Source organism: Sphingomonas sp. GW821-FHT02B09, assembly GCF_059421875.1.
Genome location: NZ_JBWKVV010000003.1, coordinates 1 through 56,042, shown reverse-complemented (window position 1 = coordinate 56,042; position 56,042 = coordinate 1). Strand labels below are relative to the sequence as shown.

Sequence of the window (56,042 nt, the reverse complement as noted above, 5' to 3'; positions counted from 1 at the left end):
GAGCGGTGCCGCCGACACCAGCAGCAGGGCAAGAGCGTGACGCATGGAGAATCCCCTGTCGAAACCATCGGCACCGGTTGGTCCGGTGCGCGTATCGCGCCGACCTTACGTCATGCGGGCGCCGCGACAAGTCTCGCGCGTCGGCCGGACGCGAGGCGTCCGGCCGCTGGGCGTCAATCGGCGGTGACGTCCGCCGCGTTGAATTCGGCGAAGGCCTCCTTCACCTCGTCGGCGAGCGTTGCGTCGTTGATGTCGACCGACACGACGACCGCGCCAGCGTGGGCGCCGTCGTCGCGCGCCTCCGGCGTGGGGGCGCCGGCCTCGGTGTCGGAGCCGGCGTCCTCGGTGCCGACGGTATTGTCGGGGCCGTCGGCGGCGATGAACACGTCGGTGCGCGGAATCTCGAACTGCTGCACCAGCCGTTCCACCGTCATTTCCGCTTCGCGCCGCGTCTCGAACTTCGCGGTCAGGGTCGTGCTCATGAACCTCTCCCGGCGGTCACCGCGACCGCCAAGCGCCTCCAACGCGCGAACGCCGGTGTCGACGCAGGAATTCGCACGCGCTTTGCGGTCCCGCGCTTGGGTCGGTAAGAGGCGGCATGAACCCCAGCGACGTCACACCCGCGGATGCGCTCGTCATCGTCGATCCACAGATCGACTTCTGTCCCGGCGGGCGGCTCGCGGTGGCGGACGGCAACGCGGTGATGGCGCCGATCGCCGACCTCGCCGCGCGCTTCGCGCATGTCGTGGTGACGCAGGACTGGCATCCCGCCGGGCACAGTTCGTTCGCGAGCAGCCATGCCGGCCGGCAGCCGTTCGAGACGGTGCGGATGCCGTATGGCGAGCAGGTGCTGTGGCCGGATCATTGCGTCCAAGGCACGCCGGGCGCCGATTTCCATCCGGCGGTGGCCGCTGCGGTGGCGCGGGCGGGGCTGATCCTGCGCAAGGGGCAGCATCGGCACGTCGATTCCTATTCGGCCTTCTTCGAAAACGATAAGACGACGCGGACCGGGCTGGCGGGCTATCTCAACGATATCGGGGTGCGGCGGTGCGTGTTCGTCGGGCTCGCCTACGACTTCTGCGTAGCGTGGTCGGCGCTGGATGCGCGGCGCGAGGGCTTCGCGGCGGCGATCTGGACGCCGTACACGCGGGCGATCGCGATGCCGCTGGCGCAGGGCACGACGGTGGATGCGATCGAGGCGCAGCTCGCCGCCGCCGGGGTCGCGTTCTAGCGGACGAAGATGTCGCTGATCGCGCGGTCGAAATGCGCGTCCATCAGCGTCGCGGCGGCGGCGGCGTCGCGATCGGCGATGGCGGCGGCGAGGTTGCGGTGGACGGCGAAGACCGTGTCGCGCTGCTCGGGCGTCTCGCGCGTCTGCCAGGCGGTGGGGACGGCGACGCGCATCAATTGCTCGAACGAGCGGACGATCTGGTGGAACAGCGCATTGCCGCCGGCGCGGGCGATCGCCTGATGGAAGGCGATGTCGTGGCGGATCAGCCGGTCGACGTCGTCGGCGCTGGTCGCCATCTGCGCAGCATGGTCGACGATCAGCCGGGCGTCGGCGTCGCTGCGATGTTCGGCGGCGAGCGCGGCGGTGCGCAATTCGAGCGTGCGACGGACGTCCCAGACGTCGCTGGTGGTGATCTGCGCGGTGGCGACGGCATGGTCGATCGAGGCGGCCATGACCGAGCCGTCGATCGCGCCGACGCGCGCCTTGCGGCCGTTGCCGACGTCGATGACGCGCAGCGCGGCGAGCGCGCCGAACGCCTCGCGCATCACCGCGCGGCTGACGCCGAGGTCGCTGGCGAACTGGCCCTCGCCCGGCAAAGTGTCGCCGACCTTGAGGTCGGCGGCGCGGATATGGTCGCGGACGCGGCGGACCGCCTGATCGACCAGCGAACCGGAAAGATCGGGGGTCATGCGGCGAGCGGGTGGTTGCGCAGCTGCGTCGGCGCCTGGCCGTAGCGGCGCGAGAAGGCGCGGGTAAAGCTGGCGTTGTTGAGATAGCCGCAGCGATAGCCGATCGACGAGACCGGCAAATCGGTGGCGAGCAGCAGCTCGCGCGCGCCGCTCAGCCGGCGGTCGGTGATCGCGTCGGCGACGCTCATCGCGAACATCGAGCGGAACCCGCGGGTGAGCTTGGCGCGGTTGAGGCCGCAGGCGCGCGAGATCGAATCGAGCGTGAGCTTCTCGTGCCAGCGCTCGTCGATCAGGCGGCGCGCCGCGGCGATGCGCTGCGCCTCGCCGGCGGACAAAGCGCCGCTGCCGTCGGCGGGGATCAGGCTGCCCTCGCCCAGTTTCTCGAAGGTCGCGCAGATCAGCTCGATGCACTTGGCGATGCGCAGCGTCGCGGCGGCGGCGCTCGCCAGCCGGCCGGGTTGCAGGGTCAGCGCGATCGCGCGCATGTCGCTGGGGATATGCCAGCTGCCGGCGCGATCGGGCGCGCCGCCGAAGATGCGGGTGCAGGCGCTGGTCGCGACGACGAAGACGATCTCCGCCGCGTCGAGCGCGTCGGCGTCGGCGGCCGGGTGGAAGTCGAAGGTCGCGGGGGCGAGCCGATAGCCGAACGCCACCGCCTCAAACGTCCAGTCCGCCATCGGCAACGGTCCCTCGCCGATGAAGGCGAACATTTCCGGCGATACCTCGACCCGCGTTTTCATCCTGACCTCTCATCCTATCGTTGAGAGCAATGATGGACCTATCGGATAGCTGATGCAAGAGCTTTCAGATAGGTTCAGCGGTCGCCGTCGCGGGGGCGCGGCGCATCGCGACGAAGAAAGCGAGCAGCGACAGCGTGCTGGTCGCGGCACCGACGGTGGCGAGCCCCTGGTCGAGATGCGATTCACCGCCGAACAGGCTGCTTGCCGCCGCGACCAGCGTCGGGGCGACGCCGAAGCCGATCAGCCCGGCGATGGCGATGAACGCGCCGATGCACAGGCCGCGCAGCTCGTTGGGGATGAGCACGGTCAGCGCCACCGAGGTGACGACGCCGGTCACCGCGCCGCACAGCAGCAGCAGTCCGAGCGCCGCCCCGAACACGGGGACGGAGGGCGCGATCGGGAACAGCCCGGCGGGGATGCCGATCGCGGCGGCGATCACCGCGCCGATCAGCAGGCCGCCGCGGCGACCGCTCTTCTGGCCCCAGTCGGCGGAGACGCCACCGACGACCGCGCCGAGCAGGCCGGCGACGAAGATCATCGTTCCCATCCAGCCCGCGACCTGATCGGGGCGGAGGCCGAAGCTGCGCGACAGCACGGGCGCCGCCCAGATCGCGGCGGCGGCGTCGGCCATCACGACGCTGACCTGTCCCATGAACAAGGGCAGCAGGAAGCCCCGGCGCGCCCATAGTTCGCCGGCGACGACGCGGAACGGGGCGTGGGTGCTCGCGGCGACTTCGTGGCGGGCGGGCTCGCGCAGCAGGAACAGCGGGATCATGAAGACGGCGCCGAGCAAAGCGAGCGCGAGATGCGCGCTGCGCCACGGCGCGGCGTGCCAGAACCAGTCGGGTGCGCCGCCATGGAGGAACAGGCCGAACAAGGCCCCGGTGAGGCCGAACGCCATCGCCTGCCCGAGCGACTTGCCGAGGTTGACGACGAGCAACGCGCGGCCGCGCTGGGTCGGCGGGCAGAGGTCGGCGCAGAGCGACAGCGCCGCGGTGAGCGCGCCGGTGGTGCCGATGCCGGTCAGCATGCGCGCGACGAACAGCAAGGCGACGCTCTGCGCGACCGCGGTGAGGACGGTGCCGAGGACGAAGGTGGCGACCAGCACGATCATGATGCGGACGCGATTGTGGCGGTCGACCCAGATGCCGATCGGGATCGAGAAGAGCGCCAGCGGCAATGCGGCGCTGAGCCCCTGGATCAGACTCAGGGTATAGTCGCTGAGGTGGAGTTCGGCCTTGGCGCCCTCCTGCACGGTGCCGAACGATCCCATCGTCGCGAAGCCGAGCATCATCGCCAAGGCGAGAGCGAGCAGCGGGAGGAGCGAGCGGGAGAAGGCGGGCGTGGCGGGCATGGCTGGCTCCTGGGCGACGAAGTACGCCCCTCCCCTTCAGGGGAGGGGTTGGGGGTGGGGGATGTCTCATCGAGACCTACGTTCGCGGACAGGCCCCACCCCAACCCCTCCCCTGAAGGGGAGGGGCTTTTAGGAACGGTCACAAACTGAAGATCTTGCCCGGGTTGAACAGGTCCTTCGGGTCGAGCGCGCGTTTCAGCGTGCGCATCACGTCGACGGCGTCGCCGAGTTCCTCGACCAGCCAGTGCTGCTTGCCGATGCCGATGCCGTGTTCGCCGGTGCACGTCCCGTCCATCGCCAGCGCGCGGGCGACGAGGCGGGCGTTGACGCCCTCGACCTCGGCGAGATCCGCCTTGGACGCCGGATCCATCGCGAAGATGACGTGGAAATTGCCGTCGCCGACATGGCCGAGGATCGTCGCGGGGACGCTGCACGTCGCGAGGTCCGCCTTGGTCGCGGTGATGCATTCGGGCAGGCGGCTGATCGGCACGCAGACGTCGGTCGCCCAGCCGACCGCGCCGGGGCGCAGCGCCACCGCGGCATAATAAGCCTCGTGCCGCGCCTTCCACAATCTGCCGCGCTCCTCGGGCAGATTGGACCAGGCGAAGTCGCCGCCGCCATTCTCCGCGGCGAGCATGCCGACCATCTCGACCTGCTCGGCGACGCTGCCCGGCGAGCCGTGGAATTCGAAGAACAAGGTCGTCACCTCGGGCAAGGCGAGCTTCGACCAGGCGTTGACGGCGCGGATCTGCATGTCGTCGAGGATCTCGACGCGGGCGAGCGGCACGCCGGCCTGGATCGACTGGACGACGGTGGTAATCGCGCCCTCGAGGCTGTCGAAGCCGCACACCGCGGACGAGATCGTCTCGGGGATCGGATGCAGGCGCAGCGTCACCTCGGTGATGATGCCGAGCGTGCCCTCGCTGCCGAGGTAGAGGCGGGTGAGGTCGTAGCCCGCCGCCGACTTGCGCGCGCGGCGCGCGGTGGTGACGACCTTGCCGTCGGGAGTGACGACCTTGAGGCTCAGCACCGCCTCGCGCATCGTGCCGTAGCGCACCGCATTGGTGCCGCTGGCGCGGGTCGAGGCCATGCCGCCGATCGTCGCATTGGCGCCGGGATCGATCGGGAAGAACAAGCCGGTGTCGCGGAGATGCTCGTTGAGCTGCTCGCGGCGGCAGCCCGCCTGCACCGTACAGTCGAAATCCTCGGCATTGACCGCGACGATCTGGTTCATCTCGCCGAGATTGACGCTGACGCCGCCGCGCACCGGCACCGCATTGCCCTCGATCGAGGTGCCGGCGCCGAACGGCACGATCGGCACGTCGGCGGCCACGCAGAGGTTGACGAGATCGACGACATCCTCGGTCGAATGCGCGAACACGACCGCGTCGGGCAGGACGACGTCGAAATGCGCCTCGTTCGAGCCATGCTGGCGCAGCATCGCGTCGGTGAGATGGAGGCGCTCGCCGAAGCGCGCGCGCAGCCGGTCGAGGAACGCCGGGTCAGGCGCGGCGCGGGGGAGGGCTGTGTCGATATGCATGGGGTCAGAACCTGAAGCCGAGGCGCACGCCGATGCGGCGGCGATCGCCGATGATGCCGAGGTCGGAGGCGGGCAGGCCGGCGAGGGCGAGCGTCGTCCTTTCGATATAGGCGTCGAAATAGTTCTTCTGGAGCAGGTTGTTGGCGAAGGCCGCCACCTCCAGCGGGCCGGTGCGATAGGTGATCGCGGCGTTGACCAGCGCATAGGGGCGCAGGAAGGTCGGCGTCGTCTGATTGAGCGTCGCGGCGAGGCGGCTGCCCTTGGCAACGACGCCGCCGGTCAGCGTCAGCGTGTCCTCGCCGCCGAGGGGGATGGTATAGTCGCTGTAGATGTTGCCGCTAAAATCGGGCTGGAAGGTCAGCCGGTCGGACGACAGCGTGCGGCCGGTCACCAGCGTATAGGGCGAGGAATCGGTCAGTCGGGCGTGGATGTAGGTGACGCTGCCGTTGATCGTCCAGTTGGACACCGGCCGGATCGTCGCCTCCAGCTCGGCGCCGTAGCTTTCGACGTCGCCGCTGTTGAGATCGACGGTGACGAGGCCGCCTCCCGCCGCCGGCGCGATCGAGTTGAGACCGATGTAGTTGGAATAATCGTTGTAGAAGACGTCGCCCGACAGGCTGAACGCGCGATTGGGCGAGACGTATTTCGAGCCGATCTCATAGGTCCATGCCGAATCGCCCTTGTAGGTGCGGATCGGCGCGGTCGGCGCGTTGAAGCCGCCGCCGCGATAGCCGCGCGCCACCGAGGCATAGGTCATCAACTGGCTGGTCCAGTGGCGGGTTATCGAAAGGCGCGGCTCGACCTGATCGGATTTGAGCTGCGCGTTGGAGAGGGTGGTCGGCAGCGCCGCCGCGCCGACGGTGATCGCGATGTCGCCATCGGCGCTGCGCTTCTCGTGATCGTAGCGCAGGCCGAGCGCGATCTCCCAGGCGGTCGTCGGCTTCCAGAAGATCGTGCCGAACGCGGCATAGGTGTCCGCCTTGGTGGCGTTGTTGGTCAGGCGGGTGAGGTTGGCGGGCAGGATGCGGGTGCGGTCGAACGCGGTCGCCTCCTCGCGGCTGTAGAACAGGCCGAGCAGGGTGCTGAGCGTGCCGCTGAGTTCGGTGTCGAGGCGGGTCTCGACGGTCTTGGTGCGCAGGCTGTCGGTGCCGTTGCTGCGCGCGATGTCGGCGGGGCCGAAATCGGCGTCGCTATTTGGGGAGACGCCGTTGCGCGCGTCATAGGAGCCGACGAGGGTGAATTTGGAATTGATCGCCTCGATCGGCGTCTCCAGCCGCGCGTTGACGCCGCGATAGCGATATTGGATGCGATTGGGTGCGTTGAACTGGACGATCCGCGAATAATCGGTCGGGCCGGTAACGCGTGCATAGGGCGTGTTGGCGCCTTCGACCCAGTCGTAATAGCCGTTGACGGTCAGCACGACGTCGCCGGTCGGGACGAAGCGGATCGTGGTGTTGAGCGAGTCGGTCTTGAACGGGCTGGCGTCGATGCCGAGCAGGTTGTTGCGCAGGAAGCCGTCCTGCTGGCGGTGGCCGGCGGCGACGCGGACCTGCAGCACGTCCTTGATGATCGGGCCGCTGACCGAGGCGGAGGCGAGGATGCTGTCGTCGGGGCCGGCGAAGCTGAAATTGCCGCGCGCCTCGGTCTCGTTCGACGGCTGGCGGGTGATGACGTTGATCGCGCCGCCCAAGGTGTTCTTGCCGTACAGCGTGCCCTGCGGGCCGCGCAGCACCTCGATCCGGTCGATGTCGAGCAGCGGATTGTTGAGGTAGGAGGTGTTGGGCTGGTAGATGCCGTTGATGAACAGGCCGACGCCGGGCTGCACCGATTGCACCAGCGTGACGCCGACGCCGCGGATCGAGACGAAGGCGCGGCCCGCGCCGTCGCTGGCGATGTTGAGGCCGGGGGTGAGCGAGGCGGCCTCGCGCACCGAATTGACGCCGCGTTCGGTCAGCGTGTTGCCGCTGATCGCGGTGGCGGCGATCGGCACGTCGAGCAGCGACTCGGCGCGCTTGCGGGCGGTGACGACGATGTCCTGATCGCCGGTCTGCGGCGCGGCACCGGTGGCGCGGCCGGGCGGGGCGGTATCGGTGACATCGGGGGCCTCGGCGACCTGCGCGGCGGCGGGTGCGGCAAAGGCGAGCAGCGCGACGGGCGCAGTGGTGACGGCAAATAGGGTGCGAAGGCGCATCGAAAATCCTCTCTTCGGCCGGTGAGTCTTCGCCCACCTGTCAGAAAGGTTGTGCGCCTTTCGCTACCTATCGGAAAGGTCGATCGGATATGCCGATCGGCTCTGCGACTTCGCCGATCACCAGCAGCTGTAGCCGCCGTCGGCGAGGACGATGCTGCCGGTCATCAGGCTGGCGGCGTCGCTGGCGAGGAAATGGACGATCGCGGCGACCTCCTCGGGTTCGCCGAGCCGCGCCTGCGGCGTGCCGTCGATCCAGCGGCGGTACATTTCGCTCTCCTTGTCGGCGAAGGCGTTGAGCGGGGTGGCGATATAGGTCGGCGCGACCGCGTTGACGCGTACGCCGCGCGGCGCCCATTCGGCGGCGAGGCTGCGGGTGAGCTGATGCACCGCGGCCTTGCTGGCGTTGTAATAGCTCTGCGGCTGCGGGCGGTTGACGATGAACCCCGACATCGAGCCGATGTTGACGATGCTGCCCCTGCCGCGCGCCAGCATATGCCGGCCGAAGCCGCGCGCGCACCAGAAGGTGCCGTTGAGGTTGACGTCGAGGACGTTGCGCCATTGCTCGTCGGTGACGTCTTCGGCGGGGGTGTCGCTGCGCGCGATGCCGGCGTTGTTGACGAGCACGTCGACCACGCCGGCGCTGTCGGCGATGCGGGTCACCGCGGCGGGATCGGTGACGTCGAGCAGGACACCGTCGACGGGGCGGTCCTGGCCACGCAGGCGCTCGAGCGCGGCGCCGAGCGCGTCGGGATCGCGGTCGGCGAGAATGACGCGCGCGCCGGCCTCGCCGAGTGCATCGGCGCAGGCGAAGCCGATGCCCTGCGCGGCGCCGGTGACGAAAGCAGTGCGCCCGTCGAGGCGCAGACGATCGAGATACATGGGCGCAATCCGATCAGGGCAGGAAGGCGGCGGCGGGCATCACCGGTTCGGCGACCGGTTCGCCGGCGGCGAGCTGGTAGACGGTGCGGCCGTCGCGCTCGAACGGCGCCCACGGCAGCGATCCGTCGCGGGCGAATTGCACCCAGAGCGCATGGATGCGGTCGGCGAGGTCCTGCGGCGGCGCGGTGCCGCACAATCCTTCGGCGCCGGTGCAGGTGGCGAGGCTGTCGAAGACGAAGGGCAATTCCATGCCGTGCGACGCGCCGAGCCCGTCGCCGTAGCGCGGCGAGCGCCATTCGAATTCGTACATATGGGTGCGGCCGCGATGCTCCTCGGCGAAGCGGCGCGCCGGCCAGCGGAAGACGAGGTCGGTCATCGCATCGGTCAGCGCCTGTCCGGCGGGTTTGCCGCGCCCCATGCCATAGGCCTTGAGCACGGCCCAGGCGCGCGGCTGCGACTTGCGCAGCACGACCCAGGCGAGCAGCCTGCCGACCGCGCTGTTCAATTTGTCGCGGACGCCGCTGGGGACGAGATAGAGGTTCATCTCCTCGCGGTTGCTGCCGATCAGCAGCGCGACCTCGGCACCGGCGCCCTGTTCGAGCGCCTCAAGCGGCGCGAGCGGTAGCACGTCGTCGCCGTGGACGGGGACGAAGCGGCTGATCCCGAACACCGGCTCGCGCCCGTCGTCGCCGCGCAGGTCGAGCCGGGTGGTGGGCAGCGACACCGTCTCCACCGCATCGAGCAGCGGGTCGCCGGGTGCGACGCTCGCGAACCCGGCGCGATCGGGGGTGACGCCGAGCAAGGCCGCCATCTTGCGCACCAGCCGCTGCGCGACCGGGACGGTGCGGGTCATGCCGCCATGGCCGCTCTGCACGATGGCACGCTGGAACAGCCCCCTGGCGAGCGGCGAGGCGATCAGATCGGCGATCGCCATCGCGCCCGCGCTCTCACCGAAGACGGTGACGTTGGCGGGATCGCCGCCGAACGCCGCGATCTCGTCGCGCACCCAGCCGAGCGCGGCGATCATGTCGCGCAGGCCGAGGTTGGTCGGCACGCCGGGGATCGGCAGGAAGCCGTCGACCCCCATGCGATAGTTGATCGCGACATAGACGATGCCGTCGCGCGCGAAGCTCGCACCGGTCTGCACGCCGGCGTCCTTGCTGCCGACGACGAAGCCGCCGCCGTGGATGAACACCATGACCGGGCGCGCCCGCTCGTTCCCCGCCGGGCACCAGACGTCGAGCGCGAGATATTCGTCGCCCGGCGTCCAGCCCTCGCCGATCAGCGGTGCGGCATCGAGGCCGGGCAGCTTGCGGGTCCGCTGCGGCGCGTTGGCACCGGGCGCGACCGCCGGCCGCACGCCGGACCAGCGCGGCACCGGTGCGGGCGGCGCGAAGCGGTGCGCGCCGACGGGGGCCGCGGCATAGGGAATGCCGCGAAAGACGGTGAGCGCGCCATGGCGGCGCCCTTCGACCGGTCCGGCACCGGTCTCGACCACGGGAGGGGGAAGCGACGACATCCTGCCCTTATGCCGCGGGCCGGGCGCCCGGCGTAGCGCCCATCGTTATGCCGATCGGGTGATTTGCCGTGCCCGGCGAGGGCGGCCTGACCCGCGGCCCGATCAGACGTCGGACTCGAGGCGGAGCCGCCAGGGCGTCGGTGCGGGGGTGGGAGCGGGGGCGATGGCGGCGATGGCGCGCTCGGCTTCGCGGGCCATCATGACGAGCAGCGACCGGTCGAAATCCCCGGTCAGCGGCGCGCTGTCGGCGATGCAGAGTGCGCCGAGCGCCATGCCCGCCTCGTCATGAATCGGCACGCCCGCGTAGAAGCGGACGAAGGGATCGCGGGTGACGCTGTCGAACTTGGCGAAGCGGGCGTCCTCGCGCGCATCGGGAACGACGAGCGCGCGGCCGCCCTGCTGGATCGTCACCGCGCAGAAGGCTGTGCTGCGCGCGGTCTCGGCGATGCCGAGGCCACGTTCGGCGAGCAGGATCTGCGAGCGTTTGTCGATGATCGAGATCGCCGCATAGGGCCGGTGATAATGATCGCGCACGACGTCGACGATCCGCGCGAGTTCGGTGCTGCCGCGCAACGACACCGCCCGGCTGCGATCCACGGCAAGCTGCCGCGTCTTCTCCGCGGAGAAAGCATCAAACCATGAACTGACGCGCGGCTCGTTCACCGTGCTCTCCCACCTGTTTCATCAACAACTCCAAGTATCGCAGTTGGTTGCCTAACAACGAAACTGAAAATACCAAGCAAAGCCGGTGGATATCGGCAGCTGTCGTCAGCAGGGAAGAACAAGTCGGCGAAGAATAATCCAACCGAAATGAGGCGAATTCTCGTTAACTGAGGATTTACTACGATGACGGCGCGTTGGGCAGGTGGAGGAGGACGGCGAGGCCAGGCTCGGCGTCGGCCAGCCGCAGCGTCGCGCCGATCCGCGCCGCGGCGGAGCGCACGACGGCAAGGCCAAGGCCGCTGCCGTCGGGAGCATGGCGGTCGCCGAGGCGGACGAACCGCTCCAGCGCGCGGTCGCGATCGGCGGCGGCGATGCCGGGTCCGTCGTCGCGCACGGAGAGATCGACGCCGCCGTCGGCGTCGCGGATCGCGACGGTGACGGTGCCGCCGCGCCGGTTGTAGCGGATGCCATTGTCGATAAGGTTGCTAAGGATCTCGACCAATAAGGTGCGGTGTCCGTGCACCCAGGCGGGCGCCGCCGCGGCGTCGAGCTGGAGTTCGACGCCGGCGTCAATCGCCTGGCCGATGCGGCGGCTGATGACGCGGACCGCCACCTCGCGCAGGTCGACGCGTTCGAGCGGCGGCGCGGCGCCCGCCTCCTCGGCGCGGGCGAGCGCGAGCAGCTGGATCAGCAGCCGTTCGAGCCGCGCGGCGGCGGTGGCGATCTCGTCGAGCGCCTCGCGCGAGCCGCGGCGGGCGAGCTCGATCTGCACCTTGAGCACCGACAGCGGCGTGCGCATCTGGTGCGAGGCGTCGGCGGTGAAGCGGCGCGTCGCGGCGGTCGCGGTGTCGAGCTGGGCGAGCAGCCGGTCGAACGCCTCGGCGAGCGGACGCAGTTCGAGCGGCAGCGGGCCGGCGTCGATCGGCGACAGGTCGGGCGCGGCATGGCCCTCGCGCGCCTCGACCGCGCCGCGCAGCCGGGCGAGCGGGCGCAGGCTCCAGCCGAGCGCCGGGCGCAGCAGCAGAATGGCGATGCCGACCAGCGCGAGTTCGCCGCCGAGCAGCGCGATCATCAACCGGCGGCTGAGCGCGCGGCGGCCGTCGAGCGTCTCGGCGACCTGGACGACGACCGGTCGCTCGATGCCGGGCAAGGCGCGGCGGACTTCGGCGATGCGGATGCGCTGGTCGCGATAGTCGGCGAAGCGGAAGCGCGGCTGGTCGATCGCCAGCGCATCGGGGCCGGGGGCGGGAAGGTCGGCATAGCCGGTGAGCAGATCGCCGCCGACCGCGATGCGGTAATAGACGTTGTCGCGTTCGCTGTTCTCCAGCATGCCGAAGGCGGCGGGCGGCAGGTCGAGCGTCACCTCGCCGCGCTCGACCTGCACCGTCTCGGCGATCGCGCCGAGCGCGCCGCCGAGCACGCGGTCGTTGGTGCGCCGCACGACGTCGGCGATCAGCGCCGCGCCCGCAACACCAAGCAGCACCGCGACGCCGAGCAACGGCCCGAGCATCGCGACGAGCAATCGCGTGCGCAAGGCGATGGCGCGGGGGGCGGGCATCAGGTCGCGCCGCGGGGGAGGGGGCGGGTCGCCGTCCGTCGGCAACGGTGGGTCATTCCGCCTCACCCCGCATCGAGCAGATATCCCACGCCGCGCACCGTGCGGACCTGCGGACCGTCGGGGGCGAGCTTGCTGCGCAGGCGGGTGACGTTGACCTCGATCGCATTGGGGCCGACCGGCTCGTCATAGCCGAACACCTCGGCGAGCAGCAGCTCGCGTGGCACCACCTGCCCGGCGCGGGTGGCGAGCGCGTCGAGCACCGCCCATTCGCGGCGGCGCAGGTCGAGCGCACGCCCGCTCACCTCGGCCTGGCCGGTCGAGCGGTTGAGCGTCAGCGCGCCGATCGTCACCACCGGCGTCGGATCGCCGCCGCGGCGCCGGCCGAGCGCCCGCACGCGCGCCTCCAGCTCCTGCGGCTCGAACGGCTTGCGCAGATAATCGTCGGCGCCGAGGTCGAGTCCGCGCACCCGGTCGTCGAGCGCGTCGCGCGCGGTCAACATCAGCACCGGCACCTTCTCGCCGCGCCGCCGCAGCCGTTCGAGCACGGTGAAGCCGTCGATGTCGGGCAGGCCGACGTCGAGGATCAGCAGCGCATAGGGTTCGCCCGAGATCAATGTCAGCCCCTCCTCGCCGCTCGCGCAATGATCGACCGCATGGCCGCCGGCGCGCAGCAGCGCGGCGATGCTCCGGGCGAGCGCCGCATCGTCCTCGATCATCAGGATTCGCATGGTTTCACCCGGTGAAAGGTTGCTGACAGGTGCGCCGGATATCCCACGATGGCAGCTTATCCGATCACAGAAGCGGAAAAGCGAGAGGAGCCGGGATGCGGACGATCCTATTCGGGACGATGATGATGCTGGCGGCAGCGGCGACGGCGCACGCCCAGTCCCGGCCGGCGGGCTATCCGCGCTCCTACGACGGGCTGATCGCCGCGGCGAAGGCGGAGGGCGGGCTGACCGTCTACGGCAATGCCGACCGCAGCGAGCTGGTCGGCGTCGTCGCCGGCTTCCACCGCCTCTATCCCACGATCCGCGTCCGATACGTCGACCTCGGCTCGATCGAGATCTACCGCAGGCTGGTCGGCGAGACGCGCGCGCGGCGGCCGTCGGCGGATCTCGTCTGGTCGTCGGCGATGGCGTTGCAGGTCAAGCTCATCAACGACGGGTTCGGTCAGGGCTATGCCAGCCCGGAAAAGCCGGCGCTGCCGGCGCAGGCGGTGTGGAAGAACATCGGCTATGGCGTCACCGCCGAGCCGATCGGCATCGTCTACAACCGCCGGCTGATCCCCGACGCGCAGCGGCCGCGCAGCCATGCCGCGCTCGAGGCGCTGCTGCGCACGCGGCGCGTGCAATTCACCGGCCGCGTCACCACTTTCGATCCGGCGCGGTCCAACGTCGGCTATCTCTATCTGACGGAGGATCTTGCAATCACCCGCGACAGCCGCGCGCTGATGACGGCGATCGCGGCGACCAAGCCGGTGCTGGCGGAGCGGACCGAGCCGATGCTCGCCGCGGTCGCCGCCGGACGGCAGGCGATCGCCTATAACGTCATCGCCTCCTACGCGCTGGAACAGGCGAAGCGCGATCCGCGGCTCGGCGTGGTGCTGCCGAGCGACTATACGATCGTCACCTCGCGCATCGCCTTCATCGCGCGTCAGGCCCGTTCGCCGGCAAGCGCCAAGCTGTTCCTCGATTTCCTGCTGTCGCGGCGCGGCCAGAGCCTGCTCGCCGCACGCAGCCTGTGGCCGGTGCGTGCCGACGTGCCGGCGCGGCGGCTGTCCGCGGCACAGGCGCGCCCGATCCGCGTCGGGCCGCAACTCCTCGTCCCCCTCGACCGCATCACCCGCCAGCGCTTCCTGCGCGACTGGCGCGCGACCCTTGCCGGAGCCTCCACCCCATGATCCTGCGTACCGGAGCCGCCCTGCTGGCGCTCGTCGCCGCCACCCCCGCGCTCGCCCAGACGCCGACGCAGGCCGAGCTTGCCGAACTGGTGCGCGCACAGGCGGCGGAGATCGCCGCCCTGCGCGCCCGGCTCGACCGGATCGAGGGCCAGCAGGCGCTCGCCGCCACGCCGGCCCCGGCGCCCGCCCCCGCGCAGACACCGCCGCCCCAGGTCGCGCAAGCCGCGCCGCCGCAGGTCCGCCGTACGGTGCCGTTCGCGCCGCAGCTGGTGCCGCCCGGCCCGGCCGACCGCGACGTCGCACAGGCGACCGCGGCGCGCGACAATCCGTCGGGCGTGACCACTGAATGGGGCGCCGGCCTGCCCGTCTTCCACTCGGCGGACGGCGTCTACACCTTCAAGCCGCGTGGGCGCATCCTCGCCGACGTCAGCAGCACCTTCGGCTCCAAATCGGACACACGCAACCTCACCACCACCGGCATGCGCGCCTTGCGCCTCGGCCTCGAAGGCGGCGTCGGCGCGCATTTCTTCTATCAGATGGAAGCCGATTTTTCGGAGAACGAGGTCGACGTCGTCACCGCCTTCATGGGCTGGCGCAACCGGATCGCGCCGGGGATCGATTACGACGTGCGCGCCGGCCATCTGTTCAACGATCGCAGCTTCGAGGGCTCGACCGGATCGGATTCGACGCCGTTCCTCGAACGCACGACGGTCGCCACCGCGATCATCCCGCAGCGCGGCTTCTACGGCATCGGCATCATGCCGCGCCTGTTCTGGAAGACCGGCCATGCCTCGCTGACCGTCACCGGCGACCGCGTCGACGGCACGCAGGCGGTGAGCGACGGCCGCACCGTGCTGGGCCGCGCGCACTGGAACCCGGTCAAGACCGATGACACGGTGATGCACGTCGGCATCTGGGGCTTCGACGAGAGCCTGTCGTCCGCGGCGACGACGCTGACCCGCAACACGGTGATCGGTGGCCGTTTCAACGGCGCCCTGCGCGTCTCGACCGGCACCCTGCTCGGCGGCACCGGCACCACCGGCTATGGCGTCGAGCTGGGCGGCTACCGCGGGCCCTTGTGGGTGATGGGCGAGGCGGGGCGGCGCAACGCGCGGCTGGACGGCGGCCGGTCGGATTTCGTCAGCAAGGCGTGGAGCCTGTCGGGCGGCTTCTTCATCACCGGCGACCTGCCGCCGTACAATCCGCGGCTCGGCAGTTTCGGCCAGCCCAAGGTCAAGCGGCCGACTTTCGACGGGGGGCCCGGCGCGATCGAGCTGACCGGCCGCTATGAGAGTCTCGACTATACCGATCTCGTCACCGGCGGCGAGGGATGGGCGGGGACTCTCGGCGTGAACTGGTATCTCAACAGCTTCACGCGCGTGCAGGTCAACGCCATCCACTGGGACACCGACAATCGCAGCGGCGCCGTCACCGGCGCCGATTCCGGCGAGACCGTCAGCGCCCGCGTCGCCGTCACCTTCTGATCTTTCCAAGGAACATGCCCATGGATCTGGCGCTGCTCGGCTTCCTGATGGTGGCCACCTTCATGACGCTCATCATGACCAAGCGGATGACCCCGCTGGTCGCGCTGATCGTCATCCCGACGATCTTCGGCGTGATCGCCGGCCAGGCGGCCGGGCTCGGCGACATGATGATCGACGGCATCAAGAATCTCGCGCCAACCGGCGTGATGCTGCTGTTCGCGATCCTGTTCTTCTCGACGATGACCGATACCGGCCTGTTCGATCCTTTGGTCGGCCGGTTGATCCGGCTGGTGCACGGCGATCCGACGCGCATCCTGCTCGGCACCGTCGTGCTGTGCGCGCTGGTCAGCCTCGATGGCGACGGCTCGACCACCTATATCATCACGATCGCCGCGCTGCTGCCGCTCTACAAGCGCTACGACATGAACCGGCTGTATCTGTGCTGCCTATTGATGGCGACCAGCGGCATCATGAACCTCACCCCCTGGGGCGGTCCGACCGCGCGCGCGGCGAGTGCGCTCAAGCTCGATCCGGCGACGCTGTTCCTGCCGCTGATCCCCGGCATGATCGCCGGCCTCGCCAGCCTGCTCGCGCTGGCCGTGTGGTTCGGCCGCAAGGAGCGCGCCCGCATCGGCGCGGTGCAGGCACGCGAGGAGGCGGAGTTCACCGGCATGGCGGTGTCGCAATATCCCGAGGCGCGCCGGCCGAAGCTGATCTGGTTCAACGGCCTGCTCGTCGTCACGCTGCTCACCCTGCTCGTCTGGGGGCTGCTGCCGCTGTCGGTGCTGATGATGATCGCCTTCGCCATCGCGATGATCGTCAACTATCCCGGCGTCGCCGAACAGAAGGAGCGGATCGCCGCACATGCCGGCAACGTGCTGTCGGTGGTGTCGCTGATCTTCGCGGCGGGTATCTTCACCGGCATCCTCGGCGGCACCGGCATGGTCGAGGCGATGAGCAAGGAGGTCGTCGGCATGATCCCGCCGGTGATGGGGCCGTATATGGCGCCGATCACCGCGTTGCTCAGCCTGCCCTTCACCTTCTTCATCTCCAACGACGCCTTCTATTTCGGCATGCTGCCGATCCTCGCCGAGGCGGGGGCGCATTACGGCGTCTCGCCGATGGCGATCGCGCGCGCCTCGCTGATGGGCCAGCCGGTGCATCTGCTCAGCCCGCTGGTGCCGTCGACCTATCTGCTCGTCAGCCTCGCCGGTGTCGACCTCGCCGACCACCAGCGGTTCACGCTGCTGCCCGCCGCGATGGTGTGCGCGGTGATGACGCTGGTCGGCATGATCGCGCTCGCCTTTCCGTTCGTCGCCGGGTGAACCGCGACGCCGCCTCGATCGCGCCGCGCTTCGCCGCGGCCCCGCTTGCCTTCCGCCGCCCCCAACCCCCGGAGACCCCATGGACCGAATGCGCCTGCCCCTGATGCTGCTGCCCGCGATGGGCTGCGACGGGCGCCTGTGGGCGCGCCAGATCATGGACCTCGCCGATATCGCCGAGCCCGACTTCGGCGATCTGTCGCAGGATGCGACGATCGGCGCGATGGCGGCGCGGGTGCTCGCCGCGATGCCGCCGCGTGGCGCCGTCGCCGGGGTCAGCCTCGGCGGCTATGTCGCGCTGGAGATGGTGCGCCAGGCGCCCGACCGGATCACCCGCATCGCCCTGTTCGGCACCCGCGCCTCGATGGAGCCGCGCGCGCGCACCGTCGCCGACCAGGGCCTGATCGCCACCGCGCCGCATGCCGATCCGCAGCTCTCGGCGATCGTCAGCGGTCCGGCGCTGGCGATGGCGGAGCGGCTCGGCCCGGCGGTCTTCGCGCGGCAGCAGGCGGCGCTGCTCGCCCGCCCCGACATCGCCGAGGCGATTCGAGCGATCCACGTGCCGACGCTGGTCGCGGTCGGCGACCGCGACCGGATCTGCACCCCCGACGACGCCCGCGCGCTGGCCGAGGCGATTCCCGGCGCGCGTCTGCACGTGCTGCGCGGCTGCGGTCATCTCTCGCCGATGGAGCGGCCCGGCGAGGTGACGACGCTGCTGCGCCGCTGGCTGCGGGCGGAATAGGGGCGGGGTAGGCGCGACGCAACCCGGCGTTCGAGCCGGTGCGCTGCGCTTTCCGGCCGCGGCGGACGCCGGGGTCGGAAAATGGTGCCCAGAAGAGGACTCGAACCTCCACGACCTTGCGATCGCCAGCACCTGAAGCTGGTGCGTCTACCAATTCCGCCATCTGGGCACGGGGTAGGCGGCGGCCTTTAGGGGGCGGTCGCCGCGCTTGTCAACACGGGTTTCGCGGGGCAAGGGGCGAAACATCAGCACAGCGACGAAAAAATGAGGCCCGGGCGATGAAAGACAAGCTGGTTACGATCTTCGGCGGCGGCGGATTCGTCGGCCGCTATGTGGTGCAGGCGCTGCTCCGCGGCGGCGCGCGGGTGCGCGTCGCCGAGCGCGATCCGCGGCATGCGTGGTTTCTCAAGCCCTTGGGCGGTCTCGGCCAGACGCAGTTCGTCGCCGCCGACGTGACATTGCCCGAAACGGTCAGCCGCGCGGTGCAGGGCGCCGATGCGGTGATCAACATGGTCGGGCTGCTCGCCGGCGATTTCGAGCGCGTCCATGTCGGCGGTGCGCGCAACGTCGCCGAGGCCGCCGCGGCGGCCGGGGTCGCGACGCTGGTCCACATGTCGGCGATCGGCGCCGATTCGTCGGCGCCCTCGGCCTATGGCAGCAGCAAGGGCCGCGGCGAGGAGGCGGTCCGTGCCGCCTTCCCGAACGCCGCAATCATCCGCCCGTCGATCGTCTTCGGTCGCGAGGACCAGTTCATCAACCGCTTCGCCGGCATGATCGGCAAGGCACCGGTGGTGCCGGTGCTGCGCGCGCCGGTGAAGTTCCAGCCGGTGTTCGCGGCCGATGTCGGCGATGCGATGGCGGCGGCGACCGACGCGCGCTTCGCCGGCCAGACGTTCGAGCTCGGCGGCCCCGACGTCATGACGATGGGCGAGATCATCCGCTGGATCGCCAGGACGATCGGCCGCAGCCCGTCGATCGTCGAACTGCCCGATGCGGCCGGCGCGCTGCTCGCCAGCCTGCCGTTCGCGCCGATCACCAAGGACCAGTGGCTGATGCTCCAGCGCGACAATGTCGTCGCGCCGGGCGCGTCGGGGCTGGCGGCGCTCGGCGTCGACCCGACCCCGCTGCAGGCGGTCGCGCCCGAATGGCTCGTTCGCTTCCGCCGTACCGGCCGGTTCGGTCGTCGCGCCGAAACCCTCGCCGCCTAAGGACGTTTCATGGATCTGCTCACCGTCATCCTCCTCGGCATCGTCGAGGGGGTCACCGAATTCCTGCCCGTCTCCTCGACCGGCCATCTGATCCTCGCCGGCACCCTGCTCGGCGTGCAGGACCAGGCGACCGCGACCTTCGACATCGTGATCCAATTGGGCGCGATCCTCGCGGTGATCGTCCTCTACTGGCGGCGCTTCTGGGACGTGGCGGTGGGCCTCATCGGTGGCCAGCCCAAATCCTGGGCGTTCGTGCGCAACATCGCGCTCGGCTTCCTGCCCGCCGCGGCGATCGGCGTACTCGTCTACAAGGCGGTCAAGGCGCTGCTCGAGAGCCCGACGGTGGTCGCGGTCGCGCTGATCGTCGGCGGCATCGCGATCCTCGTGATCGAGCGGCTGGTGAAACAGGCGCGGATCGAATCGGTCGAGGCGATGCCGTGGAGCACCGCGCTCGGCGTCGGCGTCGTCCAGTGTCTCGCGATGATCCCGGGCGTCAGCCGGTCGGGAGCGACGATCATGGGCGCGCTCAGCCTCGGCGTCGATCGGCGCGCGGCGGCGGAATTCTCCTTCTTCCTCGCCATCCCGACCATGCTCGCGGCCTCGGGCTACGACCTGCTCAAATCGGGCGCGACCCTGGGGCAGGGCGAGTGGCTCAGCATCGCGATCGGCTTCGTCGTCTCGTTCGTCGTCGCTTTGGTGGTGATCCGCTGGTTCGTCGGCATCGTCAGCCGTCACGGTTTTGCACCGTTCGCTTGGTATCGGATCGTCATCGGCGCGGTGGCTCTGGTCGCCCTTCAACTGCGATAGGTCCGCAGCGATACCAATTTTGCAATTATCGGGCCAGTCCATCCTGCAAAGTGGTCGTTACGGCGTTATATTAGGCCATTGGTGCTGACGTGTCGGTCAATTTATGCGTGACACGGCGCTTCTTCCTGCGTAGCGGCGCGGGAAGGAGGCCCCATGGCGCACGATTCCATGCTCAAGTTCGTCGGCCGTCAGCAGGCCTATCCCGTGAAGCGGGCACCCCAGGCGCGTGCCGAGGACTTCGCCGAGATCGCCGCGCGCTATGCGGCGCCGGCGGCGGAGGATCAGGCGGGGCGCTGCTCGCAATGCGGCGTGCCTTATTGCTCGGTGCATTGCCCGCTGCACAACCACATCCCCGACTGGCTGCGGCTGACCGCCGAGGGGCGGCTGCGCGAGGCGTACGAGCTGTCGAACAGCACCTCGACCATGCCCGAGATCTGCGGCCGCATCTGCCCGCAGGACCGTTTGTGCGAGGGCAATTGCGTGATCGAATTCACCGGCCATGGTGCGGTGACGATCGGTTCGGTCGAGAAGTTCATCACCGACACCGCCTGGGAAGAAGGCTGGGTCGAGCCGCTGGTGCCGGGGCCGGCGCGCGGGCAATCGGTGGCGGTGATCGGCGCCGGTCCGGCCGGACTGACCGCGGCGGAATATCTGCGCGGCCATGGCTATGAGGTCCATGTCTACGACCGGCACGATCGCGCCGGCGGGCTGCTGACCTATGGCATCCCCGGCTTCAAGCTCGAGAAGCCCGTCGTCATGCGCCGGGTCGACCGGCTCAAGGCGGGCGGCATCGTCTTCCACGAAGGCTTCGGCGTCGGTGAGCAGGCGAGCCTCGACGATCTGCGTCGCGAGCATGACGCGGTGCTGATCGCGACCGGCGTCTACAAGGCGCGCGCGCTCGACGTCGCCGGTGGCGATGACGGCCGCGTGGTGGCGGCGCTCGATTTCCTGATCGCGTCGAACCGCAAGGGCTTCGGCGATGCGGTGCCGGCGTTCGACGAGGGCGGGCTCGATGCGGCGGGCAAGCATGTCGTCGTGATCGGTGGCGGCGACACCGCGATGGACTGCGTCCGCACCGCGATCCGCCAGGGCGCGGCGTCGGTGAAATGCCTCTACCGCCGCGACCGCAAGAACATGCCGGGCAGCCAGCGCGAGGTCACCAACGCCGAGGAGGAGGGCGCCGAATTCGTCTGGCTCTCCGCCCCCGCGGCGTTCGACAGCGACGGCACGGTGCGCGCGCGCAAGATGCGCCTCGGCGCCCCCGATGCGAGCGGCCGCCGCGCGCCGGAAGCCGATCCGAACGGCGACTTTACGCTGAAGGCCGATCTGGTCATCAAGGCGCTGGGCTTCGACGCCGAGGATCTGCCGGCGTTGTTCGGCGCGCCCGAACTCGGCGTCAGCCGCTGGGGGACGGTGCTGGTCGACGGCAAGACGCTTATGACCAGCCTCGACGGCGTGTTCGCGGCGGGCGACATCGTCCGCGGGGCGTCGCTGGTGGTCTGGGCGATCCGCGACGGCCGCGACGTGGCGGCGACGATGCACAAATGGCTCAAGGCGAAGGCAAAGGCGGGAAAGGTCGCGGCGTGAGACTGAAGCAGCGCGATATCGACGCGATCCGTCTCGCCGCGCGCACGACGTTCGGCGATACCGCGTCCGTCAGCCTGTTTGGCAGCCGCCTGCGCGACGATCTGCGGGGAGGCGACATCGACTTGTTGATCGAAGCCGATCCCAGCGTCGAGGCGGAGTGGCGGAGGGTCGGTGCCTTTCGCGACCTGCTGTTCCGGCATATCGACGAGCAGAAGGTCGATGTCGTCCTGATCGAGCGGGGCCGCGCGCCATCGGCCTTCGCCCGCCTCGTCCAGCCCCAGGCGAGGCCGTTGCCATGACGATCGAGGATCTGATCAAGGCGGCAGCCGCGCGTTGCGACCGGATCATCGCCGGGTTCGATGACCTTCGGCCGATCCTGACCCCGGTGCTGCCGATCATTGGCGACGATCCGTCGCAACTGCCGCTGATCGAACGGATCGCCAGCATCGCGCTGCTGAAACGGTACGAGCAGCTACAGGATATGTTGGGCCGCCTCTTTCGAGCGTACCTGACCTGGGAGCTGGAAGATGTCCGGGCGATGACCCGGCGCGATCAGGCCAATCAGCTTGAAAAGCTGGGTATTGTCGAGGACGCCGACGATTGGATCGGTGCGGCCGAACTGCGCAACCGGTTGGTTCACGAATATCCCATCGACGAAGCCGAGCAGGTTGATCGGGTCAACGACACCTGGGCTGCTTCGTCCGGCCTTATCCAGGCTTATGTCACTTTGCGAGCGAGGCTCGCCGAACAGGGTCTCATACCATGACTGACCAGCGCGCCTATCTCGCCGAACACGGCATGTACCGCCCCGACAGCGAAGGCGATGCCTGCGGCGTCGGCCTCGTCGCCGCCACCGACGGGCGCGCGTCGCGGCGCGTCGTCCAGTCGGCGGTCGATGCGCTCAAAGCGGTGTGGCACCGCGGCGCGGTCGATGCCGACGGCAAGACCGGCGACGGCGCCGGCATCCATATCGACCTGCCGCACCGCTTCTTCGACGATGCGGTCGTCGCGAGCGGCCACAAGGTGCTGCCCAACCGGCTCGCGGTCGGCATGATCTTCCTGCCGCGCACCGATCTCGGCGCGCAGGAGAATTGCCGCACGATCGTCGAGAGCGCGATCATCGAGGCGGGCTATACCATCTACGGCTGGCGGCAGGTGCCGGTCGACGTGTCGGTGATCGGCCTCAAGGCGCAGACGACGCGGCCCGAGATCGAGCAGATCATGATCGCCGGCCCGCTGCCCGACGACGTCTCCGCCGCCGAGTTCGAGAAGAACCTGTATCTCGTCCGCCGCCGCATCGAGAAGCGCGTCATCGCCGCGCAGATCCAGGGCTTCTACGTCTGCTCGCTGTCGTGCCGCTCGATCGTCTACAAGGGGCTGTTCCTCGCCGAGAGCCTGTCGGTCTTCTATCCCGATCTGCAGGATCAAAGGTTCGAATCGCGCGTCGCGATCTTCCACCAACGCTATTCGACCAACACCTTCCCGCAATGGTGGCTGGCGCAGCCGTTCCGCTGCCTCGCGCACAATGGCGAGATCAACACGATCCGCGGCAACAAGAACTGGATGCTCAGCCACGAGATCCGGATGGCGAGCCTCGCGTTCGGCGACAATTCGGAGGACATCAAGCCGGTGATCCCGGCGGGCGCGTCCGACACCGCCGCGCTCGATGCGGTGTTCGAGGCGATCTGCCGCTCGGGCCGCGACGCGCCGACCGCCAAGTTGATGCTCGTCCCCGAGGCGACCGGCGCAGACACGCCGCCCGATCACGCCGCGATGTACAATTATCTCGCCTCGGTGATGGAGCCGTGGGACGGCCCCGCCGCGCTGGCGATGACCGACGGCCGCTGGGCGGTGGCGGGCGTCGACCGCAACGCGCTGCGGCCGCTGCGCTATACGCAGACCTCGGACGGGCTGCTGATCGTCGGCTCGGAGACCGGCATGGTCGTCGTCCCCGAATCGACCGTCGTCGCCAAGGGCCGGCTCGGGCCGGGCCAGATGATCGCGGTCGACCTCGACGCAGGCCGGGTGCTCGGCGACCGCGAGGTCAAGGACCGGATCGCCGCGGAGCACGATTATCCCGCGATGATCGGTGAATTCCATACGCTCGACGACCTGCCCGAGGTCGCCGAGGCTGTGGTCCGTTTCGATCGGCCCGCGCTCGCGCGGCGGCAGGTCGCCGCCGGCCAGACGCTGGAGGATATGGAGCTGATCCTGTCGCCGATGGTCGAGACCGCCAAGGAGGCGATCGGATCGATGGGCGACGATACGCCGCTCGCCGTCATCAGCGACAAGCCGCGCCTCATCAGCCAGTTCTTCCGCCAGAATTTCAGCCAGGTCACCAACCCGCCGATCGATCCGCTGCGCGAGCGCTACGTCATGTCGCTGCGCACCCGGTTCGGCAATCTCGCCAATATCCTCGACACCGAGGATCAGCGCGACCGCGTGCTGGTGCTCGATTCGCCGGTGCTCACCGGCCAGCATTGGGCGCGGCTCAAGGCGCATTTCGCGCGCACCGCGACCGAGATCGACTGCACCTTCGACGCCGAGGGCGGCCCGGAAAAGCTGCGCGCCGCGATCCAGCGCATCCGCAACGAGGCGGAGCAGGCGGTGCGGCAGGGCAAGAGCGAGCTGTTCCTGACCGACGAGCACGTCTCCGAAGACCGGATCGCGATCGCCGGCGTGCTGGCGGCGGCGGCGGTGCATACGCATCTCGTCCGCCGGGGGCTGCGCTCCTATGCCTCGATCAACGTCCGCTCGGCGGAATGTCTCGACACGCATTATTACGCGGTGCTGATCGGCGTCGGCGCGACGACGGTGAACGCCTATCTCGCCGAGGCGGCGATCGTCGACCGGCAGGCACGCGGCCTGTTCGGCGACTTGTCCTTGGACGAATGCCTCAAGCGCCATCGCCATGCGATCGAGGAGGGGCTGCTCAAGATCATGAGCAAGATGGGGATCGCGGTGATCTCCTCCTATCGCGGCGGCTATAATTTCGAGGCGGTCGGCCTCTCGCGCAGCCTCGTCAACGACCTGTTCCCCGGCATGCCCGCCAAGATCTCGGGCGAGGGCTATAATTCGCTGCACCACAGCGCGCTCGTCCGCCACGAACTGGCCTGGGACGAGGGCGTGGCGAAGCTGCCGATCGGCGGCTTCTACCGCCAGCGCCACACTGGCGAGACCCACGCCTATTCGGCGCAACTCATGCACCTGCTCCAGACCGCGGTGTCGACCGACAGCTATACCAGCTATCTGCAATTCAGCCGCGGTGTCGCCGATCTGCCGCCGGTCTATCTGCGCGACCTGCTCCAGTTTAATTTCCCGAGCGAGGGCGTGCCGGTCGATCAGGTCGAGGCGATCACCGAGATCCGCAAGCGTTTCGTCACCCCGGGCATGTCGCTGGGCGCGCTCAGCCCCGAGGCGCACGAGACGCTGGCGATCGCGATGAACCGCATCGGCGCCAAGGCGGTGTCGGGCGAGGGCGGCGAGGATGTGAAGCGCTTCAAGCCCTATGAGAATGGCGACAACGCCAATTCGACGATCAAGCAGATCGCGAGCGGCCGGTTCGGCGTCACCGCCGAATATCTCAACGCCTGCGAGGAGATCGAGATCAAGGTCGCGCAGGGCGCCAAGCCCGGCGAGGGCGGCCAGTTGCCCGGCTTCAAGGTGACCGAGTTCATCGCCAAGCTGCGCCATGCGACGCCGGGCGTGACGCTGATCTCGCCGCCGCCGCACCATGACATCTATTCGATCGAGGATCTCGCGCAGCTCATCTACGACCTCAAGCAGATCAACCCGCGCGCGCGCGTCTGCGTCAAGCTGGTCAGCTCGTCGGGGATCGGCACCGTCGCCGCTGGCGTCGCCAAAGCCCACGCAGACGTCATCCTGATCGCCGGCCATGTCGGCGGCACCGGCGCCTCGCCCCAGACCAGCGTCAAATATGCCGGCACGCCGTGGGAGATGGGCCTCAGCGAGGTCAATCAGGTGCTGACCCTCAACGGCTTGCGCGGCCGGGTGCGGCTGCGCACCGACGGCGGGCTCAAGACCGGGCGCGACATCGTCATCGCCGCGATCCTCGGCGCCGAGGAATATGGTATCGGCACGCTCAGCCTCGTCGCGATGGGCTGCATCATGGTGCGCCAGTGCCATAGCAACACCTGCCCGGTCGGCGTCTGCACGCAGGATCAGGCGTTGCGCGACAAGTTCGTCGGCACGCCCGAGAAGGTCATCAACCTGATGACCTTCATCGCCGAGGAGGTGCGCGACATCCTCGCCCGGCTCGGCGTCAGGAGCCTCGACGAGGTGATCGGCCGCACCGAATTCCTGCGGCAGGTCAGCCGCGGCGCCGAGCATCTTGACGACCTCGACCTCAACCCGATCCTCGCCAAGGTCGATGCGACCGACGCCGAGCGCCGCTTCTCGCTGTCGACCTTCCGCAACGAGGTGCCGGACAGTCTCGACGCGCAGATCATCAAGGATGCCGCGGCGGTGTTCAGCCGCGGCGAGAAGATGCAGCTCACCTATTCGGTGCGCAACACGCATCGCGCGGTCGGCACGCGGCTGTCGAGCGAGGTCACCCGCCGTTTCGGGATGAGCAAGCTCGCCGACGGCCACGTCACCGTCCGGCTGCGCGGGAGCGCCGGGCAGAGCCTCGGGGCCTTCATGTGCAAGGGCATCACGCTCGAAGTGTTCGGCGACGCCAACGATTATGTCGGAAAGGGCCTTTCGGGCGGCATCATCGTGCTCCGCCCCGCGGTATCCTCGCCATTGGCGAGTCAGGACAATACGATCCTCGGCAACACCGTGCTTTATGGCGCGACCTCGGGGACGTTGCTCGCCGCGGGGCAGGCGGGCGAGCGGTTCGCGGTGCGCAATTCGGGCGCGACGGTGGTGGTCGAGGGCTGCGGCGCTAATGGCTGCGAATATATGACCGGCGGCGTCGCGGTGCTGCTCGGCCGCGTCGGGCAGAATTTCGGCGCGGGCATGACTGGCGGCATGGCCTTCGTCTACGATCCCGACGGCGAGTTCGCGCAGCGCGCCAATCCGGAGAATATCGTCTGGCAGCGGCTCGCCTCGGCGCATTGGGAGGGCGTGCTGCGCGACCTCGTCGAGCGGCATGCCAATGCGACGGACAGCAAATGGTCGAAGGGTCTGCTCGCCGACTGGGAGCGGATCGCCGGGGATTTCTGGCAGGTCGTGCCGAAGGAGATGCTGTCGCGGCAGACCTATCCGCTGGACGATTCGGTGGAGCTGGTCGCGGCGGAGTGACGGATCAGAGCGCGGACCGGATATCGGTCCGCGCGAAATCCTCGCCTTTGTAGAGCAACGGCGCGTCGAGCGCCTTGGCGATCGCATAGACCATGCAGTCGCCGAAATTCAGCCGGGCCGGCCGGCCGCCGAAGCGCTGCAGTGCGTCGACCGCAATGGGAAGATGAGCTTCGGTCCATGGCACGACCTGAATGGAAGGCGCCGCGAGCAATGTATCTGCCCGTAACATATAGTCGGCCCCGAACCGGAGATACAGGACCGACCGTAGCTCCAGGATCGTCGGTGCAGATACGATGATCGTGGCGCTGTCCCTCAATGCCTCGGCGTAAACCATCGCATCCGGTTCGTTGAGGATGATCGCAGCGAAAGCGGATGTGTCCGCGACGATCATTGAGGAAGGCCATTCTCGTCGTATAGTATCTCGCGATAGGGACGCGGATCGAGAACCGGTGCTGCCTCGAACGCGGCCTGCACTTCATGGACTCGTCGCATGAAGTCTTCCTTGCGCTCTTGTTCGCGATCGCGGGCCAGTTCATTGCCCACGGCCAATCCGATCGCATCGGTCAGCGACAACCCGCGACTGGCCGCCAGTTGTCGGATCGCCCGTTCGTGGCCGTCATGCTTGATGTTGATGCCCATCGGACCGCTTTCTAGAAAACGTGACGTCTGATTTATAGAAACGATGGGCCAAACGCAACGGCTTCACCTGCGGTGTAGGAATGCCCTACAGGGGCCGTATGTGGCAGCTTTACCAATTCCCGCTTTGTCCGTTCAGCCGCAAGGTGCGCCTGCTGCTCGGCGAGAAGGGCATCGGCTATGAGCTGGTGCGCGAATCGCCGTGGGACCGGCGCGACGAGTTCATGGACATGAACCCCGCCGGCGAGACGCCGGTGATGGTCGATGCGTCGCGTCCCGGTGCGCCGCTGATCGATTCGATGGCGATCTGCGAATATTTCGAGGAGACGGTCGACAAGGCGGCGACGATCAACGGCACCGCCGCCAATCGCGCCGAGATCCGCCGGCTGGTGAGCTGGTTCGACACGCATTTCTATCGCGACGTCACCGGGCCGCTGCTCCACGAGCGCGTCGTCAAGCGGCTCGCGCACCGCGCCGCGCCCGATGCCAAGGGGCTGCGCGAGGCGATGAAGGCGGCGGTCAGCCATCTCGATTACACCGATTATCTGCTCGATCACCGCAACTGGTTGGGCGGCGCGACCCTGAGCCTCGCCGATCTCGCTGCGGCGGCGCAGATCTCGGTCGCCGACTATCTCGGCGGCATCGACTGGAAGGGCCACGACCAGACCGCGCGCTGGTATCGCGGCTTCAAGAGCCGGCCGAGTTTCCGGCCGCTGCTGTCCGAGCGGATGGAGATGATCGGACCACCGGCGCATTACGACAATGTCGACTTCTGAGCCGATCACCTTCGCCGATTTCGAGCGGGTCGACATCCGCGTCGGCACGATCGTCGCCGCCGAGCCCTTTCCGGAGGCGCGCAAGCCGGCGATCAAGCTGCGCATCGATTTCGGCGACGCGATCGGGGTGAAGAAATCCTCGGCGCAGATCACCGACCATTACACGCCGGAGGCGCTCGTCGGCAGGCAGGTCGCCGCGGTGGTCAATTTCCCGCCGCGCCAGATCGGCCCGTTCATGTCCGAGGTGCTGACGCTCGGCTTCCCCGATGCGGACGGCAAGGTGGTGTTGATCGGCCCGAGCCTCGCGGTGCCGAACGGCGGCAAGCTGTTCTGACCGGCGCGCGGTGCCCGCGCGCGCCTTACGAACCGCCGTCCCGCGCCAGCAAGTCCAGCGTCGCCGGATCGCGCTCGCCGCCGTAGAAGCGCGTCAGCGCCGCGTCGAACGGCGCGGGATCGTCCGCGACCGCGGCGAACAGCGTCAGCGACGAGCGCAGCTTGAGCGAGTCGATCTCGCCGAAGATCGCGATGGCGGTGCCGGGTGCGGTGGTCACCGTCTGCGTCGCCTCGATCAGCCGCGGGCCGAGCAGCGGATGCGCAAGATAGGCGCGCGCCTCCGCCGCGTCGCGGATCGCGTAGAAACGCGCGGTCTCGCTGCGCCCGAGGCCGGCGATCTGCGGAAAGATGAACCACATCCAGTGGCTGGTCTTGCGGCCGCGGCGCAATTCGGCGAGCGCCTGATCGTGGACGAGCGCCTGGGCGGAGAGGAAACGGTCGAGAGCTTGCGTCATATCGCAGGCAACCGCCGGGGCGCTTGCCGCGTTCCACGACAATGCGCGCTCTCTGCCTTGCTCCGCTCCTGCTGCTCGCCGCCTGCGGCAGTGGCCAAAAGTCCAACGGTTCGGACAATGCCGCGGCACGCTTCGTGCCGCCGGCGACGCAGCCGCCCAAGCCACTGCCGGGGCAGGAGCACAGCAATCCGATCACCGCCTATGTCGGCAAATATCCGGGCGATACGGTCGCCGGGGTCGGCTTCTACGACCGGACCGAGGTATCGCGCGCGCTGATCGATGCGATCGGCGACGACACGTTGCGCCATCGCTTCACCGCGCATGACGCGGTCAGCGTGCCGATCTTCCAGACCAAGGACGGGCGCATCGCCGCGCATGGCTGCGAAGCGCACAATTGCGACGGCAAGGACTGGACCTTCCTAGTCGCCCCCGACGGAACGCGCGGCGAGGCCTGTTACCACGATGGCGAGACGATGGGCGCGACCAGCCGCTGGTATGCCGCCGGCAGTCCGCCGAAATCCCGTCCCGGCGATTGCCCCCAGGAGTAAGCGATGCTCGAACACGTTCCTGCCTGGCTCGGCCAGGCGCTCAGCGGCGTCCGCGCCGGCGCCGACAAGCTGGCGATTGCCCGGCCCGAACTTGGCGCCACGTTTCCCGCGCTCGATCTCACCAGCCCGGCGTTCGCCGATGGCGCGCGGCTACCCGACCGGTTCACCGCGGATGGCGAGGGCGTATCGCCGCCGCTGACCTGGGGCGCCGCGCCGGCGGGCACCGCGCTGTTCGCGCTGCTGGTCGAAGACGCCGATGCGCCGGCGCCGCAGCCGCTCGTCCATGCGGTGATATGGGGGATCGCCGCGGATGCTGGGCGCCTCGAAGAGGGCGCGATCGTCGGCGATGGTGCCGGGTCGCCCGATCGCGATGTCGGGCGCAATTCCTACCTGCGCGAGGGCTGGTTGCCGCCCGATCCGCCAACCGGCCACGGTGCGCATCGCTACGTATTTCAGCTGTTCGCGCTCGGTCCGGATGTCGGGGCGCCGGGCGAGACGCCGGGTCGCACCGCGATTATCGAGGCGATGGCGGGGCATGTGCTCGCCGCCGGGGTGTTGACCGCAACCTATGGTCGCGGCGAGGCGGCGGCGGTCGGCCCGGTCGGGGCCGCCGCGCCCGCCTGAGTCATCATGCGATCGACGTAACCGGCACCGCGGCGCTGATTGCGACGGCGGCGAAGGCGAGGGCAGCGACGACCGAGAAAGCGGTGCGCTGGGCGAGTTCGAGGCGGAGAAACATGGTGTTGGTCCCTTTGCTGATCGGGGCGAACCGTTCGCCGCCGATGCCAGGGATTATGCAGCCATCGTGCCAGAACCGAAAAACGGCTGATTTCTGCCGATTTTCGTGGTGAGGTGAGATGCGCTTGGGAAATCCCGCCAGCAGCATCCGTACTTTGCGCCAAGATCAGGCGGCGCACACCCGGTCGCGGCCCTCGGCCTTGGCCGTGTAGAGCAGACGGTCGGCGCGATCGAAGGCATCGGTGAGCGTCTCGCCGGCATGGACCGCGGTCACGCCGATCGACACCGTCACCTGCCCCAGCGGGCGGTCGCTCTCGCGCAAGCGGAAGCGCTTCACCGAGATCGCGTCGCGCACGTCGTCGAGTCGCGCCGCCGCATCCGCCAGCGCGACGCCGTGCAGCAGCACCGCGAATTCCTCGCCGCCGTGCCTGACGACGAGATGATCGCCGCACGCATCGGCGAGCGTCCGCGCCACCGCGCTGAGCACGCGGTCGCCGATCGGATGACCGTGGACGTCGTTGATCCGCTTGAATCGGTCGATGTCGCACACCGCGAGGCAGAAGGGGCCGTCGTGCTCGCGCCGTACCGCGAACGCCTCATCGAACGCGCGGCGGTTGGGCAGGCCGGTCAGCGGATCGCGCCGCGCGGTGTCGTTCGCCTCGGCCAGCTTGGCGCGCAACGCCTCGGCCTCGTCGGTCGCCTTGGCCAGCCGCATCTCCGCCTCGCGGATGCGGGTGAGCATCGCGCCGGTGATCCGGGCGATCTCGTCGAGCCCCGCGGCGGCGGGGATGGCCGGCGTATTGTGGCGGATCGCCGCCGCGCTCTGCGCGAGATCGCGACCGAAGCCGCGCGTCTCGTCCTGCATCTCGCGCATCATCGTCGCGAAACCGTCGACCTGCGCCTGCGTCTTCGCCACCAAAACGGCGGCATCGTCGTCGCGTGCATCGGGTTCGCCCTGGCGCCTGTCGGCCTGCGACTCGACGGCGGCGCCGCCGGTGCTCACCGTCCCGCCCAGCGCTTCGATATCGGTGCGGCTGAGCCGGATGCCGCCGTCGGTCAGCCGGCGCACCGCCTGGGCGATGGCGCCATGCGGATCGGCGATAACGTCATAGGCGAAGCTGTAATGCGTCGGTTCCGGCGACAGGCCGTGATCCGCCAGGAAGTGGCCGATCTGCCCGAACAGATCGACCTTTCCGTCCTTCCTCGCTGCAATCCCGCGCATGCCCCACCCTTCGTTCGCAAGCACTTATAAATACTATTACTTAGCGTAGGGTTTCGAAAAGATCAGGAATGGTGAAGCTTGCGCACCGCGGCGAGCGTCAGCGCCACGTGCTGCGCCGGGTTCATGTCGTCGTGGACGAACGCGACGCGGCCGTCGGATGCGATGACGTAGCTGGTCCGCTTGGTCAGCGCGCGCCCGCCGCCGTTGAGCGCGACGTCATAGCCCTTGATGACGTTCGGCCCGGCGCTGGCGACCGCGAACTTGCCGGCGCATTTCTCCGCGGAGAAGCGCTGGAGCGTCGGTACGTCGTCCGCCGACATGCCGATTACCGTCGCGCCGGCCTTCTGGAAGTCGGGGATCGCCTCGGCGAAGGCATGCGCCTCGGCATTGCAGCCGCCGGTGAACGCCGCCGGGAAGAAATACAGCACCACCGGCCCCTTCTTGAGCTGCTGTGCCAGGTCGACCCCGACCACCTGCCCGGCGACCGCGCCGCGGGTGGAGAAGGTCGGCGCCTTGGCACCGACCGGCAGGCCGGCGAGCGCGGGGGTGGCGATCAGGGCGACGGCGGCAATGGCGGCGGGGAACAGGCGCATGGGATATCCTCTCGACTTTCGTGCACTCTAGCGTGGCGCGGGGCGGCGCGATAGGGCTGGCCCATGCCGATCACCGCCGCCGATATCCAGCTCGCCAGCCGCCTCGCCGACGCCGCTGGCGCCGCGATCCGTCCCTATTTCCGCGCCGAGCATGGCGTCGAATTCAAGGACGATCATTCGCCCGTCACCCGTGCCGACCGCGAGGCGGAGGCGGCGATGCGCAAATTGCTCGATGCCGAGGCGGCGGGCGACGGCGTGATCGGCGAGGAATATGGCGAGAAGCCCGGCGTGACGGGGCGGCAATGGGTGCTCGACCCGATCGACGGCACGCGCAGCTTTACCGTCGGCCGCGCGATCTTCGGCACGCTGATCGCATTGGTCGAGGACGGCTGGCCGCTGCTCGGCATCATCGACCAGCCGGTGCAGCGCGAACGCTGGCTCGGCGTCGCCGGCCGCCCGACGACGTTCAACGGCCGGCCGACGCGCACGCGGACCTGTCCGCAGCTCGAAGGCGCGGTGCTCGCCACCACCAGCCCGCATCTGTTCGCCGAGGGCGACGTGCCGCATTACATGGCGCTCGTCGCCGCCGCCTCGGGCGGCCATACGCGGCAGGGGCCGGTCTATGGCGGCGACTGCTACAATTACGGGCTGCTGGCGAGCGGGCAGCTCGACATCGTCGTCGAATCGGGGCTGCAATTGTACGATTTCGCCGCGCTGGTGCCGGTGGTCGAGGGCGCGGGCGGTCGCATGTGCGACTGGAACGGCGACCCGCTGACCTCGGCGAGCGACGGCCACGTCCTCGCGATCGGCGACCCGGCGCGCACCGACGACGTGCTCGAGGCGATCCGCGCGACCGCGGGGAACGACCACGGTCATTGAGGGAATCCCATACCCCACTCCGTCATCCCCGCGCAGGCGGGGATCCATACACGCTGACGTAGCGGCTTAAAGGGGGACCCGCGCGTCTGGATCCCCGCCTACGCGGGGATGACAATGGGGTCAGAAAATCCCCAGGAACTTCTTCCGCTGGCTCTTCTTTTCGCCGCCGGTCTTCTTGCCGTCCTCGTCCTTCGCCGTCGTGCCGTGGCCGACGTCGTCGCGCGGTTGCCCCTTGGTCGTCCGCTGCGCCTGCGCCGTCGCGCCGGACAGCACCGGCCCGCACGCCGCCGACTTGGCATCGCCGACGTCGACGAACGCCAGCACCCCCGCCAGCGGCGTCGCGACCAGCGCGAGCCCCAGCCCCGCGCCCGCGCGCCCGAGCAACTGGTCGCTGATGACATTGAGCTTCGGTGCCGCGAAATAGCCGCCGACGCCGACCGGCGACTGGCCGGAGAAAAGGCTGAACTTCTTGCCGTCGGCGCGGAAGGCGAGATCGACCGCCTCGGTCCTGAAGCTGAACCCGCCGCGGCCGACGATGACGTTCTTGGTCGTGTCGATCAGGATCGGGTCCGCCGCCGCGACGCCGTTGCGCACGGTGAAGCCGATCAGCCCGCAATTGACCTCGACCGGCTTCTTGAGCTTGTCCTCGAACATCTTCTGCACGAACGTACCGAGATCGAGCTCGGCGAGCTGGACGTTGCGTGTCCACAATTGGCCGTGCGGCATGACGAAGGCGATCCGCCCGCGCGCGGTGCTGAGCGAATCGTGGATCGAATCGCCGCGCCCCTCGAGCTGGATGCGTCCCTTGATCGTCCCCGTCGTCCCCGCCTCGGCGACGCCATAGCCGGCGAGCAATTTGCCCATCGGCGTCGGCGACAGGCGGATGTCATAGGTGTCGCGCGCCGGCCGCTGGCGCGTATCGAACACCACGTCGGCGGCGACGTTGCCGCGCGCCATCGCCATGGTCAGCGGCGACAGCGCCAGCCGGCCGCGCTCCAGATCGAGCGTCATGTCGATGTCGCTGATCGGCAGGTTGCGCGAGCGCACCCGTGCGATCGTCCATTTCAGATCGGCGTCGAAGCGCTGCATCGTCGCGATCGGCAGCGCCGCCTCGGGCAGGATGCGCTGCGGCGCGGCACCGGTGGCGCGCGCGGCGGCGAGCGCGCCCTTGGTCGCGACGATATCGGGATTGTAGCCGATGAACGGTGCGGCATCGATGATGTCGAGCGTCTTGGTCGATAGCTGCGAATCGAGATGCAGCCGCTCGCCGTTGGTAATCTTGAGCGTGCCGGCGACGTCGCTCGCCCCGACCACGCCGCTCATGTGGGTGAAATTATAGACCTGCCCCTGCTGCACCAGTTGCGCCTTCAACCGGTAGGTGCGCGTATTGGGAATGGCGACGCCGATGATGCCGAGCAGTTCGGACAGGTTGCGGCCGCGCGCGCGTGTCTGCAACGGCACGCCCTCGATCGCCGCGATCGACGGCAACGTGCCCGACACGTCGAGCACGTTGTGTGCTGCCCAGGCGCGCATCACCAATTCGTTCTTGCCGCGGTTGACCGTTGCGTCGGGGGCGAGCAGCCGCGCGGTGACGCGGAACGGCGTGCCGCGCACCAGCCCGTCGCCCTCGACGCCGACCGCGCGGCCGATCCGCGCATCGGTCGAGCGGATATCGTCAACCTTGAGGTCGGCGAGCAACTGCATGCGCGGATCGCGATAGCGCACCGTTGTACCGCGCACCGTCGCGGTGTCGATGCGCGGGAAGTCGAGCGGCTTGCCGCCCTTCTTGGCGCTGAACGTCCAGGTGTTGGCGGTATGCGCGCGGTTCCATTCGAGATCGACCGCGCCGTCGGTAAGGTCGAGCCAGTAGAGATGCCGCTTGCCCCACAACAGCGACAGCGGCGCGATCCGCGTGTCGATCCGCGCCGCCTGGAACAGATAGGGCCGCGTCGCCCAGTCCGGATTGGCGATCGTCATCTGCTCGGCGACGAACTTGATGCGAAACGGCGCGAAATAGAGCTGGAAATCGCCCGCCACGCGCACCGGCCGATGCGTCTGGCCGCCGACGAATCGCTCGAACGGATGGCGCAGGAAACGGCCCTTGGTGATATAGAGCACCAGCCAGATCGCGACGATCAGCCCAACCAGCGCCAGCACCACGTTGCGGACGATCCGCCACGCGCGGCGGCGCTGCGGAGCGACCGCGGCGGGAGGGGGCGGCGGCGCGGCAGCCGGTTCCGGAGCGGGGGGCGGCATATCCATCGCCGCCTGAATCGCGCCAGCGCTCGTTCCGGTTCCGCATCGGTTGCGTTTCCTCGCGGGGTCGGCTAGGGGCCCCGCTTCCCGAGCGAGGCGCTACAGGACTGCCCGGCCATCAAGGGCTGCCGCGGCGGTTCATGCCATGCTCACAGCGAAAGGACCAAAATGCCCAAGCTCAAGACCAAGAGTGGCGTCAAGAAGCGCTTCAAGCTGACCGCCAGCGGCCTGCTGAAGCACGGCGTCGCCGGCAAGCGCCACCGCCTGATCAGCCACAACAGCAAGTACATCCGCCAGAACCGCGGCACCAAGGTGCTGTCGAAGGCCGACACCGCGACGGTGAAGGCCTGGGCGCCGTACGGCCTCAAGTAAGGACATCAGGACATGGCACGCGTCAAACGTGGTGTAACCACCCGCGCCAAGCACAAGAGGATTCTTGAGCAGGCCAAGGGCTATTACGGCCGCCGCAAGAACACCATCCGTATCGCCCGTCAGGCCGTCGAAAAGGCCGGGCAATACGCCTATCGCGACCGCAAGGTCAAAAAGCGGACCTTCCGCGGCCTGTGGATCCAGCGCATCAACGCCGGCGTCCGCGCCGAGGGTCTGACCTATTCGCAGTTCATGCACGGCCTCAAGCTCGCCGGCGTCCAGCTCGACCGCAAGGTGCTGGCCGACATCGCGATGCACGAGACCGCCGCATTCAGCGCGATCATCGCCCAGGCGAAGGCCGCCCTGCCCCAGGCCGCGTAAGCGCCTGTTGCTATGCGAGAATCGGGGCGCCGGTGGGACACCACCGGCGCCCTTTTTCGTTTTCGGGCCATTCCCCTCTCCCCATCGTCATCCCCGCGTAGGCGGGGATCCATAAACGCTGACGTCCATGCTGGAGGCGCAACACCTGCGCGTCTGGATCCCCGCCTTCACGGGGATGACAATGATGGGGCGGGGGCAGAAGGCTCCCTTCTTGCGGGAAGGAGAAAAGCGGATGGAATGGCAGCCTTGCGTCTATATCCTCGCCAGTCGCCACCACGGCACGCTCTACGTCGGCGTCACCTCGAACCTGATCGGACGGCTGATCCAGCATCGTGAAGGATTGATCCCGGGGTTCACCTCCCGCTACGGCGTGCATCGTCTGGTCTGGTACGATGTGGCGGACACGATGGAAGCTGCTATCCATCGCGAGAAGCAGCTCAAGCGATGGAACCGTGACTGGAAGCTGCGGCTCATCGAAGAGCATAATCCCGACTGGGATGATCTGGCGCTCGGCCTCGGCCTGCCGCCTGTGAAAGAGAGCGATACGTGACCGAAGACCTCGATACCCTGCGCGACCATCTGCTGACCGCGATTCCCGCCGCGGCGAGCGCCGACGCGCTCGAAGCGCTCCGCGTCGAAGCGCTCGGCAAGCAGGGCAGCGTCTCGCAACTGCTCAAGACGCTCGGCAAGATGAGCCCCGAGCAGCGCCAGACGGAAGGACCGCGGATCAACGGCCTGCGCGAGGCCGTCGCCGAGGCGATCGCCACCCGTAAGGCGAGCCTCGACCGCGCCGCGCTCGACGCGCGGCTCGCCGGCGAGACGATCGACATGACGCTGCCTGCCGAGGCGCCGCGCGCCGGCACCGTCCATCCGGTCAGCCAGGTGATGGACGAACTCGCCGAGATCTTCGCCGACCTCGGCTTCGCGGTCGCCACCGGGCCGGAGATCGAGGACGACTGGCACAATTTCACCGCGCTCAACATTCCCGAGACGCATCCGGCGCGCGCGATGCACGACACCTTCTATTTTCCCGACGGCGACGCGGGCGAGAAGCGGATGCTGCTGCGCACGCATACCTCGCCGGTGCAGATCCGCACGATGCTGCAACAGCAGCCGCCGATCCGCATCATTGCGCCCGGCCGCACCTATCGCTCGGACAGCGACGCGACGCACACGCCGATGTTCCATCAGGTCGAGGGGCTGGTGATCGACAAGGGGATCACGCTCGGCCATCTCAAATGGACGCTGGAGACCTTCCTCAAGGCGTTCTTCGAGCGCGACGATATCGTCCTGCGCCTGCGCCCGAGCTATTTCCCCTTCACCGAACCCTCGGCGGAGGTCGACGTCGGCTATACGATCGAGAAGGGCAAGCGCGTCATCGGCGGTTCTGGCGGCGGCTGGATGGAGGTGCTCGGCTCCGGCATGGTCCACCCCAAGGTGATCGCGTCGTGCGGGCTCGATCCCGAGGAATGGCAGGGCTTCGCCTTCGGCTGCGGCATCGACCGGCTGGCGATGCTCAAATACGGCATGGACGACCTGCGGCCGTTCTTCGACGGCGATATCCGCTGGCTGAAACATTACGGCTTCTCGGCGCTCGACGTGCCGACGCTGTCGGGCGGTGTCGGCGCGAGCGCGTGACGCCGTCCCCGATCGGATGCGCATGATGGCGGATGCAGGGGGTCGGTACGAACCGCCCGCATCCATGGGTCCCGGTGGTCGCCGGGATGACGAAGGTCTGGAATCGATATGAAATTCACTCTGTCCTGGCTCCGCGAGCATCTCGACACCGACGCCACGCTCGACACGATCGTCGACGCGCTGACCCGCATCGGGCTGGAGGTGGAGGGTGTCCACAATCCGGGCGATGCGCTGAAGGCGTTCCGCGTAGCAAAGGTGCTCAGCGCCGAACGCCATCCGCAGGCGGACAAATTGCAGGTGCTGTCGGTGGATACCGGTGACGGTCCGTTGCAGGTCGTGTGCGGCGCACCCAATGCGCGCGCCGGGCTGGTCGGCGTGTTCGGTGCGCCGGGCGCCTATGTCCCCGGGCTCGACGTGACGCTCAAGGTCGCGGCGATCCGCGGCGTCGAATCGAACGGCATGATGTGTTCGACGCGCGAGCTGGAACTCGGCGAGGATCACGACGGCATCATCGAGCTGCCCGCCGACGCACCGGTCGGCACGCCCTTCCCGGATTATGCCGGGCTCAACGACGCGGTGATCGACATCAGCGTCACCCCCAATCGTCAGGATTGTATGGGCGTGCGCGGTATCGCGCGCGATCTCGCCGCGGCCGGGCTGGGAACGGTGAAGCCGCTCGCAGTCACCCCGGTGGCGGGCGAGGGCGAGGCGCCCGACGTCCGCACCGACGATCGCGACGGCTGCCCCGCCTTCTACGCGCAGGCGGTCGGCGGCGTGACCAACGGCGAATCGCCCGACTGGCTGCGCCGGCGCCTCACCGCGATCGGGCAGAAGTCGATCAGCGCCTTGGTCGACATCACCAATTACGTGTCGATCGACCTCGGCCGGCCGCTCCACGTCTACGACCGCGCCAAGCTCTCCGGCGGGCTCGTCGCCCGCAAGGCGCGGGACGGCGAGCAGCTCGTCGCGCTCAACGGCAAGACCTATACGCTCGATGCGACGATGACCGTCATCGCCGACGTGGCCCAAGTCCACGATATCGCCGGAATCATGGGCGGCGAGCATTCGGGCGTCTCCGCCGAAACGAGCGACGTGCTGATCGAATGCGCCTATTTCGATCCCGACCATATCGCGCGCACCGGCCAGAAGCTGCTGCTGACCAGCGACGCGCGCCAGCGCTTCGAGCGCGGCGTCGATCCGGCGTTCCTCGACGACGGCCTCGCCATCGCGACGCGGCTGGTGCTCGACCTGTGCGGCGGCACGCCCTCGCCGGTGACGCGCGCCGGCGAACCGCCGCTCGCCCCGCGCGTCTATGCCTATGACCCCGCCAAGGCGGAGACGCTGGGCGGCCTCGCCGTGCCTGCCGATCGCCAGCGTGCGATCCTCGCATCGCTCGGCTTCGCCGTCGCCGACGACTGGCAGGTCACCGTGCCGACATGGCGCCGCGATATCGACGGTGCCGCCGACCTCGTCGAGGAGGTGATCCGTATCGAGGGGATCGACAAGGTCGCGCCGGTGCCGCTGCCGCGCGTCCCCGGCGTGGCGAAGCCGACCGCCACCCCCGAGCAGAAGCTCGAACGCCGCGTCCGTCGCGCCGCCGCGGCGCGCGGCCTCGACGAGGCGGTGACGTGGAGCTTCCTGTCGGAGGCGCAGGCGGCGCCGTTCGGCGGCGGCGCGTGGACGCTCGCCAATCCGATCAGCGAGGACCTCAAGGTGATGCGGCCGTCGCTGCTGCCCGGCCTGCTGTCGGCGACCGAGCGCAACCTCAAGCGCGGCATCGCCACGGTGCGGCTGTTCGAGATCGGCCGTCGCTATCTCGCCGAGGCCGAACATGCGACGCTCGGCCTTGTCCTCGCCGGCAACCGCCGCGAGCGCGGCTGGCGCGAGGGCAAGGCGGCGGGCTTCGACGCCTATGACGCCAAGGCGGAGGCGCTGGCGCTGCTCGCTGCGGCGGGCGCGCCGGTCGACAATCTGCAGGTGATGGGCGAGGCGGGCGACGCTTGGCATCCGGGACAGAGCGGCACGCTGCGGCTCGGGCCGAAGACGGTGCTGGCGCGCTTCGGCATGCTGCATCCCAGTTTGCTCAAGGCGTTCGACCTCGACGGCGCGGTGGCGGCGGTGGAGCTGTATCTCGACGCGCTGCCTTCGAAGCGCGCATCAGGTTTCATGCGCCCGGCCTTCGCGCCGCCGGCGCTTCAATCGGTCCGCCGCGATTTCGCCTTCCTCGTGCCGGCCGAGGTGAGCGCCGACGCGCTGGTCCGCGCGGTGCGTAGCGCCGACAAGGCGGCGATCGTGGCGGCGCGCGTGTTCGACGTATTCACCGGCGCCGGGGTGGAAGAGGGCAAGAAGTCGTTCGCGGTCGAAGTGACGCTGCAACCGACCGACAAGAGCTTCACCGACGAGGCGCTGAAGGCGGTGGCCGACAAGGTCGTCGCAGCGGCAGCAAAGCAGGGTGCAGTGCTGCGGGGGTAATCATTCCTCCCTCGCTTTAGCGGGGGAGGGGGATTATTCGCGAAGCGAATGGTGGAGGGGGCGTTGCCGCATACGGCCAAGTCCGCCGTATCCTCCCCCTCCGTCAGGCCTTCGGCCTGCCACCTCCCCCTGGCGGGGGAGGAATAAAGGATATCTCGTACTCCTGCGTCACCCCGGACTAGTTCCGGGGTCCACTCTGCGGCGGGGAGACTTGCTGGAGGCGCGAGCGTGCGCCTGCGGAACGGTGGACCCCGGAACGAGTCCGGGGTGACGGGTCTTATGCGGTGTCGTTCCGAACCTCAGCCCGGCTCAGTACCGTGCGGTAAACGCCCTCACACCTTGGTCGAGTAGATCATCCGCCCCGGCCCGAGCTGCTCGAACACCTGCGCGAGGTCGCTCTCGCCGACCGCGAAACATCCTTGGCTGCGGCCGAGCATGCCGTGCGTGCGCAGCATGTCGCGGTTGGCATACCAGGCCGAATGGACCACGATCGCGCGCGCCAGCGCATTGTCGTTGGTCGCGTCCAGCCCCATCAGCCGCTGCGAACGGCCGTGCTTGCCGACGTAATAATCCGCGGTGACGAACGCGCCTTCCGACGAGGCGTTGGAATTGGGCTCGTTCGAGAAACGCTTGAGGAAACCGGTATGCGCCGGGTCCGAGCCGCTGCCGTGCGCGACGAGGAACGACTGGCTGCGCCCCGAGACGAGATCGACGAGATGGAAGCGCGCTTCCGACGACGGTGCCGCCATGTCGGCGATCGCGATCCGGTCGCGCTGCGGGATGCGGCGGCCGTGCTGGCTTAGCGCGGCGAGCGCCTGGCGCATCAGGTCGGGGCGCACGACGCGCGACGAGGTGATCGGTCGCGCCGCCACCATCGCCCGCGGAGCGGGAACCGGCGGTTCGGTCATCGGCCGCAGATCGCGCTGGGTGAGGCGACGCGGCGTCGCCGACAGCGTGCCGGGCAGTGCCAGCGTCGCCGCGAGCACAAGCCCGTTCTTCAGCAGAGCCCGTCGGTCGCGTGCGCTATCATGCTCAGTATGCATCAAAATTTCAAAAGCCCCGGTCAATCCCGCTAACAGTCATATAGCAGCAACGGACTTAATTTTCGCCCACCGCACCCCCCCGATCGGCGTTCTGGTTGCACGGTTGGCCGCGAGCGGCCCTCGATTGGTCCCGAATCAGGTTCGGCACGATCCGCGGAGTCGAGCGTTGAGCCGGCAGAAGGGGGAAGCGAAAGGACGACGACAAAATGAAGCATTGGCTCATCATGGCGGGCGCCGCCGTTACCCTCGCCATCGCCCCGGCTCCGGCCTTCGCCGCCGCCGCCACCGATGCGCTCGCGCCCGAGGTGACCACGCTCGCTCCCAACAAATTCCTGTGGAACGACGATGCCACGCTCGGCCCGGTCAGCATCGTCATCTCGATCCCCGACCAGAAGGCCTATGTCTATCGCGGCGAGATCCTGATCGGCGCGTCGACCGTTTCGACCGGTAAGGACGGCAAGGACACGCCGCTCGGCACCTTCCCGATCCTGCAAAAGTCCGAGGTGCACAAGAGCAACCTCTATGACAGCGCGCCGATGCCGTTCATGCAACGGCTGACCTGGGACGGCGTCGCGATCCACGCCGGGATGAATCCCGGCTTTCCCGCCTCGCACGGCTGCATCCGCGTGCCGACCGCTTTCGCCAGGAACCTGTTCGGTGTGACCAGCAAGGGCACGCCGGTGCTGGTCACCGACGCCTCCGCTGTCGAAGGCTGGGTGCCGCCGACCGCGGCGGATGCGGCACCGCTCGACCCGATGGCGCCCTGACGGACGGGCGGTTGCGATCGTGCTTCGGCTGACGCACAAGGCCGCGCATGACCGACCTCGTCACCATCCGCTCGATCGCGCTGACCGCGCAGATCAACCCGCTCGGCGCCGAGCTGACGCATCTGCGCGACGCCGGCGGGCGCGAGTTGATGACCGATGCCGATCCGGCCTTCTGGACCGGGCATGCGCCGATCCTCTTCCCGGTCATCGGCATGCCGTTCGAGGAGACGATCCGCGTCGACGGCACCGCTTATCCGATGAAGAAGCACGGCTTCGCCCGCCGCTCGCTGTTCGAGGTGATTGAGGCGGCGGAGGATCGCGTCACCTTCGCGCTGACCGACAGTGCCGAAACGCGCGCGGCCTATCCGTTCGCCTTCCGTCTCGAACTGACCTACCGGATCGAGGGCGCCACGCTGTGGATCGAGGCGCGGATCGCCAATCCGGCGGACGCGCCGCTGCCGGCGAGTTTCGGCTTCCATCCCGCCTTCGCCTGGCCGCTGCCTTATGGCGAGGATCGCGCCGCGCACCGCATCCTGTTCGACGCCGACGAGCCCGACGCACTGCGCACCATCGCCGCCGACGGCACGATCGCCGAAGCGCGCCGCCCGTCGCCGCTCGATGGCCGCGAACTGGCGCTGCGCGACGATCTGTTCACCGAGGACGCGCTGGTGTGGGACCATATCCGCTCGCAGGGCGTGACCTATGGCGCGGCGAACGGGCCGCAATTGCGCATCGCCTTCCCGGAAACGCCGATGCTCGGCGTCTGGACCAAGCCCGGTGCCGCTTATGTCTGCGTCGAGCCGTGGCACGGTATCGCCGATCCCGAGGGCTATACGGGTGAGTATCGTGACAAGCCGGGCGTGTTCGAAGTGCCGGCCGGCGGCGACAAGCGGATTGAAATGAGCGTGACGCTGAAGGGGTGACGGAATTTTCCCGACATGTGTCATCCCCGCGCAGGCGGGGATCCATACGCGCGGACGTCGCGACTCTATCCGGACCCTGCGCGTCTGGATCCCCGCCTTCGCGGGGATGACGAAGGGGGAGGGGGGCATCCCCAACCCCTCTGTCCTCCACGCCCTACATCTGGCAAAGCACCGCGACGACACGTCTCTCCCGCAGCCGGCCGCCCGCAAGCGTGCCGATCCGGGTGGGGCGCTGCCGACCCCGACGCTCCATCACCTCCACCTTCCGCGACCCGAGCCCGGGTCGCCCGCCAGCCGGATACTGCCAGTGACCTCCCCCCGCCGCACCTTCGCGATCATCTCCCACCCCGACGCGGGCAAGACCACGCTGACCGAAAAGCTGCTGTACTTCGGCGGCGCGATCCATCTCGCCGGCGAGGTCAAGGCACGCGGCCAGAATCGACGCGCACGCTCGGACTGGATGAAGATCGAACAGCAGCGCGGCATTTCGGTTACCTCGTCGGTGATGACGTTCGAGCGGGAAGGCATCACCTTCAACCTGCTCGACACGCCGGGCCACGAGGATTTCAGCGAGGACACCTATCGCACGCTGACCGCGGTCGATTCGGCAGTGATGGTGATCGACGCCGCCAAGGGCATCGAGCCGCAGACGCGCAAATTGTTCGAGGTCTGCCGCCTGCGCTCGGTGCCGATCATCACCTTCGTCAACAAGGTCGACCGCGAAGGGCGTCCGATCTTCGAACTGCTCGACGAGATCGCCGACATGCTCGCATTGGACGTCGCGCCAATGAGCTGGCCGGTCGGCATGGGCGGCGAGTTCGAGGGCGTGCTCGACCTCGTCACCAACACGATCAGCCGCCCCGAGGGCGACAGCCGCGCTTTCCTCGGCAAGACCGAGGCCGACCCGACGCTGTCTGAGCGCTGGGCGGAGGAGATCGAACTGGCACAGGCGGGCTATCCCGAATTCGACGCCGAAGCCTATCGCAACGGCGACCTGACTCCGGTCTATTTCGGCTCCGCGCTCAAGGATTTCGGCGTCGCCGAACTGATCGGCGCGCTCGCCGAACATGCGCCGCCGCCGCGCGCGCAACCGGCCGAGCCCGCCCCCGTCTCGCCCGACAATGACGAGGTGACCGGCTTCGTCTTCAAGGTGCAGGCGAACATGGACCCCAATCACCGCGACCGTATCGCCTTCATGCGATTGTGTTCGGGGACGTTCAAGCGCGGCATGAAGCTGACGCCGACGGGCCACGGCAAGCCGATCGCGGTGCATTCGCCGATCCTGTTCTTCGCGCAGAATCGCGAGCTTGCCGACGAGGCCTTCCCCGGCGACATCATTGGCATCCCCAACCATGGCACGCTGCGCGTCGGCGATACGCTGTCGGAGCGCGCCGACGTGCGCTTCACCGGCCTGCCCAATTTCGCGCCCGAGATCCTGCGCCGCGTCCAGCTCAAGGACCCGACCAAGACCAAGCAGCTCCGCAAGGCGCTCGACGACATGGCCGAGGAGGGCGTGACGCAGGTCTTCTATCCCGAGATCGGCTCTAACTGGATCATCGGCGTCGTCGGGCAGCTCCAGCTCGAGGTGCTGCTCAGCCGACTCGATGCGGAATATAAGGTCGCGGCGGGGCTGGAGCCGGCGCCGTTCGAGACGGCGCGCTGGGTCTCGGCGGAGAACCCGGCCGATCTGAAGGACTTCATGGATCTCAACCGGTCGGCGATGGCCAAGGATCGCGACGGCAATCCGGTCTTCCTCGCCAAGAGCGCATGGGAGGTCAATTACATCGCCGACCGCTACAGCAAGGTCCGCTTCGCCGCGACGCGCGAGCGGTAGGGGGGATCGACATGCGGAGTTCGGGGTTTTTCCTCGAGCTACCGCATATGACCGATCGGGGTTTGCTACCGCCCGTACATCCCCCGTCATGCCGGACTTGATCCGGCATCCCGCTTCTTTTCCCCGACCAGTGAAGCGGGACCCCGGCGCAAGGCCGGGGTGCCGGAAGATATTTGGGAAATCTCGTCCGAACCAGTCAGACGCTCATCTGGCGAGCCTGCCGTCTTCCAAACCTCCACCGTCATCCTGGAGCAAGCCGAGACATCTGCGAAAGCCCTCGAGTGCTCCTGCGAACGCAGGATCCCAGGAGTCTTGAACGCCGCAAGACGTTGTTTTGCTTGGCCCTGGGCTCCTGCTTTCGCAGGAGCACTGTGCTGACCCACCGGTGATGCGGACCTTCGCAGAGGTGTCGAAGACGTTCGGGTGACGAACATGAGGTGAAAAACCGATAGGGCCTCATCACCGCAATCACCCGCGATTGCGCTGCACTGACGGAGAGGGTTTCACCAGACATAGGGCAGGGGGCAGCTATGGCCGCCTCGCACTCCGCTTCATCCGACCGGTCAGGCGGTATCGTCGTCCTGCGTCAGCGCATGGCCGAGATCGTCGCGGATCGCGCGCAACGCGGCAAATATGTCGGGTGCCCCATCGTCCGGGCTAGTCTCCGGAGGGGCGGATTGGCCCAGTACCTGCTGGACGCCGCGGACGGTATAGCCCTGCGCGTTGAGCAACGCATCGATACGCCGCACCAAGGCGACGTCTGCGGGTCGGTAATAGCGACGGTTTCCGGCACGCGTGACTGGGCGCAGCTGCGGGAAACGCGTTTCCCAATAGCGCAGGACATGCTGCGGGAGGCCTGTCGCCTCCGACACTTCCCCGATCGTCCTGAACGCTCCGCTCGCCTTGGGCGTGCCGGAGACCTTGCGGCTCAGCTGGAGGTGACGATGCGTTCGCGCATCATCTGGCTGGCGCGGAAGGTCAGCACCCGCCGCGGCGCGATCGGCACTTCGACGCCGGTCTTGGGATTGCGGCCGATCCGCTCGCCCTTGTCACGCAGGACGAAGGTGCCGAAGCCCGAAATCTTGACGTTCTCACCCCGCGCGAGCGCCTCGCACATTTCGGTCAGAATCTGTTCCACGATCTTCGCCGACTCGGTCCGCGACAGTCCGATCTGACGGTGCAGGGCTTCCGAAAGGTCCGCCCTCGTCAGTGTTCCAACAGTAGTCATCAACACGCTCGCCCCACTCCATCTGCTAGGATGCCCGCGTATAATGTTACACGATAGCAGACGTGTCCGAAAGTGACTTTGTTGTCAGGTTCCCGGCAAGGCCGGAAAAACGAACGAATTGCTGTCAGAAGCGGACGACCGCGGCGCCCCAGGTGAAGCCGCCGCCCATCGCCTCGAGCACGACGATCTCGCCCTGGCGGACCCGGCCGTCGCGCACCGCGACGTCGAGCGCGAGCGGCACCGAGGCCGCCGAGGTGTTGGCATGGCGATCGACGGTGACGACGATCTTGTCGGGCGACAGGCCGAGCTTGCGGCTGGTCGCGTCGAGGATGCGGGCATTGGCCTGATGCGGCACCACCCAGTCGACATCGGCCGAGGTCAGCCCGGCGATGACCAGCGTCTCCTCCAGCACCGCGGCGAGATTGACGACGGCGTGGCGGAACACCTCGCGCCCCTTCATCCGCAGCTTGCCGACCGTGCCGGTGGTCGACGGGCCGCCGTCGACGTAGAGCAGATCGTTGTGGCGGCCGTCGGCGTGGAGCTTGGTGGCGAGGATGCCGCGGCCGCTTTCCGCATCGCTCTCCTGCCCTTCGAGCACGATCGCGCCGGCGCCGTCGCCGAACAGCACCGCGGTGGTGCGATCCTCCCAGTCGAGGATGCGGCTGAACGTCTCGGCACCGATCACCAGAGCGCGGCGATGCACGCCGGTGCGCAGCATCGAATCGGCGACCTGCACCGCATAGAGGAAGCCCGAGCAGACCGCGGCGACGTCGAACGCGACGCAATCGTCGATGCCGAGCATCGCCTGCACCTTGGTGGCGGTCGCCGGAAAGGTCTGGTCGGGGGTGGCGGTGGCGAGGACGATCAGGTCGATGTCGGCGGCGGCGACGCCGGCCGAATCGAGCGCGGCGCGGCAGGCGTCTGCGGCGAGCGTCGCGGTCGTCTCGTGCGGGCCAGCGATGTGGCGGAAGCGGATGCCGGTGCGCTCGACGATCCAGGCGTCGCTGGTGTCGAGCTGCTGTTCCAGATCGGCGTTGGACACGCGCCGCTCTGGCAGCGCCGAACCGGTGCCAAGGACGACCGAACGGATCATGCGGCTTTCTTCTCGAAATTGCCGAGATCGTCGGCGATGCGGCGGGTCAGGTCGGCGCGGACCATCTTGGCGGCATTGCCGATCGCGGTGGCGACGCCGCGCTCGTTGGCGCTGCCGTGGCTCTTCACGACGATGCCGTTGAGGCCGAGGAAGACCGCGCCATTGTGATTGTTGGGATCGAGGTGATCGCGCAGCAGCTCGGTTGCCGGACGCGAGATCAGGAAGCCGACCTTCGAGCGGACCGACGAGCTGAACGCGCGCTTGAGCAGGTCGGCGACGAAGCGCGCGGTGCCCTCGGCGGTCTTGAGCGCGATATTGCCGGCGAAGCCGTCGCAGACGATCACGTCGTGATTGCCCCGGGCGAGCTGGTTGCCCTCGACGAAGCCGGTGAAGGTCAGCGGCAGATGCGTCTGCCCCTTGAGTACCGCGGCGGCATCGCGGATCTCGTCGGTGCCCTTCTGGTCCTCGCTGCCGATGTTGAGCAGCGCGACGCGCGGGCTGTCGAGGTCCATGATCGTGCGCGCGTAGGCAGCACCCATGACGGCGAACTGGACGAGGTTGCGCGCATCCACCTCGGTATTGGCACCGAGATCGAGCATCACGACGTCATTGTCGCCGAGCGTCGGCAAGGGCGCGGCAAGCGCCGGGCGGTCGATGCCGGGCAGGGTGCGCAGCGCGAGCTTGGCCATCGCCATCAGCGCGCCGGTATTGCCCGACGAGACGGCGGCACCGGCACGACCCTGCTTCACCAGATCGATGGCGATACCCATCGAGGTCGTCTTGGCGCGGCGGATCGCTTGGCTCGGCTTGTCGCTCGAACCGACGGTCTCGGGGGCGTGGACGATCTCGCTATGCTGGCTGAGGTTGGGATGGCTCTTCAGCTCTTCCGCAACCTTGGCCTCGTCGCCCACCAGGAAGAAGCGCATGCCTTCATACCGCCGGCGGGCGGCAGCCACGCCGGCGAGCATGACCGCCAGCCCCTCGTCGCCGCCCATCGCATCGACGGCGATCCAGGAAGTGTCGGGCATGTTCAGCGCTTATCCGGATGGGAGGGGAGGGGCTCAGCCCTCGACCGAGACGATCTCGCGGCCGTTATAGTGGCCGCAAGCGGTGCACAGATTGTGCGGACGCTTGAGCTCGCCACAGTTCGGGCACTCCTGGAACGATTCGATGCTGAGCGAATCGTGGCTGCGACGCATGCCGCGCTTGGAGGGAGAGGTCTTTCGCTTGGGGACGGCCATTTCGGCACCTTGTTCTAGAAATCGGCTTACGGAAAACCGATGAGCCCGACGGGCCGCCCGGGCAACCGACGAAACGCCGGCCGCTGGACGCCACCGACAACCGGACGCATCGCGAAGCGGGGGCCTATAGCGAATTTCCGCACCGGCGCAAGCTTCGGCGCATCGCACCCCCTGTGTTCCCGGCTGGGATCCGGCTGTGTCCCCGCCGCCACAGGCTTCACCCATTCTGGTCCGAATCCGCTCCAACCGCTGTTGCCGAGTGCCCGAAAGGTATAACAACGCATGCAGCCGTCAAAGAATGGCAGACGTTTTGGGGAGATACGATGCGCACCGACCATGTTGGTATCCGCGCCCTGCTGCTCGCAGGTGCTGCGACCTTGCCTTTCGCCGCCGCGGCACAGACGGTGCCGGGCGACCAGCCCACCACGCAGGGCGCCACCCAGACGGACACGCAGGCCGGCACGCCCGCCGCTGCGACGGCCCCGGCCGAAGCGAACGACGATCTTCAGGATATCGTCGTCACCGGCCAGACCACCCGCGACCGCCCGCTGATCACCTCGTCCGCCGACATCACCTATGCGACGCGTGAGGCGATCGACCGGCGCGCGCCGCGCTCGACCGCGGATATGCTCGAACTGGTCCCCGGCATCTTCGTCGAGGCGACCGCAGGCGAATCGTCGAACAATTATTCCGTCCGCGGCCTGCAGGGCGGCGGCCAGCGCTTCGTCCAGCTCGAGGAAGACGGCATGCCGATCCTCTATGGCGGCGGCGGTGCCGACTTCTTCTTCCAGCAGGACCTGACGATCGACCGGCTCGAGGCGGTCAAGGGCGGTTCGTCGGGCGTGCTGACCGTCAACGGCGCCGGCGCGACGATCAACTTCATTTCCAAGCGCCCGAATTTCAAGGAATTCGAGGGCGCGGTCCGTCTCACCGGCTTCAACTACGGGCTCAAGCGCGCGGATTTCTATTATTCGGCGCCGCTCGCCGACAATCTGGCGTTCAACTTCGGCGGCTATGTGCAAAGCAGCCCCGGCGTGCGCCGCAACCCGTTCGACTATGCCGGCTATCGGATCAAGGGCGCACTCGAATACCGGCTGCCCGGTGGCGGATCGATTCGCCTGTCCGGCCGCCGCGGCGACATCGAGACCGCTTATTACGCGTCGGCGCCGTATCGCTACGACAATGGCGACCCCGCCAGCATTCCCGGCTTCAACATCCAGAAGGACAATATCGGCGGCGACGCCTTCACCTCGATCAACGTGCCGGTATCGACCTTCGCGCATCCCAGCGGCTACCGGCCGTTCCGCTATCGCGACGGCATCCGCTCGCTCTACAACCAGGCGCGGCTCGATATCGACGTGCCGGTGTCGGAGACGATCAGCCTGTTCGCGCGCTCGCGCTACATCGATTACAAATACGATTTTAACGGCCTGTTCCCGGGGTCGGGGACGGGCAACGCGGGCCTCGCCAGCGCGGTCGACTATCTGACCCCCGATCCGGCACGCTCGCCGATCATCGACGTGCTGCGTGCCGGCTTCGCCGCTTTCCCCGCCACCACCCGTTTCGGCATCCGCAACCTGCGCACCGGCGTGGTGCTCGGCTCGGACCAGACCGCGGCGCTCAACGCGCTCAACGGCAACGGCTTCCTCCAGCGCACGACGCTCAACCACGATGCCGTCCACGGCAAGGATTTCGGCAGCAACATCGGCGCCCGGTGGGAAACGCAGTTCGGCGCGATCAAGAACTCGCTGACCGTCGGCGGCATGTATTACAACGTCAAACGCAGCCAGGATCAGTCGGCGACCGCCAGCGTCGTCAACGACGTCAAGAACAACAGCGACATCTACGACATCGTCGCGCTGAACGGCGCCAATGCGGTGATCGGTACGCTGACCGACAGCGGCCTCGTCTCCTACGGCGATTGGGGCAACGGCATCCGCGAGCGCAAGGACGAGACCGTCTCGCTCTATGCGAATGACGAGATCGCGCTCGGCGATCATCTGCGCATCGACGGCGGCATCCGCTGGGAACGCGACACCGCGACCGCGTTCGACGGTGTATCGGCGGCGACCAACCAGGCGGTGCCGGCCAGCCAGGGCGGCGTGATCCGCACCGTCGGGCCGACCTTCAACGGCCAATATGCCCCGACCAACGTCAGCCGGACGGGCACCGACGGCAAGCTCAGCCAGTCGAAGATCGCCTGGACGGTCGGCGCCAACTATCTCTTCACGCCGAACTTCTCGATCTACGCCCGCTATGCCGACGGCTTCCAGACCAACAACATCGATCCGATCACGACGATCAAGCTCTACGAAGCGGGGCTGCGGTATCAATACGGCCGTCTGTTCACCGGATCGGTGACGGTGTTCCGCACCAATTTCGACGACCAGAATTACAATTTCGCCAATCCTGCCAATCCGGCGGTGCAGCAGAACATCAACGCCGATCTGCGCACCAAGGGGGTCGAGGTCGACGTGCTGGTGCGGCCGATCCGCTGGTTCTCGGTCGATTTCCAGGGCGTGTTCCAGGACCCGAAGCTGGTCAACCTCCAGCTCGATGGTGTCACCGACCCGGGCTATGCCGGCAATCGTCCCGAACGGACGCCCGCGTCGCTGTGGACCGTCACCCCGGCGATCCAATTGCCCAACGGTCTCGGGGAGATCTTCGGCCGCTATAAATATATCGGCAAGATCTTCGCCGATGCCGGCAACGGCGTCGCGCTGCCGAGTTATGGCGTGACCAGCGCCGGGGTGACGCTCAACGTCACCGAGAAGCTGCAGGTGGCGGTGAATGCGGAGAACATCTTCAACGTCGTCGGCCTGACCGAGGGCAATCCGCGCCAGGGGCAGACGCAGGCGATCACCGACGGCTATTTCTACGCCCGCGGCATCGTCGGCCCGACCTATGGCGGATCGGTGACGTTCCGCTTCTGACCGGGTGGACGCCTATCGCCGGGATGATGAGGTGCGCCCGGTTTCTCCAGAAGATCCGTCACCCCGGACTGGTTCCGGAGTCCACGGGAGCGCTGGAGAACGATGTCGCATCAATCCTTCTCTCTCGCCGCGGAGTGGACACGGACCGAGTCGAGGCCTTTGCGAAAGTCCGCGATGCTTGTGGATCAGCACAGTGTTCCTGCGGAAGCAGGAACCCAGGGCCAAGCAGGACAACGTCTCATGGCGTTCGGGACTCCTGGGCTCCTGATTTCGCAGGAGCACGGAGCGACTTTCGGGGGGGCGAACGGGTCGGGTGTGACGGCGTGGACGTCAAAGGGGATCGACCCCGCTTGGGGTCATAGACGATAGTCCATGTGGGATCACGAAAGCGGGGCGGGCCAACGATCGGTTCGAACGATGGCGTCAGCCCCATCGAGGAGTGGTGAGATGAAGACCCTGATATTGGCGCTGCTCGCCGGCGCGGCGATCGGCGGCGCGACATGGGCGGGGGCGCAGCAACGGTCCGTGCCCGAACTCGCCTATCAGGTCACCGAGGGGCAGAACCTCAACGCGTTCCTGCGCGATGGTCCGGTCGCGGCGCATCTGCTGCTCCGCAACGGCAGCGACCCACGCATCCTCGTCGCTTTCCCGGCGGGTAACAGCGGCGTCGGATTGTGGTTCGAGCCGCTCGCCCGTCCCGCGACATGGCGGCTCGAACAACCGCCGCGCGCCGCCTCGGCCGCCGGTGTCGCCGGGCCGCAGCCGGCGATCGTCGCGGTCGCCAGCATCGACGCGCCGCGGCTGCGGATCAAACAGGCGGTGCTGTCGAGCGTCCGCTTCCTGCGCGACTATCAGTCGGTCGGCCGTTTCCCCGAGGCTTTGGCGGTCGATCCGGTCGTGACGGGCGATACGATCACCTGGCGACGGGCCCGGCTCGACGGCGCGCCGGGCTATCTGCTGCAGGTCCGCGTGCGCGCCGGCCGGATCGCCGACGGGGCGATCACCGCCGCACCCGGCCAGCCGATCCGGCTGGAGATCACCGCGTCCAGCGGCGAGACGCCCTTGCACGGGCTGACGCCGGCCGAGTTGCTCAACGCCAAGGCCGCCGCCGATCCGGTCGCGCGCAACGCGCTGCGCTTCCTCAGCTACCGCGAAAAGTTCCTCGCCGGTTCGTGGCGGTTCCAGACCTATTTCGGCCGCGACACCTTGATGTCGCTGCGCCTGCTGATGCCGGTCCTGCAATCGCGCGCGATCGAGGCGGGGCTGGGGTCGGTGCTGGCGCGGCTCGACTCGTCGGGCGACGTCGCGCATGAAGAGGGGATCGGCGAGTTCGCGGTGGTCGATCGTCGCCAGCACGGCGGCAGCGGCGATGCCGCGGTGCTCGATTATGCGATGATCGACGACGATTACATGCTCGCGCCGGTGGCGGCGAGCTACCTGCTCGACCGCGGCGACCGGGCCGCGGCGCAGCGCTTCCTCGCCGCGCGACTGGTCGACGAGGGCATTCCCGGCAAGACCGAACCGGCCGGCGCCGCCTTGGTCCGCAACCTCCGCTTCGTCGTCGCGCACGCGCGGCCGTTCGCCGCGACGCCCGCCGTCGGCCAGTTGATCGGCCTGAAGCAAGGCCGGATGACCGGCCAGTGGCGCGACAGCGAAGAGGGGCTGGGAAGGGGGCGCTATCCCTATGACGTCAATGCGGTGTTCGTACCCGCCGCACTCGATGCGGCGGCGCGGCTGCTCGCCGCCGGGCTGCTCGACCCGTATCTGGCGGGCGACGATCGCGCGATGCTCGCATCGGCGAGCGCCACGGCGCAGGTCTGGCGCCAGCGCGTGCCGGACCTGTTCCGCGTGACGATCCCCGCTGCCGACGCGGCGGCGCGGGTGCGCGGCTATGCGCAGGGCCTCGGCATCCCTGCCGCGCCGGCGCTCGCCGCGCTCGGCGGCAAGCCGCTCGTCTTCCACGCCATCGCGCTCGCCGCCGACGGCAAACCGGTGCCGATCGTCCATTCCGACGAAGGTTTCGCGTTGCTGTTCGCCACCCCGTCGGCCGCCGATCTCGATACCTATGTCGACGCGGCTATGCGCCCGTTCCCGGCCGGGCTGATGACCGATATCGGCCTGCTCGTCGCCAATGCCGCGCAGGCCGACGCCGCGACGCAGGCGCGGTTCACCCCCGCCGCTTATCATGGCGCGGTGGTCTGGTCGTGGCAGCAGGCGCTGTTCGCCGCTGGCCTCGAACGGCAATTGGCGCGGACCGACCTGCCGCCGGCGACGCGTAGCCGGCTGACGGAGGCGCAAGCGCGGCTGTGGCGCGCGATCCAGGCGACGCGCGCGACGCAGAGCTCGGAACTCTGGTCCTGGGCCTTCGCCAACGGCCGCTATGCCGTCGTTCCGTTCGGCGCGGGCAAGCAGGACGTCGACGAATCGAACGCGGCGCAATTGTGGAGCACCGTCTACCTCGCCGTCCAGTCGCCGCGGGTCAGCCCGGCGCCAGGAACGCAGTGATCGTGAGCCGGCCGCGCGTGGGATCGTCGCTCAGCACCGCATCGGGGGCGATCGCACCGCTGTGGAGCAATGCGCTGCGATAGAGGACAGCGCGATTGTAGCGCGCTTCGACCAGCGCGATCCGCTCGAACAGCGGCGTCGATCCGTGGATATAGGCCGGGGCGGGCACGCCGCCGTGACGCAGTTCGGCGTCGAGCTGCTCGAAATAGATCGGCGCGCGGGCACGATCGAGCCGCTCGAACCCGGTGCTGCGATGCCGGTAGAATGCAGTGCCGTCGCCGCCGTCGGGGTCGAGATAATGGACCAGGGCGATCCGGCCGGGATCGACGGCATCGACGTGCGGCAGGCGCTGCGGCAGCGTCAGTCGCGCGGGCGGCGTGGTGACCAGGGCATAGCTCGAGTCGAGCAGCGCCAGTGCGCCGTCATGATCGAACACCCCGGCGAGCGCGCGGGTCAGCGCCGGTCGCACCGCGGCGAAATAGGTGGCGGGCAGGCTGGCGCGCAGGCCGGGATAATGGTGGCGGCCGGGCTCGAAGGGCGCGGTTGTGGCATGGCTGCGCAACGCATCGGGATCGGGGTGGAAGCCGTCGATGATCGCGATCGGCTCCGCCTCGTTGCCGATGCGGCGCGCAACGATGTCCGGCGGCGTCACGACGGCGTGCCGATCATCTGCGCCAGCACCGCGTCGTGCATGGGCAATGTCGGCACAGCCCGCGCAATGACGTCGGCGATCTGCTGGACCTGCGCGCGATTGGCGGCCGGATCGATCGCATCGGCAAGCGGATTATAACCCTGCGCCTTGATTCCCTGGCCATCGAGCACCGCAAGCCAGCTCGCCTCGCGGAACAATTCGTCCGGATCGAGGATCAGCCGCCCCGACCGTCGATATTGTGCGATCCGCTCGCGCAGGCCGTCGGGCAAAGACATCGTTCGACAGTGGCGCCAGAGCGACTCTTCGCGGCTAGTCGCATGGTAATGGAGGATCAGGAAATCCTTGATCCCGTCCATATCGCGCGCGAACGTCGTGTTGAAACGTGCCGCCAGCGCCGGATCGCAATCGCGATCGGGGAACAGCGTCAGCAATTTGGCGATCCCGCTCTGGATCAGATGGATGCTGGTCGATTCGAGCGGTTCAAGGAAGCCAGACGACAGGCCGATCGCCACGACGTTGTCGCGCCACGGCCGGCGCCGCATGCCTGCCTTGAAGCGCAGCAGCCGCGGCTCGGCCAAGGGCTCGCCGTCGAGATTGGCCAGCAACGTCGCGATGGCGGCATCATCGCTGCACTGATCGCTGGCATAGACATAGCCGTTCCCGATCCGATGCTGCAGCGGAATGCGCCACTGCCAGCCGGCGGCACGGGCGGTGGTTCGGGTGTAGGGCGTGGTGGGGGCGACCCGTGCGCAGGGCACGGCCACGGCGCGGTCGCAGGGCAGCCAGTGCGACCAGTCCTCGAAAGGTTCGCCGACGACGTCGTCGATCAGCAGCGCGCGAAAGCCGGAGCAATCGATGAAGAGATCGCCTTCCAGCCGCTCGCCCCGCGACGTGGTCAAAGCGCTGACGAAGCCGGTGTCCGGGTGGCGCTCCACAGTATTTAGCCGGCCTTCGACGCGTGTCACGCCGCGAGTCTCGCTTACCCGACGCAGATAGGCCGCATAGAGGCCGGCGTCGAAATGATAGGCGTAACCGAGGCTCGACAGGATCGACCGCGCATCGCCGCTCGGCCGCGCGAACCGGTTTTCGTCGGCGAGCCCTTCCGCCAGCGACAGGGCGCCGAGCGTCATCGCGAGGCCGTCGGCCGCCGCCTTCAGCCAGCGATGATGGAAGGCGACGCCGGGCAACGCCGCGCCATAATGACCGAAAGGATGGAAATAGCGGTGGCCCGGTGCGCGCCAATCGACGAACGCGATGCCGAGCTTGAACGTCGCCTTGGTCGCCCGCAGGAAGTCGGCTTCGTCGAGCCCGACCAGCGAATTGAACCAGTGGATCGTCGGAATCGTCGCTTCACCCACCCCGACGGTGCCGATCTCCTCCGATTCGAGCAGAGTAACGGTCACCGCGGCGCCGAAGCTATGTGACAGCGCTGCCGCCGTCATCCAACCGGCAGTCCCGCCGCCCAAGATGACCACCCGCCGGATCCGTCTCGATTCCATGGCTTATCCTATCCGCCGGACGGGGAAGGCGCCACTGCCCAGACCATCGGCGAAATACGCTCCGGGCAGGCCTGCCAGAGGCGTTGTAAGCCGCGTGACGGCATGGTTCCCCCACAAATGTCGTAAAAATGCAATTTGGTGTTGACGGGCTGGGGCGGCCCGCCTAGATGGGTGTCACCGCAGCGGTGGCCGACTTGGTCGCCGAGGCAGTCACAACAGACCTGGCGCGCTGACCGCCCCGAGAAAAAGGGGTAAGGGAGCTGTGCCGGTGTTTTTGTCGGCTCTTTGACATTGTTGAACAGATGAAGGGACATGTGGGCGGCGGCTCCGGTCTACGGCGTTTCAAGGC

The 56,042-nt window shown here is 68.3% G+C and carries 53 protein-coding genes and 1 tRNA gene (1 of these 54 running past the window's edge); 26 read left to right on the top strand and 28 right to left on the bottom strand.

Annotation, left to right across the window (positions count from 1 at the left end; genetic code table 11):
- Positions 1-45, bottom strand: partial view of a DUF885 domain-containing protein gene (locus AC07U4_RS14715; protein ID WP_495195909.1) — the 5' end (the start) only. Its footprint begins 1,791 nt before the window's first position; only the first 45 of its 1,836 coding nucleotides appear in the window; the start codon lies at positions 43-45; its stop codon lies off the left edge, out of view.
- A gap of 128 nt (positions 46-173) precedes the next feature.
- Positions 174-482 (bottom strand): hypothetical protein, encoded by a 309-nt coding sequence (locus tag AC07U4_RS14710; protein ID WP_038665866.1) that lies wholly within the window; start codon positions 480-482, stop codon positions 174-176.
- Positions 483-598: 116 nt separating this feature from the next.
- On the opposite strand from AC07U4_RS14710, the gene AC07U4_RS14705 reads away from it, so the two are divergent.
- The gene (locus tag AC07U4_RS14705) at positions 599-1,231 is read left to right on the top strand and encodes a nicotinamidase (protein ID WP_495181607.1); all 633 of its coding nucleotides are present in this window, start codon (positions 599-601) and stop codon (positions 1,229-1,231) included.
- On the opposite strand, the gene AC07U4_RS14700 is transcribed toward AC07U4_RS14705, so the two are convergent.
- The 10 genes from AC07U4_RS14700 to AC07U4_RS14655 all read right to left on the bottom strand — a co-directional run bounded on the left by AC07U4_RS14700 (position 1,228) and on the right by AC07U4_RS14655 (position 13,080).
- Positions 1,228-1,920: a FadR/GntR family transcriptional regulator gene (locus AC07U4_RS14700; protein ID WP_495181606.1), complete on the bottom strand. Its 693-nt coding sequence runs from the start codon at positions 1,918-1,920 to the stop codon at positions 1,228-1,230. The genes AC07U4_RS14705 and AC07U4_RS14700 overlap by 4 nt on opposite strands.
- Positions 1,917-2,660 carry a helix-turn-helix transcriptional regulator gene (locus AC07U4_RS14695; RefSeq protein WP_495195908.1) on the bottom strand — a complete coding sequence of 248 codons (744 nt, stop codon included), beginning with the start codon at positions 2,658-2,660 and terminating at the stop codon, positions 1,917-1,919. The genes AC07U4_RS14700 and AC07U4_RS14695 overlap by 4 nt, the downstream gene beginning before the upstream one ends.
- Positions 2,661-2,724: 64 nt before the next feature.
- Entirely contained in the window at positions 2,725-4,014 is a 1,290-nt protein-coding gene (locus AC07U4_RS14690) for an MFS transporter (RefSeq protein ID WP_495195907.1), read from the bottom strand.
- Between the two features lie 139 nt (positions 4,015-4,153).
- On the bottom strand, positions 4,154-5,554 hold the full coding sequence (locus tag AC07U4_RS14685; RefSeq protein WP_495195906.1) for an FAD-binding oxidoreductase: 1,401 nt from the start codon (positions 5,552-5,554) through the stop codon (positions 4,154-4,156).
- Between the two features lie 4 nt (positions 5,555-5,558).
- On the bottom strand, positions 5,559-7,745 hold the full coding sequence (locus AC07U4_RS14680) for a TonB-dependent receptor (protein ID WP_495195905.1): 2,187 nt from the start codon (positions 7,743-7,745) through the stop codon (positions 5,559-5,561).
- A gap of 117 nt (positions 7,746-7,862) precedes the next feature.
- Positions 7,863-8,624, bottom strand: coding sequence for an SDR family NAD(P)-dependent oxidoreductase (locus AC07U4_RS14675; protein WP_495195904.1), 762 nt, complete (start codon positions 8,622-8,624; stop codon positions 7,863-7,865).
- A gap of 13 nt (positions 8,625-8,637) precedes the next feature.
- The gene (locus tag AC07U4_RS14670; RefSeq protein WP_495195903.1) at positions 8,638-10,143 is read right to left on the bottom strand and encodes a carboxylesterase/lipase family protein; all 1,506 of its coding nucleotides are present in this window, start codon (positions 10,141-10,143) and stop codon (positions 8,638-8,640) included.
- A 102-nt stretch (positions 10,144-10,245) separates the two neighbouring features.
- On the bottom strand, positions 10,246-10,806 hold the full coding sequence (locus AC07U4_RS14665) for a GAF domain-containing protein (RefSeq protein WP_495195902.1): 561 nt from the start codon (positions 10,804-10,806) through the stop codon (positions 10,246-10,248).
- A gap of 178 nt (positions 10,807-10,984) precedes the next feature.
- Positions 10,985-12,364 (bottom strand): sensor histidine kinase, encoded by a 1,380-nt coding sequence (locus AC07U4_RS14660; RefSeq protein WP_495195901.1) that lies wholly within the window; start codon positions 12,362-12,364, stop codon positions 10,985-10,987.
- A 62-nt stretch (positions 12,365-12,426) separates the two neighbouring features.
- On the bottom strand, positions 12,427-13,080 hold the full coding sequence (locus AC07U4_RS14655) for a response regulator transcription factor (RefSeq protein WP_495195900.1): 654 nt from the start codon (positions 13,078-13,080) through the stop codon (positions 12,427-12,429).
- 107 nt (positions 13,081-13,187) lie between these two features.
- On the opposite strand from AC07U4_RS14655, the gene AC07U4_RS14650 reads away from it, so the two are divergent.
- The 4 genes from AC07U4_RS14650 to AC07U4_RS14635 all read left to right on the top strand — a co-directional run bounded on the left by AC07U4_RS14650 (position 13,188) and on the right by AC07U4_RS14635 (position 17,812).
- Positions 13,188-14,264, top strand: coding sequence for an ABC transporter substrate-binding protein (locus AC07U4_RS14650; protein WP_495195899.1), 1,077 nt, complete (start codon positions 13,188-13,190; stop codon positions 14,262-14,264).
- The gene (locus AC07U4_RS14645) at positions 14,261-15,748 is read left to right on the top strand and encodes an OprO/OprP family phosphate-selective porin (RefSeq protein WP_495195898.1); all 1,488 of its coding nucleotides are present in this window, start codon (positions 14,261-14,263) and stop codon (positions 15,746-15,748) included. Before AC07U4_RS14650 ends, AC07U4_RS14645 begins: the two co-directional genes overlap by 4 nt.
- Positions 15,749-15,768: 20 nt before the next feature.
- On the top strand, positions 15,769-17,073 hold the full coding sequence (locus AC07U4_RS14640; protein ID WP_038665892.1) for a CitMHS family transporter: 1,305 nt from the start codon (positions 15,769-15,771) through the stop codon (positions 17,071-17,073).
- Between the two features lie 79 nt (positions 17,074-17,152).
- A complete protein-coding gene (locus tag AC07U4_RS14635) occupies positions 17,153-17,812 on the top strand; it encodes an alpha/beta fold hydrolase (RefSeq protein WP_137899711.1) in 660 nt (219 codons plus the stop codon).
- Between the two features lie 82 nt (positions 17,813-17,894).
- On the opposite strand, the gene AC07U4_RS14630 is transcribed toward AC07U4_RS14635, so the two are convergent.
- A tRNA-Leu gene (locus AC07U4_RS14630) sits at positions 17,895-17,981 on the bottom strand.
- Positions 17,982-18,090: 109 nt separating this feature from the next.
- Between AC07U4_RS14630 and AC07U4_RS14625 the strand changes: the two genes are divergently transcribed.
- The 6 genes from AC07U4_RS14625 (at position 18,091) to gltB (ending at position 26,679) form a co-directional block, all read left to right on the top strand.
- Complete coding sequence (locus AC07U4_RS14625) at positions 18,091-19,020, top strand: complex I NDUFA9 subunit family protein (protein WP_495195897.1); 930 nt, start codon at positions 18,091-18,093, stop codon at positions 19,018-19,020.
- A 9-nt stretch (positions 19,021-19,029) separates the two neighbouring features.
- On the top strand, positions 19,030-19,827 hold the full coding sequence (locus AC07U4_RS14620) for an undecaprenyl-diphosphate phosphatase (protein WP_495195896.1): 798 nt from the start codon (positions 19,030-19,032) through the stop codon (positions 19,825-19,827).
- A gap of 153 nt (positions 19,828-19,980) precedes the next feature.
- Positions 19,981-21,414: an NAD(P)-dependent oxidoreductase gene (locus AC07U4_RS14615; RefSeq protein WP_495195895.1), complete on the top strand. Its 1,434-nt coding sequence runs from the start codon at positions 19,981-19,983 to the stop codon at positions 21,412-21,414.
- Positions 21,411-21,713 (top strand): nucleotidyltransferase domain-containing protein, encoded by a 303-nt coding sequence (locus AC07U4_RS14610; RefSeq protein WP_212742998.1) that lies wholly within the window; start codon positions 21,411-21,413, stop codon positions 21,711-21,713. Before AC07U4_RS14615 ends, AC07U4_RS14610 begins: the two co-directional genes overlap by 4 nt.
- A complete protein-coding gene (locus tag AC07U4_RS14605; protein WP_495195894.1) occupies positions 21,710-22,180 on the top strand; it encodes a hypothetical protein in 471 nt (156 codons plus the stop codon). Before AC07U4_RS14610 ends, AC07U4_RS14605 begins: the two co-directional genes overlap by 4 nt.
- Complete coding sequence (gltB, locus tag AC07U4_RS14600) at positions 22,177-26,679, top strand: glutamate synthase large subunit (protein WP_495195893.1); 4,503 nt, start codon at positions 22,177-22,179, stop codon at positions 26,677-26,679. Before AC07U4_RS14605 ends, gltB begins: the two co-directional genes overlap by 4 nt.
- Positions 26,680-26,683: 4 nt before the next feature.
- On the opposite strand, the gene AC07U4_RS14595 is transcribed toward gltB, so the two are convergent.
- Both AC07U4_RS14595 and AC07U4_RS14590 read right to left on the bottom strand, forming a co-directional pair.
- Positions 26,684-27,070, bottom strand: a complete 387-nt coding sequence (locus AC07U4_RS14595; protein WP_495195892.1) for a type II toxin-antitoxin system VapC family toxin — start codon at positions 27,068-27,070, stop codon at positions 26,684-26,686.
- A complete protein-coding gene (locus tag AC07U4_RS14590; protein WP_495181589.1) occupies positions 27,067-27,318 on the bottom strand; it encodes a type II toxin-antitoxin system VapB family antitoxin in 252 nt (83 codons plus the stop codon). The genes AC07U4_RS14595 and AC07U4_RS14590 overlap by 4 nt, the downstream gene beginning before the upstream one ends.
- 98 nt (positions 27,319-27,416) lie before the next feature.
- Here AC07U4_RS14590 and AC07U4_RS14585 point away from each other — a divergent pair, with 98 nt between their 5' ends.
- Positions 27,417-28,091 (top strand): glutathione S-transferase family protein, encoded by a 675-nt coding sequence (locus AC07U4_RS14585; protein WP_038665920.1) that lies wholly within the window; start codon positions 27,417-27,419, stop codon positions 28,089-28,091.
- Positions 28,078-28,425, top strand: a complete 348-nt coding sequence (locus AC07U4_RS14580) for a tRNA-binding protein (RefSeq protein ID WP_495195891.1) — start codon at positions 28,078-28,080, stop codon at positions 28,423-28,425. The genes AC07U4_RS14585 and AC07U4_RS14580 overlap by 14 nt, the downstream gene beginning before the upstream one ends.
- Positions 28,426-28,450: 25 nt before the next feature.
- Here AC07U4_RS14580 and AC07U4_RS14575 read toward each other — a convergent pair whose 3' ends face one another.
- A complete protein-coding gene (locus tag AC07U4_RS14575; protein WP_495195890.1) occupies positions 28,451-28,879 on the bottom strand; it encodes a DUF1810 domain-containing protein in 429 nt (142 codons plus the stop codon).
- A 41-nt stretch (positions 28,880-28,920) separates the two neighbouring features.
- Here AC07U4_RS14575 and AC07U4_RS14570 point away from each other — a divergent pair, with 41 nt between their 5' ends.
- Together AC07U4_RS14570 and AC07U4_RS14565 are read left to right on the top strand one after the other, a co-directional pair.
- Complete coding sequence (locus AC07U4_RS14570; RefSeq protein WP_495195889.1) at positions 28,921-29,427, top strand: hypothetical protein; 507 nt, start codon at positions 28,921-28,923, stop codon at positions 29,425-29,427.
- 3 nt (positions 29,428-29,430) lie between these two features.
- Positions 29,431-30,051, top strand: coding sequence for a YbhB/YbcL family Raf kinase inhibitor-like protein (locus AC07U4_RS14565; protein WP_495195888.1), 621 nt, complete (start codon positions 29,431-29,433; stop codon positions 30,049-30,051).
- Positions 30,052-30,055: 4 nt separating this feature from the next.
- Here the strand turns inward: AC07U4_RS14565 and AC07U4_RS14560 are convergent, their stop codons facing one another.
- The 3 genes from AC07U4_RS14560 to AC07U4_RS14550 all read right to left on the bottom strand — a co-directional run bounded on the left by AC07U4_RS14560 (position 30,056) and on the right by AC07U4_RS14550 (position 31,980).
- Positions 30,056-30,313 carry a hypothetical protein gene (locus AC07U4_RS14560; protein ID WP_495195887.1) on the bottom strand — a complete coding sequence of 86 codons (258 nt, stop codon included), beginning with the start codon at positions 30,311-30,313 and terminating at the stop codon, positions 30,056-30,058.
- An 18-nt stretch (positions 30,314-30,331) separates the two neighbouring features.
- Entirely contained in the window at positions 30,332-31,387 is a 1,056-nt protein-coding gene (locus AC07U4_RS14555; RefSeq protein ID WP_038665936.1) for a GGDEF domain-containing protein, read from the bottom strand.
- Positions 31,388-31,449: 62 nt separating this feature from the next.
- On the bottom strand, positions 31,450-31,980 hold the full coding sequence (locus AC07U4_RS14550) for a peroxiredoxin (protein ID WP_038665938.1): 531 nt from the start codon (positions 31,978-31,980) through the stop codon (positions 31,450-31,452).
- A 63-nt stretch (positions 31,981-32,043) separates the two neighbouring features.
- Here AC07U4_RS14550 and AC07U4_RS14545 point away from each other — a divergent pair, with 63 nt between their 5' ends.
- Entirely contained in the window at positions 32,044-32,859 is an 816-nt protein-coding gene (locus AC07U4_RS14545; RefSeq protein ID WP_495195886.1) for an inositol monophosphatase family protein, read from the top strand.
- Positions 32,860-32,979: 120 nt separating this feature from the next.
- Here AC07U4_RS14545 and AC07U4_RS14540 read toward each other — a convergent pair whose 3' ends face one another.
- Complete coding sequence (locus AC07U4_RS14540) at positions 32,980-35,115, bottom strand: AsmA family protein (RefSeq protein ID WP_495195885.1); 2,136 nt, start codon at positions 35,113-35,115, stop codon at positions 32,980-32,982.
- 168 nt (positions 35,116-35,283) lie between these two features.
- On the opposite strand from AC07U4_RS14540, the gene rpmI reads away from it, so the two are divergent.
- The 5 genes from rpmI (at position 35,284) to pheT (ending at position 39,975) form a co-directional block, all read left to right on the top strand.
- Positions 35,284-35,487, top strand: a complete 204-nt coding sequence (gene rpmI, locus AC07U4_RS14535; protein ID WP_017977259.1) for a 50S ribosomal protein L35 — start codon at positions 35,284-35,286, stop codon at positions 35,485-35,487.
- A 12-nt stretch (positions 35,488-35,499) separates the two neighbouring features.
- Positions 35,500-35,865: a 50S ribosomal protein L20 gene (gene rplT / locus AC07U4_RS14530; protein WP_495195884.1), complete on the top strand. Its 366-nt coding sequence runs from the start codon at positions 35,500-35,502 to the stop codon at positions 35,863-35,865.
- Positions 35,866-36,097: 232 nt separating this feature from the next.
- Positions 36,098-36,415 (top strand): GIY-YIG nuclease family protein, encoded by a 318-nt coding sequence (locus AC07U4_RS14525; RefSeq protein WP_495196180.1) that lies wholly within the window; start codon positions 36,098-36,100, stop codon positions 36,413-36,415.
- Entirely contained in the window at positions 36,412-37,503 is a 1,092-nt protein-coding gene (gene pheS / locus AC07U4_RS14520) for a phenylalanine--tRNA ligase subunit alpha (protein ID WP_495195883.1), read from the top strand. The genes AC07U4_RS14525 and pheS overlap by 4 nt, the downstream gene beginning before the upstream one ends.
- A gap of 108 nt (positions 37,504-37,611) precedes the next feature.
- Positions 37,612-39,975 (top strand): phenylalanine--tRNA ligase subunit beta, encoded by a 2,364-nt coding sequence (pheT, locus tag AC07U4_RS14515; RefSeq protein WP_495195882.1) that lies wholly within the window; start codon positions 37,612-37,614, stop codon positions 39,973-39,975.
- A gap of 332 nt (positions 39,976-40,307) precedes the next feature.
- Here pheT and AC07U4_RS14510 read toward each other — a convergent pair whose 3' ends face one another.
- On the bottom strand, positions 40,308-41,018 hold the full coding sequence (locus tag AC07U4_RS14510) for a murein L,D-transpeptidase catalytic domain family protein (protein ID WP_038665961.1): 711 nt from the start codon (positions 41,016-41,018) through the stop codon (positions 40,308-40,310).
- 206 nt (positions 41,019-41,224) lie between these two features.
- On the opposite strand from AC07U4_RS14510, the gene AC07U4_RS14505 reads away from it, so the two are divergent.
- From AC07U4_RS14505 to AC07U4_RS14495, 3 genes are all read left to right on the top strand, one after another.
- Positions 41,225-41,785, top strand: a complete 561-nt coding sequence (locus AC07U4_RS14505; RefSeq protein ID WP_495195881.1) for a L,D-transpeptidase family protein — start codon at positions 41,225-41,227, stop codon at positions 41,783-41,785.
- A gap of 47 nt (positions 41,786-41,832) precedes the next feature.
- Positions 41,833-42,708: an aldose 1-epimerase family protein gene (locus AC07U4_RS14500; RefSeq protein ID WP_495195880.1), complete on the top strand. Its 876-nt coding sequence runs from the start codon at positions 41,833-41,835 to the stop codon at positions 42,706-42,708.
- Positions 42,709-43,015: 307 nt separating this feature from the next.
- Complete coding sequence (locus AC07U4_RS14495; protein ID WP_137899614.1) at positions 43,016-44,542, top strand: peptide chain release factor 3; 1,527 nt, start codon at positions 43,016-43,018, stop codon at positions 44,540-44,542.
- Between the two features lie 563 nt (positions 44,543-45,105).
- Here the strand turns inward: AC07U4_RS14495 and AC07U4_RS14490 are convergent.
- The 5 genes from AC07U4_RS14490 to rpmF all read right to left on the bottom strand — a co-directional run bounded on the left by AC07U4_RS14490 (position 45,106) and on the right by rpmF (position 48,104).
- Entirely contained in the window at positions 45,106-45,474 is a 369-nt protein-coding gene (locus tag AC07U4_RS14490; RefSeq protein ID WP_495196179.1) for a MerR family transcriptional regulator, read from the bottom strand.
- Positions 45,471-45,770 (bottom strand): integration host factor subunit alpha, encoded by a 300-nt coding sequence (locus tag AC07U4_RS14485; protein ID WP_038665973.1) that lies wholly within the window; start codon positions 45,768-45,770, stop codon positions 45,471-45,473. The genes AC07U4_RS14490 and AC07U4_RS14485 overlap by 4 nt, the downstream gene beginning before the upstream one ends.
- Before the next feature lie 124 nt (positions 45,771-45,894).
- Positions 45,895-46,863, bottom strand: a complete 969-nt coding sequence (locus AC07U4_RS14480) for a beta-ketoacyl-ACP synthase III (protein WP_495195879.1) — start codon at positions 46,861-46,863, stop codon at positions 45,895-45,897.
- On the bottom strand, positions 46,860-47,891 hold the full coding sequence (plsX, locus tag AC07U4_RS14475) for a phosphate acyltransferase PlsX (RefSeq protein WP_038665979.1): 1,032 nt from the start codon (positions 47,889-47,891) through the stop codon (positions 46,860-46,862). The genes AC07U4_RS14480 and plsX overlap by 4 nt, the downstream gene beginning before the upstream one ends.
- 33 nt (positions 47,892-47,924) lie before the next feature.
- Entirely contained in the window at positions 47,925-48,104 is a 180-nt protein-coding gene (gene rpmF / locus AC07U4_RS14470) for a 50S ribosomal protein L32 (RefSeq protein WP_037532429.1), read from the bottom strand.
- 323 nt (positions 48,105-48,427) lie between these two features.
- Here rpmF and AC07U4_RS14465 point away from each other — a divergent pair, with 323 nt between their 5' ends.
- The gene (locus AC07U4_RS14465) at positions 48,428-51,037 is read left to right on the top strand and encodes a TonB-dependent receptor domain-containing protein (protein WP_081974572.1); all 2,610 of its coding nucleotides are present in this window, start codon (positions 48,428-48,430) and stop codon (positions 51,035-51,037) included.
- A gap of 447 nt (positions 51,038-51,484) precedes the next feature.
- Positions 51,485-53,542, top strand: coding sequence for a hypothetical protein (locus AC07U4_RS14460; protein ID WP_495195878.1), 2,058 nt, complete (start codon positions 51,485-51,487; stop codon positions 53,540-53,542).
- Here AC07U4_RS14460 and AC07U4_RS14455 read toward each other — a convergent pair.
- Together AC07U4_RS14455 and AC07U4_RS14450 are read right to left on the bottom strand one after the other, a co-directional pair.
- Positions 53,517-54,194 (bottom strand): DUF6445 family protein, encoded by a 678-nt coding sequence (locus AC07U4_RS14455; protein ID WP_495195877.1) that lies wholly within the window; start codon positions 54,192-54,194, stop codon positions 53,517-53,519. The genes AC07U4_RS14460 and AC07U4_RS14455 overlap by 26 nt on opposite strands.
- On the bottom strand, positions 54,191-55,693 hold the full coding sequence (locus AC07U4_RS14450; protein ID WP_495195876.1) for a tryptophan halogenase family protein: 1,503 nt from the start codon (positions 55,691-55,693) through the stop codon (positions 54,191-54,193). The genes AC07U4_RS14455 and AC07U4_RS14450 overlap by 4 nt, the downstream gene beginning before the upstream one ends.
- Between the last annotated feature and the right edge of the window lie 349 nt (positions 55,694-56,042).

Bases quoted from the DNA above. Each gene is read 5' to 3' on its own strand.
- AC07U4_RS14710 (WP_038665866.1), bottom strand. From the start codon at position 482: ATGAGCACGACCCTGACCGCGAAGTTCGAGACGCGGCGCGAAGCGGAA.
- AC07U4_RS14705 (WP_495181607.1), top strand. From the start codon at position 599: ATGAACCCCAGCGACGTCACACCCGCGGATGCGCTCGTCATCGTCGAT.
- AC07U4_RS14700 (WP_495181606.1), bottom strand. From the start codon at position 1,920: ATGACCCCCGATCTTTCCGGTTCGCTGGTCGATCAGGCGGTCCGCCGC.
- AC07U4_RS14695 (WP_495195908.1), bottom strand. From the start codon at position 2,660: ATGAAAACGCGGGTCGAGGTATCGCCGGAAATGTTCGCCTTCATCGGC.
- AC07U4_RS14690 (WP_495195907.1), bottom strand. From the start codon at position 4,014: ATGCCCGCCACGCCCGCCTTCTCCCGCTCGCTCCTCCCGCTGCTCGCT.
- AC07U4_RS14685 (WP_495195906.1), bottom strand. From the start codon at position 5,554: ATGCATATCGACACAGCCCTCCCCCGCGCCGCGCCTGACCCGGCGTTC.
- AC07U4_RS14680 (WP_495195905.1), bottom strand. From the start codon at position 7,745: ATGCGCCTTCGCACCCTATTTGCCGTCACCACTGCGCCCGTCGCGCTG.
- AC07U4_RS14675 (WP_495195904.1), bottom strand. From the start codon at position 8,624: ATGTATCTCGATCGTCTGCGCCTCGACGGGCGCACTGCTTTCGTCACC.
- AC07U4_RS14670 (WP_495195903.1), bottom strand. From the start codon at position 10,143: ATGTCGTCGCTTCCCCCTCCCGTGGTCGAGACCGGTGCCGGACCGGTC.
- AC07U4_RS14660 (WP_495195901.1), bottom strand. From the start codon at position 12,364: ATGCCCGCCCCCCGCGCCATCGCCTTGCGCACGCGATTGCTCGTCGCG.
- AC07U4_RS14655 (WP_495195900.1), bottom strand. From the start codon at position 13,080: ATGATCGAGGACGATGCGGCGCTCGCCCGGAGCATCGCCGCGCTGCTG.
- AC07U4_RS14650 (WP_495195899.1), top strand. From the start codon at position 13,188: ATGCGGACGATCCTATTCGGGACGATGATGATGCTGGCGGCAGCGGCG.
- AC07U4_RS14645 (WP_495195898.1), top strand. From the start codon at position 14,261: ATGATCCTGCGTACCGGAGCCGCCCTGCTGGCGCTCGTCGCCGCCACC.
- AC07U4_RS14640 (WP_038665892.1), top strand. From the start codon at position 15,769: ATGGATCTGGCGCTGCTCGGCTTCCTGATGGTGGCCACCTTCATGACG.
- AC07U4_RS14635 (WP_137899711.1), top strand. From the start codon at position 17,153: ATGGACCGAATGCGCCTGCCCCTGATGCTGCTGCCCGCGATGGGCTGC.
- AC07U4_RS14625 (WP_495195897.1), top strand. From the start codon at position 18,091: ATGAAAGACAAGCTGGTTACGATCTTCGGCGGCGGCGGATTCGTCGGC.
- AC07U4_RS14620 (WP_495195896.1), top strand. From the start codon at position 19,030: ATGGATCTGCTCACCGTCATCCTCCTCGGCATCGTCGAGGGGGTCACC.
- AC07U4_RS14615 (WP_495195895.1), top strand. From the start codon at position 19,981: ATGGCGCACGATTCCATGCTCAAGTTCGTCGGCCGTCAGCAGGCCTAT.
- AC07U4_RS14605 (WP_495195894.1), top strand. From the start codon at position 21,710: ATGACGATCGAGGATCTGATCAAGGCGGCAGCCGCGCGTTGCGACCGG.
- gltB (WP_495195893.1), top strand. From the start codon at position 22,177: ATGACTGACCAGCGCGCCTATCTCGCCGAACACGGCATGTACCGCCCC.
- AC07U4_RS14595 (WP_495195892.1), bottom strand. From the start codon at position 27,070: ATGATCGTCGCGGACACATCCGCTTTCGCTGCGATCATCCTCAACGAA.
- AC07U4_RS14590 (WP_495181589.1), bottom strand. From the start codon at position 27,318: ATGGGCATCAACATCAAGCATGACGGCCACGAACGGGCGATCCGACAA.
- AC07U4_RS14585 (WP_038665920.1), top strand. From the start codon at position 27,417: ATGTGGCAGCTTTACCAATTCCCGCTTTGTCCGTTCAGCCGCAAGGTG.
- AC07U4_RS14580 (WP_495195891.1), top strand. From the start codon at position 28,078: ATGTCGACTTCTGAGCCGATCACCTTCGCCGATTTCGAGCGGGTCGAC.
- AC07U4_RS14575 (WP_495195890.1), bottom strand. From the start codon at position 28,879: ATGACGCAAGCTCTCGACCGTTTCCTCTCCGCCCAGGCGCTCGTCCAC.
- AC07U4_RS14570 (WP_495195889.1), top strand. From the start codon at position 28,921: ATGCGCGCTCTCTGCCTTGCTCCGCTCCTGCTGCTCGCCGCCTGCGGC.
- AC07U4_RS14565 (WP_495195888.1), top strand. From the start codon at position 29,431: ATGCTCGAACACGTTCCTGCCTGGCTCGGCCAGGCGCTCAGCGGCGTC.
- AC07U4_RS14560 (WP_495195887.1), bottom strand. From the start codon at position 30,313: ATGCTGCTGGCGGGATTTCCCAAGCGCATCTCACCTCACCACGAAAAT.
- AC07U4_RS14555 (WP_038665936.1), bottom strand. From the start codon at position 31,387: ATGCGCGGGATTGCAGCGAGGAAGGACGGAAAGGTCGATCTGTTCGGG.
- AC07U4_RS14550 (WP_038665938.1), bottom strand. From the start codon at position 31,980: ATGCGCCTGTTCCCCGCCGCCATTGCCGCCGTCGCCCTGATCGCCACC.
- AC07U4_RS14545 (WP_495195886.1), top strand. From the start codon at position 32,044: ATGCCGATCACCGCCGCCGATATCCAGCTCGCCAGCCGCCTCGCCGAC.
- AC07U4_RS14540 (WP_495195885.1), bottom strand. From the start codon at position 35,115: ATGCCGCCCCCCGCTCCGGAACCGGCTGCCGCGCCGCCGCCCCCTCCC.
- rpmI (WP_017977259.1), top strand. From the start codon at position 35,284: ATGCCCAAGCTCAAGACCAAGAGTGGCGTCAAGAAGCGCTTCAAGCTG.
- rplT (WP_495195884.1), top strand. From the start codon at position 35,500: ATGGCACGCGTCAAACGTGGTGTAACCACCCGCGCCAAGCACAAGAGG.
- AC07U4_RS14525 (WP_495196180.1), top strand. From the start codon at position 36,098: ATGGAATGGCAGCCTTGCGTCTATATCCTCGCCAGTCGCCACCACGGC.
- pheT (WP_495195882.1), top strand. From the start codon at position 37,612: ATGAAATTCACTCTGTCCTGGCTCCGCGAGCATCTCGACACCGACGCC.
- AC07U4_RS14510 (WP_038665961.1), bottom strand. From the start codon at position 41,018: ATGCATACTGAGCATGATAGCGCACGCGACCGACGGGCTCTGCTGAAG.
- AC07U4_RS14505 (WP_495195881.1), top strand. From the start codon at position 41,225: ATGAAGCATTGGCTCATCATGGCGGGCGCCGCCGTTACCCTCGCCATC.
- AC07U4_RS14500 (WP_495195880.1), top strand. From the start codon at position 41,833: ATGACCGACCTCGTCACCATCCGCTCGATCGCGCTGACCGCGCAGATC.
- AC07U4_RS14485 (WP_038665973.1), bottom strand. From the start codon at position 45,770: ATGACTACTGTTGGAACACTGACGAGGGCGGACCTTTCGGAAGCCCTG.
- AC07U4_RS14480 (WP_495195879.1), bottom strand. From the start codon at position 46,863: ATGATCCGTTCGGTCGTCCTTGGCACCGGTTCGGCGCTGCCAGAGCGG.
- plsX (WP_038665979.1), bottom strand. From the start codon at position 47,891: ATGCCCGACACTTCCTGGATCGCCGTCGATGCGATGGGCGGCGACGAG.
- rpmF (WP_037532429.1), bottom strand. From the start codon at position 48,104: ATGGCCGTCCCCAAGCGAAAGACCTCTCCCTCCAAGCGCGGCATGCGT.
- AC07U4_RS14465 (WP_081974572.1), top strand. From the start codon at position 48,428: ATGCGCACCGACCATGTTGGTATCCGCGCCCTGCTGCTCGCAGGTGCT.
- AC07U4_RS14460 (WP_495195878.1), top strand. From the start codon at position 51,485: ATGAAGACCCTGATATTGGCGCTGCTCGCCGGCGCGGCGATCGGCGGC.
- AC07U4_RS14450 (WP_495195876.1), bottom strand. From the start codon at position 55,693: ATGGAATCGAGACGGATCCGGCGGGTGGTCATCTTGGGCGGCGGGACT.